Source organism: Roseateles sp. So40a, assembly GCF_048081605.1.
Taxonomy (GTDB): domain Bacteria; phylum Pseudomonadota; class Gammaproteobacteria; order Burkholderiales; family Burkholderiaceae_C; genus Roseateles.
Genome location: NZ_CP182288.1, coordinates 1,460,777 through 1,517,287 on the forward strand (window position 1 = coordinate 1,460,777; position 56,511 = coordinate 1,517,287).

A 56,511-nucleotide genomic window follows, 5' to 3' on the forward strand; every position below is an offset into this window, starting at 1 on the left:
GCCGCCGACAAGCTCAAGGTCGGCATGCTGAGCACGCTGTCCGGCGCGGGCGCCGGACTGGGCGTCGACATCCGCGACGGCTTCGCGCTCGCGGTCGCGCAGAACGGGGGCAAGCTCGGCGGATTGCCGGTGGAGACGGTGATCGCCGACGACCAGCAGAACCCCGAGGTGGCCAAGCAGTCCGCCGAGCGGCTGCTCAAGCGCGACAAGGTCGACGTCATGACCGGCATCGTGTTCTCCAACGTCATGCTCGCGGTCGGTCCCGGCGTCTTCGCCGCACAGGTGCCCTACGTCAGCGCCAATGCCGGCCCGTCGCAGTACGCCGGCGAGCAGTGCAACCCGTACTTCTTCAACGTCGCCTGGCAGAACGACAACCTCCACGAGGCCGTCGGCAAGACGGTGATGGACAAGGGCTTCAAGAAGGTGGTCGTGCTCGCGCCCAACTACCCGGCGGGCAAGGACGCGGTGGCCGGATTCAAGCGCTACTACAAGGGCACGGTGGCCGACGAGATCTACACCAAGCTCGGCCAGCTGGACTACGCCGCGGAGCTCGCGCAGGCGCGCGCGGCCAAGCCCGACGCGATGTACATCTTCCTGCCCGGCGGCATGGGCATCAACTTCATCAAGCAGTTCGTCGGCGCGGGACTGTCCAAGGACATCACGCTGTTCGGGCCGGGCTTCTCCGCCGATGAGGACGTGATCAAGGCGGTCGGCGAGCCGATGCTGGGCATGTTCAACAGCTCGCACTGGGCGCATGACCTGGACAACCCGGCCAACAAGCGCTTCGTGGCGGACTTCGTGAAGGCCTACGGCCGACTGCCGTCGCTGTACGCGAGCCAGGGTTACGACGCGGCGCAGCTGATCGGCGCGGCGGTGCGCGACGTCAAGGGCAAGGTCGAGGACAAGCCGGCGTTGCTCAAGGCGCTGAAGGCAGCGAAGTTCGACTCGGTGCGCGGCGCCTTCCGCTTCAACCACAACCAGTACCCGGTGCAGGACTATTACCTGCGCGTCATCACCAAGGACCCGCAGGGCCGCGTGACCAACCGGACGCTGGGCAAGATCTTCGAGCAGCACGCGGATGCCTACGCACCGCAGTGCAAGATGAAGTGACCCGGCGCATGACGCGACGACCGACACGACACCGGGCAGGGCGCTGAACGATGGACGCGATCCTCGTGGCCGAGCAGCTGCTCAACGGGCTGCAGTTCGGGCTGATGCTGTTCCTGCTGGCGGCCGGGCTGACGCTGGTCTTCGGCATCATGGACCTGATCAACCTGGCGCATGGCTCGCTGTACATGGTCGGGGCCTACCTGGCCGCGGCGGCGATGGCCGCGGGCGCGTCCTTCGGCGTGGCGGTGCTGGCGGCGGTGGCGGGCACGGCCGTGCTGGGCATGGCGCTGGAGGTCACGCTGTTGCGCCGGCTCTACCAGCGCGACCACTTGAGCCAGGTGCTCGCGACCTTCGCGCTGATCCTGATGCTCAACGAGGGCGTGCGCCTGATCTGGGGCGAGCAGCCGCTGATGCTGAACACGCCGGCCGCCTTGTCCGGTCCGGTGGAGCTGCTGCCCGGGCTGATGTATCCGGCCTACCGGTTGCTGATCATCGGCGTGGGACTGGCGGTGGCGGTGGCGCTGTATGGGCTGGTGACGCGCACGCGCTGGGGCATGTGGGTGCGCGCGGGCGCGTCCAACCGCGCGATGACCACGGCGATGGGCGTGCCCGCCGATCGGCTGTTCACCGCCGTCTTCGGCGTGGGCGCGGCGCTGTGCGCGCTGGCCGGCTCGCTGCTGGGCCCGCTGCTGGCGGTGCAGGTCGGCATGGGCGAGAGCATCCTGATCCTGGCGTTCGTCGTCATCGTGATTGGCGGCATCGGCTCGATCCGGGGCGCGCTGGTGGGCTCGCTGCTGGTGGGGCTGGTGGACACCGGCTCGCGCACGCTGCTGCCCGCGGTGCTGCGCCAGGTCGCGTCGCCGGAGGTGGCGTCCACGGTCGGACCGGCCGTCGCGGCCATCCTGATCTACGTGCTGATGGCGGCGGTGCTGTTCTGGAAACCGCGCGGCCTGTTCCCGGCGCGCGGCTGAATCGAGAAAGGCAGCGATGAGCGAATCGATCCGAGCCCGGCACACGATGCTGCATCACCGCGGCCTGGGCGCGATGACCTGGGCGGTGTTCGCGGCGCTGGCCGTATTGCCGCCGGTGCTGCAGGCCTTCGGGCTGGAGTTCTACACGGTGGTCGCCACGCGCGTGCTGATCTTCGCGATCGCGGCGACCAGCCTGAACCTGATCCTCGGCTTCGGCGGGCTGGTGAGCTTCGGCCATGCGGCCTTCGTCGGCCTGGGCGCGTACACGGTGGCGGTGCTGGCGGACGCGGGCGTGGGCTCCGCGTGGATCGCCTGGCCGGTGGCGATGGCGGTGTCGGGCCTGGCCGCGGCGGTGATCGGGGCCATCAGCCTGCGCACGCGCGGCGTGTACTTCATCATGATCACGCTGGCCTTCGCGCAGATGTTCCATTACCTGGCGGTGTCGCTGAAGGCCTATGGCGGCGATGACGGCTTGCCGGTGGCGGCGCGCTCGACGCTGGCCGGCCTGCCGCTGAACCTGGCCGACGACGCGTCGTTCTACTGGGTCGCGCTGGCGCTCTTCGCGATCGTGTTCCTGGCGCTGCGTCGACTGGTGAATTCGCCGTTGGGCTGGCTGCTGCAGGCCGCGCGCGAGAACGAGACGCGCGTGGCCGCGACCGGCGGCCGCGTCTTCGCGGTGCAGTGGACGGTGTTCGTCGTCGCGGGCGCTGTCGCGGGCCTGGCCGGCGCGCTGCTGGCCAATCTCAACGGGCTGGTGTCGCCGCACCTGATGCACTGGTCGCAGTCGGGCCAGCTGATGGTGATGGTCATCCTCGGAGGCGCTGGCGCGCTGTGGGGCGGACCGCTCGGCGCGGCGGTGTTCCTGCTGCTGGAGGAGCTGCTGTCGGGCGTGACCATCCACTGGCAGTTCGCGCTCGGCGCGATCCTGCTGGCCGTGGTGCTCTTCGCGCCGCGAGGACTGGCGGGACTGCTCGCTGGACGGTTGGGTTTACCGCGAGCGACGACCAAGGCGGGAGGCCGCCATGCGTGACGTCCGTGACGCGCGAGACCCGCGTGACGACGCCCGGCCGTCGCAACTGCCCGCGCTGGCGCTGCTGCAGGTCCATCGGCTGGTGAAGCGCTTCGGCGCGCTGACCGCCACCGACGAGGCGAGCTTCTCCGTGCGGGCCGGCGAGACCCATGCGTTGATCGGCCCGAACGGGGCGGGCAAGACGACGCTGATCCATCAGATCTCCGGCGCGCTGGTGCCCGACGCGGGCGGGCTGTTCCTGGACGGCGAGGACATCACCGCGCTGCCGATGCCGCGTCGCGTGCGCGAGGGCCTGGTGCGCTCGTTCCAGATCACCAGCCTGTACAAGCGCTTCACGGTGCTGGACAACGTCGTGCTGGCGGTGCTCGCGCGGCGGGCGTCGGCGCCGTCGTGGTGGCGCATGGCGCGCGCGGATGACGCGGCCTATGCCGATGCCGAGGCGATGCTCGCGCTGACGGGGTTGGCCGCGATGGCCGACCGCGTCGCGGGCAGCCTCGCGCACGGCGAGCAACGCCAGCTGGAGCTCGCGCTCGCGCTGGCGGCCAAGCCGCGGCTGCTGTTGCTGGACGAGCCGATGGCCGGCATGGGGCCGGATGAATCGGCGCGGATGGTCGAGCTGCTGGCCGCGCTCAAGGCCCAGCACCTGACGCTGTTGCTGGTGGAGCACGACATGGACGCGGTGTTCCGGCTCGCGGATCGCGTGTCGGTGCTGGTGAGCGGGCGCGTGATCGCGAGCGGCACGCCCGACGAGATCCGCGCCGACGCCGCGGTCCGGGCGGCCTATCTTGGCGACGAGACCGATCCCGAGGTGACGGAGGTGCGCGCATGAGCGAGCCGCTGCTGGAGATCGACGGGCTGCGCGCCGGTTATGGCGACAGCCAGGTGCTGTTCGGGCTGGACCTGCGCATCGAGACGGGCGAGGTCGCCACGCTGCTGGGCCGCAACGGCATGGGCAAGAGCACGACGCTGCGTTGCCTGACCGGCTGGCTCGCGCCCACGGGTGGCCGCATCCGCTTCGCCGGCGAGGACGTCACCGGCTGGCGGGCGGACCGCATCGCGCGGCTCGGACTGGCCATCGTGCCCGAGGGGCGCCAGGTGTTCCCCAACCTCAGCGTGCTGGAGCACCTGCGCGCCTTCGAGGCCAACCGCTGTCGCAGCGCGGACCCGTGGACGGTCGAGCGGGTCTTCGCGCTGTTCCCGCGGCTGCGCGAGCGCGCGGGCAATCTCGGTCAGCAGCTGTCGGGCGGCGAGCAGCAGATGCTGGCCATCGGCCGCGCGCTGGTGACCAATCCGCGGCTCCTGGTGCTGGACGAGGCCACCGAGGGCCTGGCCCCGCTGATCCGCGAGGACATCTGGCGCTGCCTGGACACGCTGCGTCAGGCGGGGCAGACCATCCTGGTGGTCGACAAGTACGTGCGGCGCCTGGTGCGGCTGGCCGACCGGCACAGCATCCTGGCGCGCGGCGAGGTCGTGTGGCGGGGGGACTCGGCGGCGCTGGCCGCGGATCCGTCGCTATGGCAGCGGCATCTGGGCGTGTGAGGAGATGGATGTGATGACCCCCGCCTTCGAGCGCGACGTGCTGATCCGCTTCGGACATTGCGATCCGGCCGGCATCGTCTTCTTTCCGCGCTACTTCGAGCTGCTCAACGCGTTCGTCGAGGACTGGTTCAACGACGGGCTGGGCGTGTCCTATGCCGAGCTGATCGGCCCCCGGCGGGTGGGCTTGCCCACGGTGCAGCTGCAGACCAATTTCGAGCGCATCAGCCGCATGGGCGACCGGCTGACGCAGCGGCTGTGGATCGAGCGCGTGGGTCGCAGCTCGCTGTCGCTGCGCGTGAGCGTCGACGGCGCGGACGGTCCGCGGGTGAGCTTCGGCCAGGTGCTGGTGTGCACCTCGCTGGAGACGCACCAGTCGCAGCCGTTCCCCGACGATGTCCGGGCCGCGCTGGTGCGCGCGGTCCAGCAACAACAATCCCATCAATCGTCATCGCAGTAGAGGAGTCCGACGATGAGCCAATACAACAACGACAAGCACGACAAGCGCGTGCTGCAGCCCGCGGACTGGGCCGCGCCACGCGGTTATGCCAACGGCGTTGCGGCGGTCGGCACGCAGGTCTTCGTCGCCGGGCAGATCGGCTGGAACGGCCGGTGCGAGTTCGAGAGCGACGATTTCGTCGCGCAATGCCGGCAGGCGCTGCTCAACATCAAGGCGGTGCTGGCCGAGGCCGGCGCCGAGCCGCGGCACATCGTGCGGATGACCTGGTACCTGCTGGACAAGCGCGAGTACGTGGCGCGCGGGCGCGAGGTCGGTCAGGCGTATCGCGAGGTGCTGGGCAGCGAGTACGGCATCGCGATGACCGCGGTGCAAGTGGCCGGGCTGATCGAGGACCGTGCGAAGGTTGAAATCGAGGTGACGGCGGTCGTGCCGCCGCGGGACTAGGATCGGTGGCAGGCCGCGCCGCCCGCCGAGCGCGCGCATCGTCATCGCTGACGCATTCAAGAACGGAAGAGACATCATGAGCCAAGCATCCAAGGCCGCCCATTCGAGCAAGGCCGCATTCCACTGGGACGATCCGCTGCTGCTGGAGCAGCAGCTGAGCGACGACGAGCGCGCGGTGCGCGACGCGGCGCGGGCGTACTGCCAGGACCGGCTGGCGCCGCGCGTGCTGGAGGCCTTCCGCCACGAGAAGACGGACGCGGCGATCTTCCGCGAGATGGGCGAGCTGGGGCTGCTCGGCCCGACGATTCCCGAGGAGTACGGCGGCGCCGGCTTGAACTACGTCTGCTACGGGCTGATCGCGCGCGAGGTGGAGCGCGTGGACAGCGGGTATCGGTCGATGATGAGCGTGCAGAGCTCGCTGGTCATGGTGCCGATCAACGAGTTCGGCAATGAGGCCACGAAGCGCAAGTACCTGCCCAAGCTGGCCAGCGGCGAGTGGATCGGCTGCTTCGGCCTGACGGAGCCGAATCACGGGTCGGACCCGGGATCGATGGTGACGCGGGCGCGCAAGGTCGACGGCGGGTATGCGCTGACGGGCAGCAAGATGTGGATCACCAACAGCCCGATCGCGGATGTGTTCGTGGTCTGGGCCAAGGATGACGGCGGGCAGATCCGCGGCTTCGTGCTGGAGAAGGGCTGGAAGGGCCTGAGCGCGCCGGCGATCCACGGCAAGGTGGGCCTGCGCGCGTCGATCACCGGCGAGATCGTGATGGACGAGGTGTTCTGCCCGGAGGAGAACGCCTTCCCGGACGTGCGCGGGCTGAAGGGCCCGTTCACGTGCCTGAACAGCGCGCGGTACGGCATCGCGTGGGGCGCGCTGGGCGCGGCGGAATTCTGCTGGCACACGGCGCGGCAATACACGATGGACCGCAAGCAGTTCGGCAAGCCGCTGGCGGCCAATCAGCTGGTGCAGAAGAAGCTGGCGGACATGCAGACCGAGATCGTGCTGGGGCTGCAGGGCTGCCTGCGGCTGGGGCGGATGAAGGACGAAGGGACGGCGGCGGTGGAGATCACGTCGATCATGAAGCGCAACAGCTGTGGCAAGTCGCTGGACATCGCGCGTGCGGCGCGGGACATGCTGGGCGGCAACGGCATCAGCGACGAGTTCGGCATCGCGCGGCACCTGGTCAACCTGGAGGTGGTCAACACCTACGAGGGCACGCACGACATCCATGCGCTGATCCTGGGCCGCGCGCAGACGGGGATCGCGGCGTTCTGACGCGACGACTCGTCGGACAAGGGAAGGGCGCCTGCGGGCGCCTTTTCTGTTTTTGGGGGGCGTGGATGGCTCCCAAGTCATATGCAGAAAGTTGCAAAAACGCGTCTTTCTGAATATGGTTTGGGGATGGGTCCATTGGAACGATTCATCGACGAGCAACTCGCAAGAGGGCGCTCCACCTTCTCGCGCGAGGAGTTGGCAGCCGGTCTGCCGCTGACCGACTCGGGCCTGCGTTCCGCCCTGGTTCGCCTAGGGAAGCGTCATCGCCTGGTCAGCCCCTACAAGAACTTCTACGTGGCTCTGCGCCCTGAGCACGTGTGGATGGGCGCGCCGGACGCCGAGCAGTGGATCTCGCCGCTGATGGGCCATTTGGGTCTGGACTACCGCGTGTCACTGCTGCGCGCCGCCGAGCTGCACGGCTCCTCGCATCAAGCAACGATGGTGTTTCAGGTCGTCGTTCCGAAGCAGTTGCGCGGCATCGAGATTGGCCGCCAGCGCATCGAGTTCATCAGCCAGGCGCCAGGTGAATTCAACGCGGTCAATCAGAGCGAATTTCTGACGAGCATCAAGTCGCCCACTGGCTTTGCGAAGGCGGCAGGCATCGAATTGACCCTCCTCGATGCTGCTCGTTATCTGGACAAAGCGGGTGGCATCAACGGCGTCGCCCAGATGGTGTGGACCTTCGGCGGCAGGGCCGCACCGCGGCGCTTGTCGCGACTGGCTGCCCATTACGAGACGCCGTGTATCCGACGACTCGGCTTTCTTTTCGAGCACTTCCAGCATCACCGGCAGGCAAAGGCCCTGGAGGCTTTTGGCGCGTCAGCGAAGACGAACGTCCTTCTGGACCCATTCGCCAAACCGACGATCCCCTCACTGGCGATGGAGTTCGAGCGGGACGCCACCTGGAAGCTCCTCTTGAATGGGGAGGTGGAGATTGACCGTTGATTCCTCAAGCCTTCATCAATGACTGGATGGCTCATGCGCCTTGGGCCAACCAGCGCCAAGTCGAGCAGGACCTGCTCATCTGTCGCGCCTTGTGCGACCTTTTCAATGCGCCGGCGCTGAAAGGGCGGATTGCCTTTCGAGGCGGGACGGCGATCAACAAGCTGTTGTTCGAGCGGCCGCTGAGGTACTCCGAGGACATCGATCTGGTGCAGACGATTCCCGAGCCGATCGGACCGACCCTCGATGCGATCCGGGAGGCCTTGTCATGGGTGGGGACGCCGATACGCAAGATCGCCGGGCATTCCATGCATCTGATGTACCGCTTTCATCCCGAGGCCGCGCCGACCGAGCGCCTTCAATTGAAGGTGGAGATGAACACGCGGGAGCATGCGCATCTGATGGGCCTGCGACAAATGCCCTTCGCCATGGAGAACGGCTGGTACAGCGGCCGCTGCGAGATCACGACCTTCGCACCGGAGGAGCTGTTCGGGACCAAGTTGAGGGCGTTGCTCCAGCGGCGCAAGAACCGCGATCTCTTCGACATGCATCACGGGCTGAAGGGCTTGGGGTTGGACCCGGATCGGGTGATCGCGGCGTTCCGCCATTACCTCGGCCTGGAAGGCGTCACCATCACGCGCGCGCAGGCCGAGGAGCGGATGCTTCGGCGCTTGGTTGCGAGCCTGACCGATGACATCGGTCCGATGCTGCCGGCGGGCGTGCGCTTCGAGGTGCCCGATGCAATCGAGGCTTTCGAGAAGGTCTGGGTCGAGCTCATCGCGCGCTTGCCCGGCGACGGCTGGAAGATGATGGCGAAAGTGCTGGAGGAACTGCGGGAGAAGAAGTTTCCTCATTTGCTGAGGGAGACCGCGCTGTCCTGAATCGCCTCGTGCGTACCTGGCCTCAGCGATCATGCGCCGTCAGAAGCGAGCCGCGAAGAACTGCAGGCCCATGACGATGGCGTTCTGCAGGACGTGAGGGATCAGAAGGACCAGGAAGTGGCGAGGGCGGTCGGCGTTCCTCCATCTCTGCCATGCCCACGCAAAGATGGTGAATGAGGCAGCAGGCCCGAAGAACCACATGGGATGAAGCGAGGCATGAGCCGCACCGGCGACAACTCCGATCACGAGACTGGTCGCCCACACGCGACCCGTGCTGCGAGCCAGGCTTGCGGCGGCCCACAGCAGGACAGACTCCGCGAGTGGCGCGAGCAGCACAGTACCGGCCCAGTCCATGGGCCGGAACAACTGCTCTGGCCCGGACGCTACCTTAACGTTGAGCGCTTGGAAGAGAGCGATCGCCAAGCCTTGGAGAGCGCTTGCCGCCAGTAGCGAGAGGCAAGTGATCTTCAGGCAGTAGATCGCCAGCGGATCGTCGGGCGAGGGGAAAACTTGCCAGCCACGGGCTTGTTTGATCGGACCCGCGATGGGTCCAGTGTGTTGAGGACGCATGCGGTGCGTGTCCTGGAGGATTGGAGAGGAGGCGCCGGCATGGCGTCGACGACCACGCCGGCGCATGGCTCAGCTTACGCGGTCATTTGCGATTGGCCGATACGTTCCCAGGTGCCTTCGTCGGCACCGCCGGGGCCCTGCTGGTTCACCCAGGAGCCGAAGCCCTTGATGGCGTCCCAGGCTGCCGATGCCACGACGCCCGCGGCGACCCCAGCGAGAAAGCCGCCAGATACCTGATCGATCTCCTCCATGGTCAACTCGACCAACACTTCGTCTTGAGTCATCTTCTTTTCCTTTCAGCGACCGATTCCACTCGGCCCATGGTCCCTTGCCGGATTGCAAGTGAACGTGGGCCATTCTGAGAACGAGGAGGTCAGTTGAATAGAACTTCGATGCGCTAGATCATTGATGTCATCTGCGTGAGGGTTGAATCCATGCTTGGCTCCCTCGGTCCGCTTTGCGCAGATGCGTCGACCTGTCCTCCCCGCGACACCCGCTTACCCTGCTCGGTAGGACGATCCGCCGCAGACCGGACCCGCTCGATGGTCCGGCGCGATCAGGAGACGACTGCATGGACCTCATCGACCAGATCCCCTCGCTCCACGGCAAGGTCAGCGACGCCGAATGGCAGCTGCGCGTGGACCTCGCTGCCTGCTACCGGCTCGTCGCCCGCTACGGCTGGAGCGACCTCATCTTCACCCACATCAGCGCCCGGCTCCCCGGCGATGCCCATGAGTTCCTCATCAATCCCTATGGGCTGATGTTCGACGAGATCACCGCGTCCAGCCTCATCAAGGTCGACGCCTCGGGCAACAAGCTCCAGGACACGCCGTTCCCCGTCAACCAGGCCGGCTTCATCATCCACTCCGCCATCCACGCCGCGCGCCCCGACGTCGGCTGCGTGCTGCACACCCACACCCGCGCCGGTGTCGCCGTCTCCGCGCAGAAGGCCGGTGTGCTGCCGATCTCGCAGCAATCGACCTTCGTGCTGGCCTCGCTCGCGTATCACGACTACGAAGGCGTGGCCATCCGCCCCGACGAGCAACCGCGCCTGCAGCACGACCTCGGTGACAAGATCTTCTACTGCCTGCGCAACCACGGCCTGCTCACCGTCGGCAAGTCCATCGGCGACGCCTTCCTGTCGATGTATACGTTCGAGAGCGCCTGCCAGATCCAGATCGCCGCGCAGTCCGGCGGTGCCGAGCTCACTCCCGTCGACGACGCCATCATCCGCGGCACCGCGGAATCGATGCGCGTGCAGACCGGCGGACTCGGCGGCGCCTTCGTCTGGCCGACGCTGCTGCGCCAGGCAAGGCGTCATTGCCCGGGTTTCGATCGCTGACCTGCCGAGTCAGATCCACACGCGCGGTCGGCGTCCCGCGCGCGCCTCGCCGAGCAGGCGTCGCGTGCGCGCGTCCAGCGCGGTCTCGGGCACGTGCTCGAGTACCAGCCGCGCGAAGTCCGGCAGCCCGGAGAGTCCCGTCGACACGCGGACCTTCGCGCCGGCCGCGTCTTCCAGCACGAACCACTTCATCGTCGGCGAGAAGCGCACCCGTCGCACCTCGGCCCATTTCAAGCTGACGCGGCCGCTCAGGCGGCGGCCCGCATCGAGCCCGTCCTCGCTCAGCAGGTGCCGCGCGCGGAAGTAGTCGACGACCATCGGTAGCGCCATCAGGCCCAGCGCGACGAAACACACGGCGGTGCCCAGCGTCGCGACGGCGTGCTTGCCCGAGACGGCGGACACGGCCGCGAGCCAGAAGAAGAAGGCCGCGCTCAGCATGCCGGTCACGAGCGTGCTGAGCGGATGCCGCATGGAAATGGTCATCGCGGGAGTATCGAGGCCGTGCCCTTCGGCGCGGCGAGCGGCTGGGCGTTGAAGAACAGCACCAGCTCGCGCACCGTGCGGACCCGGCCGTTGAGGGGATTCGCCGACGCGTTGATCTGCATCAGGCGCTCCCAGTCGATGGCGCGGCGCTGGTGTGCGATGTCGGCTCCACGCAGGCGAGCATCGCCTCGATGAGCCGCGCGCCCTGGCGCTCGCGCAGGCAGTAGAGGTACTCGCGCACCAGCGGCATTTCAATGTCGAAGGGCAGGGCGATCAAGTCGGGGTGACGACCGGTCTCGTGCGCGGCGAAGATGCTCACGCCCAACCCGCGCACGACGGCCTCGCGCAGGGCCTCGCGGCTCGCGATCTCCATCTGCGCGCGCGGCCGCACGCCGGCCGCATCCAGCGCCTGCTCGCCAAGCTGACGGGTCATCGAGCCCCGCTCGCGTACCAGCAGGGTCTCCCCCGCGAGCGCGTCCAGCGGCACCGCCGCATGCCGGGCCAGCGCGTGGCCGCGCGGCACCAGCAGCACCAAGGGGTCGGCGCCCAGTTCGAGCCGATGCAGCCGAGGGTCCTCTTCCAGGTGGCTGGACGTCGCCAGGTCCACCTGATAGGCGAGCAGCGCATCCACCATCTGGCGGGAGTTGCCCGCTGACACGCTGAGCTCCACCTGCGGGTGACGGGCGCGGAAGCGTTGGGCCAGCGCCAGCGTGTAGTAGGGCGCCGTCGCGCCCAGCCGCAGCGTGCCGCCCTGCAGTTCAGCCGAGTTGCGCAGCGCGAATTCGATGTCCAGCTCCTGCTGCAGCAGCCTGTCCACCTGCGGCATCAGCCGCCGGCCGGCCTCGCTGAGCGTCAGGCGGCCGCCGCCGCGGTGGAAGAGCTCCACGCCGTACTGCTCCTCGAGCGCGCGGATCTGCGTGGTCACCGTCGGCTGCGACAGCCCCAGCTGGCGCGCCGCGCCGGTGATCGAGCCCAGACGGGCTACGGCGAAGAAGGCCTTGAGCTGATTCACCAGCATGACCGGGGTCCCAAATCCGCCAATACCGGCTTTCGGGACTTTGGGCCGTTTGACGCGTCAATGACATATGCCATTCCTACAGTGTCGCCCATTGACTGCCGGCCTCGAGCCGGTCCCCCGTGCGGGTTCCCCCGATCCCGTGCCCACATCCCCCGATGGAGCGCCCATGCGTCTGAAGTCCTTCTCGACCGTCCTGCACACCGCCGCCGCGCTCACGCTCGCGGCCATCGCCGCGCTGAGCAGCCCCGAGGTCCGCGCCCAGGGCAAGACCGAGCTGCTGGTCTACAGCGCGTTGGAAGCCGATCAGATCAAGGCCTACAAGACCGCCTTCGAGCAGGACCATCCGGCCATCGAGCTCAAGTTCGTCCGCGAATCCACCGGCATCGTCACCGCGCGGCTGCTGGCCGAGAAGTCCAATCCCCAGGCCGACGTCGTCTGGGGCCTGGCGGCCACCTCGCTGATGCTGCTGGACAAGGAGGGCATGCTGGCCGCCTACGCGCCCAAGGGCCTGGAGCAGGTCCGCGCGACGATGCGCGACCCGCGTCCGCAGCCGACCTGGGTCGGCATGGACCTGTGGTCCTCCGCCGTGTGCTTCAACACCGCCGAGGCCGCCAAGCGCCATCTGCCCAAGCCGGCGTCCTGGGCCGACCTGACCCAGCCCGTCTACAAGGGCCTGCTGACCATGCCGCATCCGGCGTCCAGCGGCACGGGCTACCTGATGGTCTCCGCGTGGCTGCAGATGATGGGCGAGACGCAGGGCTGGGCCTTCATGGACGCGCTGCACCAGAACATCGGCGTGTACACGCACAGCGGCTCCAAGCCCTGCCGTCAGGCGGGTGCGGGCGAGTTCCCGGTCGGCCTGTCCTTCGAGTACCGCGCCAACAAGACCAAGAAGGAAGGCGCGCCCATCGACATCGTCTTCCCCAAGGAAGGCCTGGGCTGGGACGTGGAAGCCACCGCGGTGATGAAGACGACGAAGAAGCTGGAGGCCGCCAAGGCGCTCGCGGACTGGTCGGTGACGCGCAAGGCCAACGAGCTCTACGCGAAGAACTTCGCCGTGCTGGCGCTGCCCTCGGTGCAGGAGCAGCTCGAGTACGTGCCCTCCGACCTGGACAAGCTGCTGGCGAAGAACGACTTCAACTGGGCCGCGGCCAATCGCGACCGCATCCTCGCCGAGTGGTCGCGCCGCTACGAGGCCAAGGCCGAGAAGAAGTGATCGGGTGAACCGCGCCATGCTGCATCTGCGTCAGATCACCAAACGCTTCGGGCCTCAGACGGTGCTGCAAGGCATCGATCTGGACCTGCGCGCCGGCGAGTTCGTCTCGCTGCTCGGGCCGTCGGGCTGCGGCAAGACCACGCTGCTGCGCGTGGTCTGCGGCATCGAGCGGCCGGACCTCGGCCAGGTGCTGATGCAGGGCGAGGACATCACCGGCTGGCCGGCCTCGCGACGCCGCTTCGGCGTGGTGTTCCAGTCCTACGCGCTGTTTCCCAACCTGACGGCGATGGAGAACGTGCGATACGGCTTGTCGGCCTTGCCGCGGCGCGAGGCGGTCGAGCGCGCGTCGGAGCTGCTCGCGCTGGTGGGTCTGCTGGAGCAGGCGGACAAGTTCCCCGCGCAGCTCTCCGGGGGGCAGCAGCAGCGTGTGGCGCTGGCCCGGGCGCTGGCGCCGCGTCCGCGGTTGTTGCTGCTGGACGAGCCGCTGTCGGCGCTGGACGCGCAGGTGCGCCAGGAGTTGCGCGCCGAGATCCGCGCGTTGCAGCAGCGCCTGGGCATCACGACGCTGATGGTGACGCATGATCAGGACGAGGCGCTCGCGATGTCGGACCGCGTCGTGCTGCTGGCCAAGGGGCAGATCGCGCAGCAGGGCGCGCCGCGTCAGCTCTACGAGCAGCCGGCCAGCGCGCTGGTGGCCGGCTTCGTCGGGCGCATGAACTGGCTGGACGGCCAGGTCGTCGCCGAGGGCCGCGTGCGCGTGGGCACGACGCTGCTGGACGCCGACACGCGGCTGTACAAGACCGGCAGCGTGGTGCGCATCGGGATCCGGCCCGAGGCCATCCGGCTGGTCGCCGCGGAGGGCGCGCCGCTGCGCGCGCGCATCGAGACCTTGCAGTTCCAGGGGCCGGTGACGCAGGTGGCGCTGCACTGCGAGGCGCTGGGCGTGGGGCAGGAACTGATGCTGGAACTGGCCAGCGCGGAGGCGGTAGAGCTGGTCGAAGGCGAAACGCGCGGCCTGGCGCTGCCGGCGAACGCGCTGCAGCTCTTCGACGCGCCGCTGTCGATGCGGAGGGCGGCGTGAGCAGCGCCACTCCAGATCAGGCCTCCATCCATCACCCTCGCCCGCGCAGCGGGAGAGGGCAGGGGGTGAGGGCTCTCCGAAGGGCACTGAGCAACCTCGCCGAGCCCTCACCCCAACCCCTCTCCCGCTCCGCGGGCGAGGGGCTTCATGGCGGAGTTCATGTCGAGGCGTGGGTGCTGCGTCTCCTGCTTGGCGCAGGGCTGGTCGTGCTCACCGTGCTGATCCTGTTGCCGCTCGTGTCCCTGCTCGCGCAGAGCGTGCTCGATGGACAGGGGCGTTTCGTCGGCGTGGCGCATTTCGTCGCGTACTTCTCCACGGGCCGCTGGGCCGCGATGCAGAACAGCGTCGTGCTGTCCGCCGTCTCGTCGCTGCTGTGCGTGGCGCTCGCTTACGGCTACGCCTGGGCGCTGACGCACACGTCGCTGCCGGCGAAGGCGCTGTGGCGCGCGCTCGCGCTGTTGCCGCTGCTGGCGCCGTCGCTGCTCGCGGCCATCGGCCTGGTCTACGCCTTCGGCAACCAGGGGCTGCTCAAGCCCGCGCTGACCGCGCTCGGCGTGGACAGCCTCTACGGCCCCGTGGGCATCGTGATCGGCTCGGTGCTGTGGACCTTCCCGCACGCGATGCTGATCCTCGTCACCACGCTGTCCAGCAGTGACGCCCGCCTCATCGAGGCGGCCCGATGCCTGGGCGCGGGCGGCGGCCGGGTGTTCCGCACGGTCACGCTGCCGGCAAGCCGCTACGGCGTGCTGATCTCGCTGGTGGTGGTCTTCGTGCTGGTGCTGACGGACTTCGGCGTGCCCAAGGTCGTCGGCGGACAGACGGCCATGCTGGCCACCGACATCTACAAGGAAGTCGTCGGTCAGCAGCGCCTGGACCGCGGCGCCGTCGTGGCGCTGCTGCTGCTGGTGCCGGCGCTGGGCGCCTTCGTGCTGGAACAGCGGCTGCGCGCGCGTCAGCGCGCGACGCTGAGCCTGCGCGCCGTGCCGCATGTGCCCGAACCCCACGCGCCGCGCGACCTGGCCGCATTGCTGTACTGCGCGCTCGTGGCCGCCGCGCTCGTGGGCGTCTTCGGCATCGCGGTCTACGCGTCCTTCGCCCAGTACTGGCCGTATCAGCTCACCCCGACGCTGTCGCACTACCAGTTCGACATGAGCGACGGCGGCGGCTGGGCCAGCTATGGCAACTCGCTGCGCGTGGCGGTGTGGACGGCACTCGCGGGCACCGTGCTGAGCTTCCTGCTCGCGTGGCTGGTGGACAAGCCGCGTGGACTGCGCGCCGGCCGCGGGCTGTTGAACGCGCTGGCCACGCTGCCGATGGCGGTGCCCGGTCTCGCGCTGGGCCTGGGCTACATCCTGTTCTTCAACGCGCCGTGGAACCCGCTGCGCGGCTGGTATGGCGGGCTGACGATCCTGGTGCTGTGCACGATCGCGCATTACTACTCGGTCGCTCACCTGACGCAGCTCGGCGCGCTTCGACAACTGGACCCCGAATACGAACGCGTGGCCGAGTCGCTGGGTCTGCCGTTCTGGACGCATCTGCGCCGCGTGCATCTGCCCATCGCGATGCCGACGCTGGTGCAGGTGGCGGGCTACTTCTTCGTGAGCGCATTGACGACGGTGTCGGCGGTGGTGTTCCTGTACTCGCCGGATACGACGCTTGCCGCGATCGCGGTGCTCGCGATGGACGACGCGGGCGACACCGCACCCGCCGCTGCGATGGCCACGCTGCTGTTCGCGACCGCGGCGGTCGGGCGCGGCGTCATCGGCCTCATCGGCCACGTGCTGGTGCAACGCACGCAGCGCTGGCGCGCGCGGTGATTGCAATCCTCATTCCCTTCGATCCCTCCATTCATGACCTGTGATCTCCTGGTGATCGGCGCCGGCATCGTCGGCCTGGCCCACGCGTGGGCCGGCGCCAAGCGCGGCTGGCGCGTCGTTGTCATCGAACGTGACGCCGCCTGCATCGGCGCGTCGATCCGCAACTTCGGCTTCGTGACCGTGACAGGCCAGCAACGCGGCGCGCACTGGCAGCGCGCGCGACGCTCGCGCGACCTGTGGGCCGAGCTCGCGCCCCAGGCCGGTCTGCGCATCGAGCACGCCGGCCTGCTCGTGGCCACCCGTGGCGAGGATGGCGCCGAGGTGCTGGACGCCTTCCTCGACACCGAGATGGGCGAGGGCTGCGAGCGCCTGACCGTCGCGCAGGCACTGCAGCGCCAACCCGGCCTGCGCGCCGAGGGACTCGTTGGCGGCCTGTACAGCCCGCACGAGTTGCGCGTCGAATCGCGCGACGTCATCCCCCGCATCGCCGCCTGGCTGGCCGAGACACATGGCGTCGAGTTCCACTTCGGCGAGTCGGTGCTGGAGGTCGAAGCCCCGCATGTGCGGACCTCCCGCGCGAGCTACCGCGCCGAGCGGGTGGCCGTCTGCGCCGGGGCTGAGCTGCACGGCCTCTTCGCCGACCGGTGGACGCCGCATGCGCTGTCGCTGTGCCAGCTGCAGATGCTTCGGGTCCGTCCGCCCTCGGGATTCCGGCTGAACGCCGCGCTGATGGCCGACCTGAGCCTGGTGCGCTACGACGGCTATGCCGCGCTGCCCGAGGCGGCGCCGCTGCTGCGCCGGCTGTCCGCCGAGCGCCACGACGCGCTGGCGCACGGCATCCATCTGATCGTGGTGCAGAGCGCCGACGGGACGCTGGTGGTCGGGGACTCGCACCACTACGGGCCAGTGCTGCCGCCGTTCGCGTGCGAGGCCGTCGATCGGCTGATCCTCGACGAGCTGCATCGCCAGCTCGCGCTGCCCTCGCTGGAGGTCGTCGAGCGCTGGACCGGCGTCTATCCGGTGAGCGCGCAGGCGCCTTGCCTGATCGAGGCGCCCGACGAGCGCACGCGGCTCGTGATGGTCACCAGCGGCACCGGCGCGAGCACCGCGTTCGGGCTCGCGGAGGAAGTGCTCGCGGGCTGGTAGGTGGGTGCTCAGCGTTCCCGCAGGCTCTCGTTGCCGACGCGCTCCAACGGGCTCAGCAGGAACTCGAGCACGCGGCGGCTGCCGGTGCGCACCTCCGCGTCCAGCGCCATGCCCGGGCGCAGCGGCACGCGGTTGCCGTCGATGTCGATGTCGCGTGCCGCCAGCGCGAGCGTCACCGCGAAGCGCGGGCCCAGCTGCTCGTGATCGATCGCATCGGGGCTCACGCGCGTGACCGTCGCGGCGATCGTGCCGTGGCGCGTGAACGGGAACGCCGCCAGCTTCACGGCCGCCGTGTCGCCGACTCGCACGAAGCCGATGTCCTGGTTGTCGAGCATCACCTCCGCGGTCATCGGGGCGTCGTCGGGCACCACGACCATCAGGGGCTGTCCCTCGGTGACGACGGCGCCGGGCCGGTAGACCGCCAGTTGCTGCACGGTGCCGTCCACCGGTGCCGACAGGCGGGTGAGCTGCTCGCGGCGGTCGGCCTTGCGGCGCTCGGTCTCCACCTGCGCCAGGCGCGTGGTGGCCTGGTTTCGCTGCGACCACCAACGCTGCCGCGATTCGGCGATCAGCGCCGTGCGCGCGGCCCGCGCCTCAGTCAACGCGGCGTCGGCCTCGCGGGCGCGCGCCCGCTGGGTGTCGAGCTCCCCCTCAAGGTCCATCCGCTCGCGTCGCCGGTCCTCCCAGGCGTGCGTGCTGGCAAAGCCCTCGCCGGCCAACGCGCGCAGATCGGCTTCGCGACGCGAGGCCGTGTCCAGCATCGCGGACAGGCGCGCCACCGCGGACAACGCGGTCTCCCGTTCGGCTTGACGGCGCGCGGTCTCGGCCTCCAGCCGGCCCAGCCGCGCGCGCAGGTCGGCCCACTCGGCGCGCAGCTGCTCGATCGCGGCGCGCGCGCGGACCTCGGGCCAGTCCGGCGGGACCGCCTCGTCCGGAACCCTGGCAGTCCCCCCTGCGTGCAGCGCTTGCAGCGTGTGAAGCAGCCGCGAGGCGCGCCACGCGGCCGCGTTGGCGTCCAGGCCTTGCTCGTGAAGCGTGGCCATGTCGGCGGCGGGCGCGGTCACATCGAGTTCCACGAGCGTCTGACCCGCGGTCACTCGATCGCCGTCGCGCACCGCGACGCGCTGCACGATGGCGCGCTCGAGCGGCTGGATCGCATGACCGCGATCGCTGACCACCAGCTTGCCGGACGCCACGGCGACGATGTCGACGCGCCCGATCGCCGACCAGATCAGCGCGAGCGCGGCGAGCGCGATCAGCAGCGCCGCGCAGCGACGGGGCGCGGGGTGCAGCGGCGTGTCGCGCAGCGCGAGCGCCGCGGGCAGGAAGGCCGCATCATCGGCGAGCCGCGCCGGACCCGCGAGTTCCGCGCGCGCGGCCCAGGCGGCGCGCAGGACGGCGGCGGCCCTCATGTCGCTGCTCCCGCTGTTCCCTCGGCACCCGCTGCTCCCGCTGCTCCGGCTGCAGCCTGCATCGACCACAGGCGCCGGTACAGGCCGGCCGGCCGCGTGAGGAGCTCCTCGTGTGGCCCCTGCTCGACGACGCGACCCGCGTCCATCACGACGACGCGATCCGTGCGTCGCACCGCGCTGAGCCGGTGGGCAATGATCAGCACCGTTCGACCGCGGCAGATGCTCGCCATGTTCCGGTGCAGCGCGGCCTCGCTTTCGTAGTCGAGCGCGCTGGTGGCTTCATCGAGGATCAGGATGCGCGGGTCGCCGAACAACGCGCGCGCGATGGCCACGCGCTGGCGTTGCCCGCCGGACAGCGAGCTGCCTTGCTCACCGACGATCGTGTCGTAGCCCTCGGGCAGCTCGCTGATGAAGTCGTGCGCGCCGGCGAGACGGGCGGCCTGCACGACCTGCTCGATCGGCGCCGCCGGGTCGGTGATCGCGATGTTCTCGCGCAGCGAGCGATGGAACAGCACGTTGTCCTGCAGCACCACGCCGACCTGGCGACGCAGCTGCGCCGCGTCGATCAGGCCGGTGTCGATGTCGTCGATCAACACGCGGCCTTCCTGCGGCAGGTGCAGCCGTTGCACCAGCGTGGTCAGGGTGCTCTTGCCGCTGCCCGACCGGCCGACGATGCCGACCACCTCGCCCGCGCGCAGCGACAGGTCCACGCCGCGCAGCGCCGGCGCGGCGGCCGGCCGGTAGCGGAAGGTGACATCGCGCAGCTCGATCGCGCCGCGCAGCGCGGGCAACTGCGCGGCGCTGGTGAGCGGGGTCTCGGTGCGCGTGTCGAGGATGTCGGCCAGACGGTCCATGGACAGGGCGGTCTGCTGGAAGTCGGTCCACAGGTTGGCCATGCGCATGACGGGCTGGGCGACGTGTTGCGCGAACATGTTGAAGGCGACGAACTGGCCCACCGTCAGCGCGCCATTCATGACCTGCTGTGCGCCGAACCACAGCGTGGCGGCCTGGGTCAGATGGCCCACGAGGCTCACGCCTTCATGACCCCAGGTGGCGAGGTTGCGCGAGCGGAAACTCGCCGAGACGTAGGCCGCGAGTTGCCGGTCCCAGCGCCGCGCGAAGCTGGGTTCCAACGCGCCGGCCTTGACGGTCTGAATGGCGGTCACGGACTCGACCAGCATCGCCTGGTTCTCCGCGCCGCGCGCGAACTGCTCGTCCAGGCGGCGACGCAGCACGGGCACGATGAACAGGCTCAGCAGGATGTAGGCGGGCAGGCTGAGCAGCACGATCAGCGTCAGCGGCACGCTGTAGAGCAGCATCACCGCGATGAAGACGATGGAGAAGAACAGGTCCAGCAGCACGGTCAGCGCCTGACCGGTGAGGAAGGCGCGGATGTGTTCGAGCTCACGCACCCGGGCGACCGAATCGCCGACCCGGCGGGCCTGGAAGTAGGCCAGCGGCAGCGCGACGAGGTGGCGAAAGAGCCGTGCGCCGAGTTCCACGTCGATGCGGCTCGTCGTATGGCTGAGGATGTAGTGGCGCAGTCCGGAGAGCAGGCCCTGGAAGAGCATCACCACGACCAGGCCGGTGACGATCACGTGTAGCGTGGACAGGCCCTGATGGACGAGCACCTTGTCCATGACGACCTGGAAGAACAGCGGATGTGCGAGCGCGAGGGCCTGCAGCACGAAGGAGATCAGGAGCACCTCACCGAGCAGGCGTCGATGTTTGACGAGCGCGGGGATGAACCAGGAGAAGTCGAAGCGGGCCTGCGCACCGATGAGGCTGGCTTGACTCGCTGCGAGCAGGAGTTCTCCGGTCCAGCGGGTTTGCAGATCGGCCCGGCTGAGGAGCAGGGGTCGCCCGTCGTGGACGGACGGATCGACGATGAGCGCGTCGCGATCGCTGACGCGCCCGATCACCACGGGATGTGGGGTGTCGGGCAGTCCTTGGTGAGGGGTGTTGTTGTCGGCGTGGTCGCCGATGTGATTGCCGCGCAGCCAGGCGATGGCGGGGAGGGGCAGGTGGGAGAGGCGGTCGGGGTTGACGCGCAGGAGGCGGGCCTTGAGTCCGAGGAGTCGAGCCGCGCGGAGCAGGTCGTTGGGTGTGACGGGCTCGTGGGGGGTGATGCCGAGTTGGTGGGCGAGGGCATCGGGATCGGCGGCGATCTCGTGGAAGGCGGCGAGGAGGCAGAGCGCGGCGAAGGGGGATGGGGAGGATGAAGGGGAAGAGGAAGAGGAAGAGGAAGAGGGAGGGGGATCAGACATCGGAGCTCACGAGCGTGGGGAGGGCGCGTGAGTCGAGGTCGATGGGACGGGGTTCCGCGATGACCTCGGTAAATCGGATCGACCCGAGCGGGTCTCCTCCTCGGAAGTATTAGGAGGAGCCCGCGGAGCGGGCGGGGGACATGGAGAGGAGGAGGCCCGCTCGGGTCGATCGTGCTCAGTCTCAGCGGCTGTGTGCCGTGAGCTTAGCCAGCGGAGAAGCGAGGCTGATCCCGGGGGCTGCACGACGCGCGGTGGAGCGGCCGTCCTCGTCGGTTTCGTCGAGGTCGGGGTGGGCGGCCCGGAGTGCGGGTTGTGTGGGATCGCGGCGCATGGCCACGCCGACGGCGAGCATGTCGATGACGAGCAGGTGGAGGATGCGGCTGATCATTGGCAGGTGGGTGGCGACGTCCTCGACGTGGTCGACGATGAGGGCGGCGTCTGCCTTCTTGGCCAACGGAGACTGGCTGGCCGTGATGGCGACGACATGCGCACCGCGTTCGCGTGCGGCGTCGGCGACGGCGATCAGCTCGGGCAGTTTGCCGCTGGAGCTGATGAGGACGGCGACGTCGCCGGGCTTGAGCGTCTGCGCGGCCAGCAATTGCAAGCGCGGTTCGACATAGGCATTGCAAGCCACGCCCAAGCGCAGGAACTTGAATTGCGCGTCCTGAGCGACCACGCCGTAATGGCCGATGGCGAAGAACTCGATGCGGGAGGCGTTGAGGAGCAGCTCGATGCTGCGATCGATCATGTCCCGGTTGAGTTGGCTGCGGACCTGGAGGATGGCGGAGGCGGTGTTGCCGAGCACCTTCTCGCCGAGTTCCACCATCGAGTCGTCTTGCGTGACCTGGGTGTGGCTGACGGGCACGGTGCCGGTGAGGCCGGAGGCCAGTCGCAGCTTGAAGTCGGAGAGGCCTTCGCAGCCCAGCGAGCGGCAGAAGCGGATCACCGTGGGCTGGCTGACGTTGGCCGCCTTGGCGATCTCGGCGATCGGATCGTTGAGCACCTTGCGCGAGTGGGCCAGCACGTGGTCCGCGACGCGTTGCTCGGCCGGGGACAGGCCGTCGCGTGCGCGCCGGATCTGGCCGACGATGGCCGACGCGCCTCCGCTGGTCTGCAGGCTGCGCAGCTGGGCTTCAAGGATGGCGGAGGCGCCCTTGAAGGTCGCGTGCTCGGCGGTGATGACGAAGGTGGGGATCGCGGTGACGTAGTCGGAGAAGCGGCCCTTGTCCTCGAAGCGTTCGCGGAAGCGGGAGCGGTCGAAGTACTCGCCCAGGCGCGGCACGATGCCGCCGCCGATGTAGATGCCGCCCAGCGCGCCCAGGGTGACGGCCAGGTTGGCCGCGGCGGTGCCCAGCAGCGTGCAGAAGAGCTCGAGGGTCTCCTCGCAGACCGGATCGGCGGCTTCCAGCGCGCGCGCGGTGATCTCCGGCGCGGACAGCGCTTCCGACGGCCGCTTCAGGTAGTCGGCCATCGCGCGGTGCATCAGTTCCAGGCCAGGGCCCGAGAGCAGGCGTTCGAAGGAGACGTGCTCGTACTCGTTCCAGGCGAAGCGCAGCAACGCGATCTCGCGTTCGTCGCGCGGCGCGAAGTTGGTGTGGCCGCCCTCGGAGCCCAGCGAGATCCAGCCTTCGCCGGCCGGGATCAGTCCCGAGACGCCCAGGCCGGAGCCCGAGCCCAGCAGGCCGATGACGCTGTGGGGGCGGGCCTCGCCGCCGCCGACCTGGCGGATCTCGCTGCCGCGCAGGCGGGGCAGGGCCATGGCCAGCGCGGTGAAGTCGTTGACCACCACCAGCGTGTCCAGGCCGAGGCGCTGACGCGCTTCCTCGATCGAGAACTGCCAGTGGTAGTTGGTCATGCGCACCAGGTCGCCCTCGACCGGGTTGGCGATCGCGATCGCCGCGTGCGCCACCTTGAGCTGGCGCGGAAGCCGGTCCATGAAGGCGCGCACCGCGGCGTGGAAGTCGGCGTGCTCGGCGCAGCGCAGGAGCGCGATGTGCTCGAACTCTCCCGGAGACGTTTCCAGGGCGAAACGGGCGAAGGTGCCGCCGATGTCGGCGATCAGTCGGGGACTGTCGAAATCACGCATGAAGAGGGGGCGGCAGGGAAGCGGCCATTATGTCTTGGCGCCGGGTACCCCCCGAAAGGGTTCGCCCTAGCCGGGGAGTTCACCCGCTATCGGGTGTGGTCCGAGGTGGGGCGGTCTTCCAACTGTAGTGCGACTACAGCAGGATTGACAGCTGCGGGAGAGATGGGATGAAATGGAAAAATCCATTGGCGACAATCAGTTGCCGATGATTTTTGAATTCTGGCGTCAAGGCCCGCTCCGTGAGCGACTCGACACCGGGGACACCGCTCTTGTGCAGGGATTGTAGTTTTGCTACCTTGCGCGAACGCCGCCATGAGCGGCCCCCGGTTTGCCGTGAAGGCGGGCCATCAAGCCGAACCAGCAGGACAAGAACAGTGCAAGCAGATCAGGGTGTGGCCGCGAGCCGGACAGAGACAACCGGCCAGGCAACGAACGCCGCGGGTTACCCGTGGCTGGTGGCGGACATCGGCGGGAGCAATGCCCGGTTCGCGTGGGTCGATGGTCCTGGCGCGCGCGTGCAGCATGTGCGCAAGCTGCCGGTCGCGCAGTATGAATCGCTGCGCGCCGCGGCGGAGGCATATCTCCAGGAGCTGGCCGGCCTGGGATTGTCGGCACGTCCGCGTCGGGCATCGCTCGCGCTGGCGACGGCGCTCGAGGGCGATCGGGTCGAACTGACGAACAGTCACTGGACCTTCTCCCGCAGTCAGCTGCAGGCGGATCTTGGCCTGGATGAGCTGCGCCTGCTCAACGATTTCGAGGCCTTGGCGCTGTCGCTGCCAGGCCTGCGCGCGGATCAGATCGCCGCCTTGCCGGGCCCCGCGCTGTCGACGCCGCGCGGCACGCTGGCCGTGATCGGTCCGGGTACCGGCCTGGGCGTGGGTGGTGTGATCGAGACCTCGGGTGGCTGGGTCGCGCTGCCGGGCGAGGGTGGGCACATGACGCTGGCCCCGACCAGCGACTACGAGAGCGAGTTGCTCGCCGTGGCCCGCAAGGAATTCCCGCATGTGTCGGCCGAACGTTTCCTCTCCGGTATCGGGCTGCCGACCTTGCAAGCCGCCGTGGCGACGGTCGCCGGCGAGCCTTCGGCACAACGCCTCAGCGCCGAGCAGATCGTGGAGCGGGCGCTGGCCGGCGACACCATCTGCGCCAAGACCATGGACCAGTTCTGCGCCTTCCTCGGCAGCTTCGCCGGCAGCGTCGTGCTGACGCTGGGCGCGCGAGGCGGTGTCTACATCGGCGGCGGCATCGTGCCGCGGCTGGGTGAGCGCTTCTTCCAGTCGGCGTTCCGGGCGCGCTTCGAGGACAAGGGGCGCTTCTCCTCCTATCTGGCGGGCGTCCCCTGCGTGCTGATCACCGACACGCTGACCGCGCTGGATGGCGCGGCCTTCGCGCTGGAGCAGTCGGTGCGCTGATTTGGTGCGCTGATCAGCAGATTGGGTTGTAGTCCAGCTACATCACAGCCTGTTAACGGCGGCCCTCGAGGCCGCCGTTTTGCTTTCTGCGCCCCTAATTTGACGGTTTATTCGTAGAAACCCGAGGTAACTTCGTCGTTTTTCCGCCATGAACCGGGCGGAAGGTGAGCGACAGGGTTTGCGAGAACTTGGATCGTGATCTAGTTTTAGTACAGAATTCTTTTCGAACGTTGGGTTCCGTCGTTCATACAGGAGACAAACAAATGAAGACATCGCACGCCTCGCGCGAGCTGTTCCGTGTGCAGCCGGTCGCTGCCGGTTGCCTCGTGACGCTGGCCCTGATGGCCGGCGCCGCGCACGCGCAACAGGCGCAGACCGAAGCCGACCGTCAGGCCGCCGAGAAGGCCGCCGCCGACAAGACGCTGGAGACGGTCACCGTGACCGGCATCCGCCGCGGCATCGAGGCCGCGATCTCGGTGAAGAAGAACTCCGACTCCATCGTCGAGGCGATCTCCGCCGAGGACATCGGCAAGCTGCCCGACGTGTCGATTGCCGAATCGATCGCGCGCCTGCCCGGCCTGTCGGCCCAGCGCGTGGCCGGCCGCGCGCAGGTGATCTCGGTGCGCGGCCTGTCGCCCGATTTCGCCACCACCCTGCTCAACGGCCGCGAGCTGGTCTCCACCGGCGACAACCGCACGGTCGAATTCGACCAGTACCCGTCCGAGCTGCTCAGCGGCGTGACGATCTACAAGACGCCGGACGCCGGCCTGGTGGGCCAGGGCCTGTCGGGCACGATCGACATGCTGACGGTCCGTCCGCTGAACTTCAGCAACCGCGTCGTCACGCTGAGCGCGCGCGGCCAGCGCAACTCGCTGGGCTCCGCCGCCGATTCGAGCGGCACCGGCAATCGCCTGAGCGCCAGCTACATCGACCAATTCGCCGACCGCACCATCGGCGTGTCTCTGGGCTTCGCGCACCAGGAGACGCCGGTGCAGGAAGAGCAGGTCGGCCTGTACGAGCCCTGGGCCGTCAACACCCGCCCGGGCGTGGCCGCCGGCACCTTCGTGTCCGACGGCATCAAGGCGCTGCGCCGCACCGGCAAGAACGAGCGCGACGCGGTCATGGGCACGATCGAGTTTCGTCCGACCAAGAGCTGGACCAGCGTCATCGACGGCTTCTGGACGAAGGCCAAGCAGGAAGACACGGCCAACCAGTTCGAGATGAACCTCCAGTACAACGGGAACTTCCCGTGCAGCCCGGCCTGCAACTGGACCTCGAGCACGACCAACGCCAACAACTCGCAGACCGGCGGCACGATCACCAACGTGGTCCCGCTGATCCGCGGCATGTACAACAAGCGCGAAGACAAGATCGTCGCCACCGGTTGGAACAACAAGCTCAAGTTCGACAATGGCATCTCGGTGACGGCGGACGTGAACTACTCGCGCGCCACCCGCAACGAGCTGAACCTGGAGAACAACACCCAGCTGACGCCGTCGCAGAACCTGCTGGACACGGCCAAGCTGGCCTTCTCCAGTGGCGGCTTCTCGCAAATCGTCCCGACGCTGGACTACTCCAACCCGGCCAACCTGTACCTGCGCGGCACCGTGTACGGCTCGGGCTACGGCAAGGTGCCCAGCGTCAAGGATGAGCTGACCGGCTTCAAGCTGGTGACCAACATCCCGGCGCCGGCGATGGCCTCCTCGCTGTTCAGCGACTTCGACGTCGGCCTGAACTACGCCGATCGCTCCAAGAAGAAGCGTCAGCCCGAAGGCAACATCGACGTGGGCGCGCAGGGCCCGACCACCATCGGCTCGGACCTGCAGTACTCGCCGGTCGACCTGAGCTTCGCCGGGCTGGGCTCCATCCCGGCCTGGAACGTGCCGGCCGCGGTCGCGCGCTACATGGTGTTCGCCCCGAGCGACACGGCCAACTTCCTGATCTCGAAGGCCTGGGACGTCGAGGAAAAGACGACGACTGCCTTCTTCAAGGGCAACATCGACACGACGACCTTCGGCATCCCGGTGCGCGGCAACGTCGGCCTGCAGGTGGTGAACGTCAAGCAGTCGTCGCACTCGAACTACTACGACGGGACGGCCCCCGCCGGCCAGCAGGTCAAGCCGATCGACGACGGCAAGACGGTCACCGACTTCCTGCCCAGCCTGAACCTGGCCTGGGCGCTGGGGGATGACCAGACGGTGCGCTTCGCGCTGGCCAAGCAGGTCGCGCGTCCGAAGGTGGACCAACTGCGCTCGGCGCTGGACTTCGGCGTCGACAACGCCACCGGCAAGCCCGGCGCCAGCGGCGGCAACGCCCGCCTGGACCCGTGGCGCGCCAACGCGCTGGACATCTCGTACGAGAAGTACTTCGGTTCCAAGGCCTACGTCTCGGCGGCCGGCTACTACAAGGACCTGCGGAGCTACATCTACACGCAGTCCTTCGACCAGTACGACTTCTCCCGGTTCGTCGCTGGCTACGTGCCGCCGTCGACCTGCGGCGTGGGTGGTGGCTCGCAATGCCCGCCGGTGCTGACCACCGGCGCCTACACCGCGCCGTACAACGGCTCGGGCGGCAAGCTGAAGGGTCTGGAGCTGACGGCCTCGCTGCCGCTGAACCTGATCTCGCCGGCCTTGAATGGCTTCGGCATCATCGCCAGCGCCAGCTTCAACGACAGCAACATCTCGATCAAGGATCCGGAAAGCGCGAGCAGCGTGGGCAGCGGCAACATCTCGCTGCCGGGCCTGTCCAAGCACGTCTACAACCTGACGGCGTACTACGAGCGCGACGGTTTCGAGCTGCGGGTGAGCCAGCGCAAGCGGTCGGACTTCATCGGCGAGATCGGCAACTTCAACGGCGCGCGCACGCTGCGCTACGTGGTGGGCGAGAGCATCGTCGACGCGCAGATCGGCTACAACTTCACCGAGGGTCCGCTGAAGGGTCTGGGACTGCTGGCGCAGGTCAACAACCTGACCAACGAGGCCTACCGGACCTATGCGGTCACGAAGGATCGCCCGCTCGAGTACATCAAGTGGGGTCGGACTTTCCTGGTGGGCGCGACCTATAAGTTTTGACGGTTGAGGCTTCGGCCTCCCTGTGAGACTCAACCCCGTCCGGCGTCAGCCGGGCGGGGTTTTTTCATGGGCGATCGCCACGACGGTGTGGTGGGACGCACTTGTAGCGAAGAACATAGATGTCGGTAAATTCGCGAATGTACTAACATATATGTCATGCCAAAGAGACCGGTCGCCGTAGATCAAATGCCTGTCGCCGTGCTCGCCCATCTGCGCGAGCTGGGTGAAAACCTGGCGCTGGCGCGCAAGCGTCGGCGGGAGCCGCTGAAGTCCTGGGCTCAGCGCATCGGCGTCTCCGAGCCGACGCTGATGCGCATGGAGCGGGGGGATCCCACGGTGTCGATGGCGGTCTACGCCACGGCGCTGTGGCTGATGGGGCGCGATGCCGCGCTGCCGGAACTCGCAGCGCCGGAGCATGACCGCGGAGCGTTGGAACAAGCTGTCAGGGTCGCCCGGCAGCGAGCCGTGAAGCGACGCACGACGATAGACGAGCGCCTTGCGTCCGGCGACGAAGGCAAGGCGAAGCCGGGAGACGAGGTATGACGATCGATGCGAAGACCCTGGAGCCGACGGATCTGCTCTGGCTGTGGTGGCTGGGCGACCCGCAGGCGCCTCGGCTGATTGGCGAGCTACGTCTCGTGCGATCGCTCAAGGGCGTGTCCCTGACCTATGGAGCGGATTGGCTGAAGAACGGTTTCGCGTTGAGCGAGGACCTCCGACTCGACCCGGGTGAGATCCTTCCTGTGGACAAGGAGACGGCCGTGGGTGCCGTCGACGACGCGCGTCCTGACCGATGGGGCGAGCGGGTGATCCGGTTCCTGGATCGGCCCCGCCGCCTGGCGGTGTTCGATTACCTCTACTACGCCGGCCATGAACGCTTCGGGGCGCTTGGGGTGTCGCTGTCCGCGACCGAGTATCGGCCTCGTCAGATCGGTCCCTTGCCGCGACTGGGCGACGTCGCCGCGATGGAGGCGATGGCGCAGCGCATCCTGGCCGGCGAACCCGTGGATGAAGCGAGCCGACGCCTGATCGCGCCGGGCGTCACGTTTGGCGGGGCACGTCCCAAGGGTCTGATCGAGATCGACGGTCATCAATGGGTGGTCAAGTTTTCTGAGCCCGGTGAGCTCTTCGACATGCCTCGGGTCGAGCACGCGACGATGACCCTGTGTGCCCGTGCCGGCATCGAGGTCGCGGAGACGCGAGCCATCCATCTGCCGCAGGGCACTGCCGTGGCGGTTCGCCGTTTCGACAGGGCGGGCACACGTCGCCTGCATGCGATTTCAGCCCACGTCGCGTTGAGGGCGATGAAGGCGGAACTCGGGTATCCGGAGCTGGCGCAGTTGTTGCGCCGTCGCGGTGTGACGGCGAATGGACAGGCGCAAGCGCAGATGCGGGAGCTGTTCCGCCGCATGGTGTTCAACATCCTGATCGACAACACCGACGATCACGAAAAGAACCACGTGCTGCTGACCATGCCCCACGGTGAACTGACCTTGTCACCGGCCTTCGATGTACTGCCTTCGGGACAGGCGCTCGGGTATCAGCAGCTGCGGGTGGGATCGCAGGGTCATGAATCGACGATCGACAACGCCATGTCAGAGGCTCGGCTCTTCGGCCTGAACGCCTCGGAGGCGACCGCCGAGGTCTCTCGCGTCGCGCGCGCCGTGGACGGATGGCGGGCCCACTTCGAGCAGGTCGGTGTGCTGCCACGCGACATCACTCTGCTGGCCGATCAGATCGACCGACCCTCGCTGGCGGAACAGCGTGCGGCGTATCTCACCTGAGGTTCACTCGCCGACCAGCACCCGCCCCGTCATCGCGCCGATCTCCACCAGCAGCTTCCCATTGGCTGCCGCCTTCATCGGCGCCCCCGGCGTCATCGCATCGATGAACGGCACGCCGCGCAGCGCCGCGGGCAGCGCGATCTCCACGCGCAGCGGCTCGGCCGCGTTGTTCATCGCGACGATCGCGTTGCGCTTGCCGTCCTGACGCAGCAGCACGATCACGTGTTCATCGAGCCACAGCGGCGCCGACAGGCTGCCGTGGCGCAGCACCGATTGCGCATGCCGCAGCGCCACCAGGCGCTTGACCTGATCGCGCAGTGCAAGGTCCGGCTGACCGCCTTCATCCGCCCACGGATACGGCGCGCGGTTGTAGGGATCCTCGCCGCCGCCCATGCCCACCTCGTCGCCGTAGTAGATCGTCGGCGCACCGGGCCAGGTCATCTGGAAGAACATCGCCAGCAGCAGCCGACGCTTGCCCTCGGCGACCTTCTCGGGCGGGCTGTCGTCGCGCGCGCCGAAGTGGTACAGCGCGCGCGGCTGGTCATGGGAGGACAGCAGCGTCATCGACGCGAAGAGCGCCGGCGCCGGATACGACTCGCGCAGCAGCTCCAGGTTCTGATACACGCGTTCCGCATTGGCACCGGCGGCGAAGTCCAGCGCCGTGTTGCGGAAGATGTAGTTCATCGTCGCGTCGAAGGTGTCGCCGAGGAAGAACTTGCTCGCGTCGAACCAGGTCTCGGCGATCGTGAGCGCCTCGGGCTGATGGCGCTTCACCGCGACGCGCCACGCGCGCCAGAAGTCGTCGGGCACCCAGGGCGCGACATCCATGCGCCAGCCCGCGGCGCCGCGGTCCAGCCAGTACTGCATGACGCCGTTCATGCCGAAGGCGTAGTCGCGGAAGGCGCGGCTCGATTTGTCGATCTCAGGCAGGTCCTTGATGCCGATCCATGCGCCGTATTGGTCGTCGGGCTGCGGCTTGGTGAGATCGAACTTGAACCAGCTCGCATAGGGCGAGGCCGGGTTGGGCTTGCCGTTGTCGAAGGCGCCGCCGGCGGGGAAGTTGCCGAAGCGGTTGAAGTAGGGCGAGTCCGCGCCGACGTGGTTCAGCGAGGTGTCCGGGATCACGCGCAGGCAGCGCTTGCCGGCCTCGCTGGTCAGGCGCTGGAAGTCGTCGTTGGTGCCGAAGGCGGGGTCGATGCGCTTGTAGTCGCCGGTGTCGTACTTGTGATTGCTGGCCGCCTGGAACACCGGCGTCAGGTAGATCGCATTGGCGCCGAGGTCGCGCAGGTCGTCGAGCTTGTCGATGAGTCCGGCGAGATCGCCGCCGAAGAAGTCGTTGTTGTAGACCGCATCGGAGCCATCGCCGCTGCCCGGCTTGTAGGGCTTGTCGATCCAGCGCGGATGGCGCTCGATGCCGTGGTCCTGGTACCTCGCGCGGCCGACCTGCGGGTCGTTGGTCTTGTCGCCGTTGCGGAAGCGCTCCGGGAAGACGTAGTAGTAGACGAGGTCACGCGCGAAGTCGGGCACGGCGAAGTCGGACGCGTGGATGGTCTGGCGATAACGCCGGATGGCCATCGGCGGCACGGGCCCCTTGCCCGCGGCGATCGCAGGCAGCGGCGCGACCTCGGCCGGGCCCATCGATCCCTTCTCCTTGGTCCAGTAGATGGTGTCGGCGTTGTTCTGCACGACGTAGCGCGCGCCGTCGACGGTGGCGACGAAGTAGTAGCCGTAGACGCCCGGGCCGCCGAATCGATGGCGCGCCTTCCACTGCTCGCGGCCCGAGGCGGCGCCGGCCTTGTGCAGCGGCACGCGGGCTTCCTCGGTGTAGGCGATGAGGTCCTCGTTGCCCTCGACGCGACGCCGCTCGATGACAAGCTCAAGCTTGTCGACGCCGGGCAGGGCGGTGAGCGAGAACTCGATCCAGGTCTTGGCCGGCTGCGCGCCGAAAGGCTGCTTGAAGGCGGCGAGGCGCGAGTCGTAGCGCAGGCTGGCGGCGATGGGGTTGAGCGTGGTGGGTGGGACTGGGGCCGGCGAGGCGGCGGTCGCTGCGGTGCCGGTCGCTGCCGGGGTCGTCGCGTCCTGAGCGAAGGCCAGCGCGGGCGCGAGCAACAGGCTGGCGAGCAGGAGGCGACGTGTCGAGGGCGTGGCGTTCATGGCTCGACGCTATCGCGAAGCAGCGCGCTTGAGGCTTGGTAGAAGTATCCCTAGCTGGAAGAGCTTACAGGGCCTGCCCCAGGGGAGCGGTACGCCCCCTACCATCGCCGACGGATCGGCCCCCGAAGGGTGTTGATCCCAGCCTACCTTCTGCTGTGAAGAAGGACATTCAAGGGAAGAAGATGCAACAAGAGCAAGTGAAGAAGGATGCGGAACCCGTGCGTTCCGTCGGTTTCGAGTTCGCCCGTGAACTGACGCCCGAAGAGCTCCAGCTGGTGAGCGGCGGCGTGCTGACGGAGGCTGCCTACACGCCGACCGGCAATCCGGAAGCGGACTGCGACTGATGGAAGCGGGGTGGCCTCGGCCACCCTTTTCACGATGCTCGACATGATCCCCGCCTGGCGCATCGCCCTCGCGGTGTGCCTCACGATCCCTGCCAACGCCGTCCATGCCACGGATCGCTGCGACGACCTGCTTGACCGCGAATCTCCTGCTTTCGCGAAACAAACCCCCAAGGAATTCGACCTCACGCCCGGACAGGGCTGGCGATTGCTCGCCACCGAGGGTTGCAAGGCGCAGGCAGCCGTGGCGATCCAGCGTTTCCTGTCCGAGGGAGATCGCCCGTATCACGTCTATTTCCATGGTGCGCAAATGGATGCGACCGTGGGGAACTATCCGGCTGCATTGGAAAAGCTCCAGCGGGCCCGGCGCCCGGAGATGGCCGCTGACTCGCCCTTCAAGTGGAACGACTATGTCGACGCCGTGGCAGCGTTTCTCCGTCGCGACCTGGACAGCCTCAGGCGATGTCGTCAGGAGATCGCCCAGCGCGCCGACGTGCCCGGCAATGCGGCCAACCTCAAGGTCGTGGATCAGTTGATCGACCATTTCGGAAAGCCGTACGGCGAGATATTCAGATGAAGCCCAGACAAGGCGCCAAGACGATCCTGATCCCCACCCAAGTCGAGGACGTGCACGCGCTGGCAGTGTCAGCCGTGCTCTCGCAATGGGGGCACCATCCGGTGAGATGGTTCGGCGCGGACTATCCCAATCAACAGACCGTCACAGTCGCGATCGATGCCGACTCTGTGTCGGTGCGCACGGCCGGTACCGCGATCGATCTCGACACGCGCGCGACGCCGGTCGACGCGGTGTGGTTCCGGCGGCCTTGCGCGCCGTCATTGGTGGATGTGCATCCGGATGATCAGGACTTCGTGGGCCGCGAGAACCTGAAGTTCTTCTCATCGATGTGGTGGTCGCTGGACGAGGGCACCGCGTGGATCAACCCGTATGCGGCCTATCGGCGCGCCAACAGCAAGGTGGCCCAATTGATGGCCGCGCGCAAGACCGGCCTCAAGGTGCCTCGCACGCTCTTCACCAATCGCCGGGAGGACGTGCTGGCGTTGCTGGATGCTTGCGGGGACGGCAACGTCGTCTACAAGCCCCACAAGATCATGGAATGGCAACTGGACGGCGGCGGCTTGCGCATCGGCAGGGCGGTGCGCATCGACCGTCACCGTCTGCCTCAGGAGTTGTCGGTGCGATCGACGGCGTCGATCTACCAGGAGCTGGTGCCGGTGCGCGCCGAGTATCGAGTGACGATCATGGGTGAGCACGTCGTCGCCGCGCGCATCGATAGCGAGCTGGAATACGGCATCGACTGGCGCAACGTGCCTTTCGACGCGGTGAAGATCGCGCCGGTGCAGTTGCCGGACAGGGTGCGGCGTGCCTGTCTCGACGTGATGGCCGAACTCGGCATCGTCTTCGGATGCTTCGATCTCATCGAGTCGAAAGCCGGGGACTGGTGCTTCATCGAGGTCAACGAGATGGGGCAGTTCCTGTGGAAGGAAGTGGCCAATCCGGAGCTCGCGATGCTCGATACTTTCGCGCGATTCCTGCTGGCCCGCGCTGGCGCACCGATGCCGGATGCGAGACCGGTGGCTTTCAGCGAGGTCGCGTCCTCGCCGGACTACCTCGGACAGCTGACGCGCGATCGCGAGTTGCACGCGCGACGCGCGGGGGTGGTGTCGTTGTATGACTCGTTCTGAATAGATGAGCTGGGCGCGTTCCTGGATGCCGACGGCATGGCAGCACCTCCGGTGGCCACGAACTTCACGGAGGTCTCTCGCGCCCGGCTCCTGCGGATCAACAGCGAGATCCCTCAGCCCTTCACTCCACCCGCCGTCAGTCCCGACACGATCCAGCGCTGGGCCAGCAGGAACACCGCCGTGATCGGCAACCCCGACAGCACCGCCGCCGCCGCGAAGTCGCCCCACAGGAAGCGCTGGTCGTGCAGGAAGTACTTCGATCCCACCGCCAGCGTCAGGTTCGACTCCTCGCGCAGCAGCACCGAGGCGACCGGATACTCGATGATGCAGCCGATGAACGCCAGCACGAACACCACCATCAGGATGGGCACCGCCATCGGCAGCAGCACCAGCCGGAACGCCTGCCAGTGCGTCGCGCCGTCCACCTTCGCGTTCTCCTCGATCTCCACCGGGATCGTCTCGAAGTAGCCCTTGATCGTCCAGATGTGCGTCGCCACGCCGCCCAGGTAGGCCACGATCACGCCCGCGTGCGTCTCGATGCCCAGCCACGGCACGAAGGTGCCGATGGTCTCGAAGATCGCGTAGATCGCCACCAGCGCCAGCACCGGCGGGAACATCTGCAGCAGCAGCATGCTGTTCAGGATCCCGCCCTTGAACGGGAAACGCAGCCGCGCGAAGCCATACGCCGCCGTCGTCGAGATCGCCACGATCAGCACCGCCGAGATCGTCGCCACCTTGATCGAGTTCCACAGCCACGTCAGCACCGGGAAGGGCGGCTGCACCAGCGAGCCGTCCGCCGCCTGGTACGGAATGCCCAGCGCGAGCTGCCAGTGCTCCAGGCTGATCGTGGTCGGGATCAGGCTGCCCGTGGCGAAGTTGCCCGGCCGCAGCGAGATCGACACCACCGCCAGCAGCGGGAACAGCGTGACGGCCAGGAAGCCCCACAACATCGCATGCGCCGCCACCACGCGCCAGCGCGCCTGCTTGCCTCGAACGATCGCCATGTGATGCTCCTCAGCGGTTGGCGTTGCGCATCAGGCGCAGGTTGAGCAGCGACATGCCCGCCACCAGGATGAAGATCAGCGTCGAGATCGCCGCGGCGAGCCCGAAGTCCGTCCCCGAGTCGCGGAACGCGATCCGGTAGGTGTAGCTCACCAGGATGTCGGTCTGCCCCGCCGGGATCTTGGTCGACAGATAGTCCGGCCGGCCGTCGGTCAGCAGCGCGATCAGCACGAAGTTGTTGAAGTTGAACGCGAAGGCCGACACCAGCAGCGGCGACAACGGCTTGATGATCAGCGGCGCCGTGATCTTGAAGAAGTTGGTCAGCGGTCCCGCGCCCGCGAGCGCCGAGGCCTCGTACAGGTCCGATGGAATCGCCTTCAGCAGCCCTGTGCACAGGATCATGATGTACGGGTAGCCCAGCCACACGTTCACGATCAGCAGCATCGTGCGCGCCAGCGTCGGGTCGGCGAACCACGCCGGGCGCACGCCGAAGAGCGCGTCCAGGATCGCGTTGATCTCGCCGAAGTTCTGGTTGAACAGGCCCTTGAACACGAGGATCGAGATGAACCCCGGCACCGCGTAGGGCAGGAACAGCAGCGTGCGGTAGGTCGTGCGATAGCGCAGGTCTTCCCAGTTCAGCAGCACCGCCAGCATCATTCCGATCGCCGTGGCGAAGATCACCGTCAGCAGCGAGAACACCACCGTCCAGCCGAAGATCGACAGGAAGGGACCGCGGAACTCCGCGTCGAAGAGCATGCGCTTGTAGTTCTGCGCGCCCACCATCACCTTGTAGCCCGGCGCCAGGTGCGTGCCCGCGGCCGCGCCCTGGCCTTCGTAGTAGCCGGTGGTGGCGTCGGGCTTGAACAGCGCGCCATCGGCCACGCGTTTCATCGCGCCATCCGGCTGTTCCTGGAAGTGCGGCCGGATCGGGCCGAAATCGCGCAAGCCCAGGTAATGCAGCGTGGCGGCTTCTCCAGATTCCCCCGGGAGGTTCAGCCGCAACTGCGACAGCGCCTGTCGATGCTCGACCAGCTCCTTGAGCGTGAGCGCCGTGCCCAGCGTCGCGTCGGCCGGCCCGGCAGCATGCATCGCCACGTCCAGCGGCTTGCTCGTCGCGCGCAACGCCAGCGGCGTCGACACGAACTGCGGCGCGCCGCTGGCCGGGTCGCGCAGCACCACGCGGAAGTCGCTGCCCGCGCCGTGCACCGAGTAATCGCGCACCGCGTCCATCACCGTGTCGTGCTGGTCGAGCAGGAACTCGCGCACGCGCTCCTGGCTCAGCAGGTGGGCCGAGGAGTAGTTGGTGAAGCCGATCTGCGTCGTGAACGCGAGCGGGAACGCGATGAACAGCAGCATCCCGGCCACGCCGGGGAACAGGTAGCGGTAGGCGAAGCCCGCCTTGGACAGGTAGACCGCGAAGCCCGCGCCGAACAGCAGCAGCGCGCCGAGCGCCCAGCTCGTCAGGCCCGCCGCGTACAGCATGAACACGAGGTACAGCGCCGCCAGCGCGATCACCGCGATCGTGGGCCAGTACAGCGCGCGTCCCAGGCGATCAAGCACGCCGGGCGCCTGGCGCGTGTAGGCCTCGGCCAGCGGCGAGCCGGGCAGGGCGGCGGACAGCGCCGGGGAGGAAGCGGTCGTGGCGTTCATTGCTTGAGCAGCATCCGGCCCGACGCGCCGTCCAGCGCGTCCTTGGGGCTTTGCAGGCCGTTGGTGATGGCTTCCAGCGCCGCGTCCATCGCGGTCCAGAAGCGCCCCACCTCGGGGATGTTGGGAATGGCCTCGCCGGCGCGCGCGTTCTCCATGCTGGCGCGGATCAGCGGGTTCACCGACAGCGCCTGGTAGAAGGCCTTGTTGGCCGGCACGCCGATGGGCACGTCGGCATCGAGCACCTTCAGCGACGCGGGCCGCATCAGGTGCTGCTCGATGAACTCGCGCGCGAGGTCCTTGTTCTTCGACGGCGCCGAGATCATGCAGCCCAGCACGCCGACGAAGGGCTTGCTCGGCTTGCCCGGCACCACCGCGGGGATGGGCGCCACGCCGATGTCGATGCCGGCCTTGCGTGCGTTCTCCCAGGCCCAGGGGCCGGAGATCATCATCGCGATCTCGCCGCGCGCGAAGCTCGATTCCATCTCGGAATACCGCGCGCCGCGCGGCATCACGCCGTCCTCGATCAAGCGCGCGAGCAGGCGGCCCGCGCTCAGCGCGCCCTCGTTGTTGACCTGCACCTGGCGGGCGTCGAAGTCGCCCTGCGCGTCACGGCCGAAGATCACGCCGCCCGCGCCCGCGAACATCGGCCAGGTGAAGAAGCTCTTGTTGTAGTCCCACAGGATCGCGTGCTTGCCGCGCTGGCGCAGCGACTTGTCGATCTCGATCAGCGCGTCCCAGGTCGCGGGCGGCTTGGGCACCAGCGCCTTGTTGTAGATCAGGCCTGTCGTCTCGATCGCGATCGGGTAGCCCCAGTAGCGGCCCTGATAACGGAAGGCCTGCCAGGCGGCGGGCTCGACCTCGTCATAGAGCGCCTTGCGCGGCTGCACCGGCGTGAGCAGGCCGGCCTTGGCCCATTCGCCCACGCGGTCATGCGGCCAGCAGAAGATGTCCGGGCCCTTGCCGGCGCCGGCGGCCTGCGTGTACTTCTCCGGCGCGTCGACCGGATGCTCGACGACGACCTTCACGCCGGACTCGCGCTCGAACGCGTCGCCGACCTTCTGCAGGCCGTTGTAGGCCTTGTCGCCGTTGATCCAGACGAGCAGCTTGGGCGCGCCCGCCGATGTCGATGCCGATGAGGTCTGCGCGGCCGCGCGCTCGCAGCCGCTCAGCAGCACGAGCGCGGTCACCGCAGTCAGCGCCGCGCTTGCCAGCGCCGGCGGGCAGGACAGGCGACGCGTCATGCCGCGGCTCCGAGCCGCTTGAACGCGAGGCCCTGGGTATCGAAGAGATAGCAGAGCTCGGGCGGCAGGTGCAGCTGCAGCGTGTCGCCGGTGCGCACCCGGGTGCGGCCGTCAAACTCGCAGGTCAGCGCGTCCTCGACGCCGGGATAGGCGCAGTAGGCATGCGTCACGCCGCCCAGCGATTCGACGAAGGTGACCGTGCTGGCGATCAGGTTGGCGTCGCCGCCTACCTCGAAGTGTTCCGGGCGCAGGCCCAGCGTGACCTTGTCGCCGGGCTTGGCGCGCGACGCGTCGACCTGCGTGCGGACGGTCGCGCCGTCGCTCAGGCGCACCACCGCGTGGTCAGCCGCGGCGCTCACGATCTCGGCCTCGATGAAATTCATCCTCGGGCTGCCGATGAAGCCGGCCACGAAGAGGTTGTCCGGATGCTCGTAGAGCTCCAGCGGCGTGCCGACCTGCTCGATCTGGCCGGCGCTCAGCACCACGATGCGATCGGCCAGCGTCATCGCCTCGACCTGGTCGTGCGTGACGTAGACCATCGTCGTCTTGAGGTCCTCGTGCAGCTTGGCGAATTCATACCGCATGCGCACGCGCAGCGCGGCGTCCAGGTTGGACAGCGGCTCGTCGAAGAGGAAGACCTCGGGCTTGCGCACGATCGCGCGCCCGATGGCCACGCGCTGACGCTGACCGCCCGACAGGTCCTTGGGCTTGCGCTCGAGCAGATGCTCGATGTGCAGGATGCGCGCGGCGTAGCGCACCGCGCGGTCGATCTCGTCCTTGGGGACCTTGGCCAGCTTCAACCCGAACGCCATGTTGTCGTACAGGTTCATGTGGGGGTAGAGCGCGTAGCTCTGGAAGACCATCGCGATGCCGCGCTCCGCGGGCGGCACATCGTTGACCAGCCGGCCGCCGATGCGCAGCTCGCCGCCGGTGATGTCCTCCAGCCCCGCGATCGTGCGCAGCAGCGTGGACTTGCCGCAGCCCGACGGGCCGACGAACACCATGAACTCGCCGTCCCGGATCTCCAGGTCGATGCCATGCAGGATCTTGGTCTCGCCGTAGGCCTTGGCCACGGCTTGAAGCTTCACGTCCGCCACTGGGTGTCTCCTAATTTGTAGAGAATATACATGCCTGATGATCGATTCACAACGCGTTCACACCCGCATTCGCCCGGTCGAATCGCCTGAAATCAATGGCTTAGCATGAATCTCGGGATAACCCGATGTAGTCAAACTACAGGATTTGCAAACGCTTGAGGGATACTTCATCCCATGACGACCGCCTCCCTTGCCCCCGCCGTGGCCGCGACCGACGCGCGCGCCGCCTTCCAGCATGCGCTGCGGCGCGAACTGCACGCCAGTGGCGTGACGGCCCAGACGGCCACGATCGCCACCGCGCCCCTCCTGATGCGCGCCGCCGCCGCGGCCTGTCGCGAGCTGCTGGGCCAGCGCTGGGCCGACACGCAGGCCGCGGATGCGGTCCGGGGCGCGCGCGCCGAGGTGCGCCGCGTGCATTACCTGTCGATGGAATTCCTGATGGGCCGGGCGCTGGGCAACGCGCTGGCCGCGCTGAAGCTGGACGATACGTTGCGCGAGGCCTTCGCCGCACAGGGGCAGTCCCTGCCCGACGTGCTGGAGCGCGAGCCCGACGCCGCGCTGGGCAACGGCGGCCTGGGCCGCCTGGCGGCGTGTTTCCTGGACTCCTTCGCGGAGCTGGGCCTGCCGTCCTTCGGTTACGGCCTGCGATACCAGTACGGCATGTTCGCGCAAGGCATCCAGGACGGACGCCAGGTCGAGGCCCCGGATGACTGGCTCGCGCTGGGCAATCCCTGGGAAGTGATGCGGCCCGAGCTGCGTTATCCGGTGGGTTTTGGCGGGCACGTCGAGGTGCGCGCCGACGGATCGCGGCGCTGGATGCCGGCTGAGGCTCTGGTCGCGACGGCATATGACTTCATCGTGCCCGCGCATCACAGCGCCCGCGTGTCCACGCTGCGCCAGTGGCACGCGCAGGCCGCCGCGCCGATCGACTTCGCCGCGTTCTGCCGGGGCGAGCACCACGCCGCCGCCGCGCACCGCGTGGCCGCGGACGCGCTCAACTGGGTGCTGTATCCCGACGACAGCACCGAGTCCGGCCGCACGTTGCGCCTCAAGCAGGAGGCCTTCCTGGTCAGCGCCTCGCTGCAGGACCTGATCGCGCGCCACCTGCGCGAGACCGGCTCGCTGCAAGGCCTGGGCCGCGCCAACGCGATCCACCTCAACGACACGCATCCGGCGCTGGCCCCGGCCGAGCTGATGCGGCTGCTGCTCGACGATCACGGCCTGTCCTGGGATGAGGCCTGGGCGATCACCCGCGAGGCGGTCAGCTACACGAATCACACGCTGATGCCCGAGGCGCTGGAGACCTGGCCGGTGCGCATGTTCGAGGCGCTGCTGCCGCGTCACCTCGAGCTGATCTACGAGATCAACCGTCGCTTCCTGGACGACGTCGCGCTGCGCTTCCCCGGCGACGTGGCGCTGCTGCGCCGCGTGTCGCTGATCGACGAGGGGCAGGGCGAAGACGGCAACGGCCACGGCCACGGCGAGCGCCGCGTGCGCATGGCCGCGCTGAGCATCGTGGCCTCGCACCGCGTGAACGGCGTCGCCGCGCTGCACTCGGAGCTGATGGTCCAGACCATCTTCGCGGACTACGCGCGCATCTTCCCGTGCCGCTTCCACAACGTGACCAACGGCGTGACGCCGCGCCGCTGGCTGCAGCAGGCCAATCCCGCGCTGTCGGCGCTGCTCGACGCGCGCATCGGCACCGGCTGGCGCCAGCGGCTCGATGAGCTCGAGCGCGTGAAGCCGCTGGCGGCCGATGTCGAATTCGGCGAGCAGCTGCAGGCCGTCAAGCGCGCCAACAAGCTGCGCCTGGCCGCGCGCATCCAGCGCGAGCTGGGCGTGGCGGTGAACGTGGACAGCCTCTTCGACGTCCAGATCAAGCGCATCCACGAGTACAAGCGCCAGCTGCTCAACGTGCTGCACGTGATCAGCCGCTACCAGGCGATCGTCGCGAACCCCGATGGCGACTGGGTGCCGCGCACCGTGGTGATCGCCGGCAAGGCGGCGTCGGCCTACGTGACGGCCAAGTCCATCATCCAGCTCACGCACGACGTGGCCCGCGTGATCGCGAGCGACCCGCGCGTGGGCGACCGGCTGCGCCTGGTGTTCCTGCCCAACTACGGCGTGTCGCTGGCCGAGACCATCATCCCCGCGGCCGACCTGTCCGAGCAGATCTCCACGGCGGGCACCGAGGCCTCGGGCACCGGCAACATGAAGTTCGCGCTCAACGGCGCGCTGACGATCGGCACCTGGGATGGCGCCAACATCGAGATGGCGCAGGCCTTCGGCGAGCGCAACATGTTCACCTTCGGGCTGCGCACCGAGCAGGTCGACGCGCTCAAGCGCGCGGGGTACGAGCCGCGCCAGGTCGTCGAGCAGAACCCGACGCTGCGCGCGGTGATCGACGCGATCGCGCGGGGCGACTTCTCGCAGGGCGACGCGGGCCGCTACCGCGCGCTCGTGGACAAGCTGCTGGGCGAGGACGTCTACCTGTTGATGGCCGACTTCGCCGACTACCTGCGCGCGCAGGCCGAGGTCGACACGTTGTTCCGCGATCGGCAGGCCTGGGCCGCGCGCGTGGCGCTGAACATCGCCGGCATGGGGATGTTCTCGTCGGACCGCACGATCGAGGAATACATCGATCGCGTCTGGTCGGTGAAGAGCCTGGGCTGAGGGCGGAAGGACTCGACGTGTCGACCTCGCCGTTGCTGCCGCAGGCCGAGCTCGCGCTGCTCGCGCGCGGTGAGCATCCGCGTCCGTGGTTGTGGCTGGGCGCTCATCCGGTCGCGCATCCGGGCACCGAGGACGGTGCATGCGGTGTGCGCTTCGCCGTGTGGGCGCCGTCGGCCTCGCGCGTGGCGGTGGTCGGTGACTTCAACGGCTGGCGCGGCGACGCGCACCCGATGCGTCGCGTCGATCCCGTCGATGGGCTCGATGCCGGCGTCTGGGAAGTCTTTGTGGCGGGCGCGGCGCGCGGCCAGTTCTACAAGTACGACATCACCGGCGCGGACGGCAAGCGCCTGCCGCTCAAGGCCGATCCCTATGCGTTCCGGGCGCAACTGCGGCCCGACAACGCCAGCGTGATCGAGGGCCTGCACGACGCGCATCCGCTTCCCGTGCACCGGGCCGCGCTCAATCGACGCGACGCGCCGATGAGCATCTACGAGGTCCATGCGATGTCGTGGCGGCGGCCGGACCTGGAAGAGGATTCGGATGCAGCGCCCCTCGATGACCGCGCCGCGGCCACCGCGGTGGACTGGGACTTCCTCGCGAGCGAGCTGCCCGCGTATGCCGCGGGCCTGGGCTTCACGCATGTGGAGCTGATGCCGATCACGGAGTTTCCGTTCGATGGCTCCTGGGGTTATCAGACGCTGGGCCTGCACGCGCCCACTGCGCGGCTGGGCGACCCCGACGGCCTGCACCGATTCGTCGCGGCCTGCCATGCGGCGGGGCTGGGCGTGCTGCTGGACTTCGTGCCGGCGCATTTCCCCGAGGATCCGCATGGGCTCGCACGCTTCGACGGCACGGCGCTCTACGAGTACGCCGATCCGCGCGAGGGCTGGCACCGCGACTGGCACACGCGCATCTACGACTTCGGCAAGCCGCAGGTGCGGCAGTTCCTGTGCGGCGCGGCGCTGTTCTGGGCCGAGCGCTACGGCATCGACGGGCTGCGCGTGGACGCGGTGGCGTCGATGCTCTACCGCGACTACTCGCGGCCGTCCGGCGAGTGGGTGCCCAACGTCCATGGCGGCACCGAGAACCTCGAGGCGATCGCGCTGCTCAGGCAGATGAACGAGCTGCTGGGCCGCGAGGCGCCCGGCGTGATCACGCTGGCCGAGGAGTCGACCGCATTCCCGCGCGTGTCCGCGCCGACCTCGATGGGCGGCCTGGGCTTCCACTACAAATGGAACATGGGCTGGATGAACGACACGCTGCATTACCAGCGCGAGCAGCCCATCCACCGCGCCTGGCATCACGAGAAGATGAGCTTCGGCCTGGTCTACGCGTTCAGCGAGAACTTCCTGCTGCCGCTGTCGCATGACGAGGTGGTCCATGGCAAGGGGTCGCTCCTGATGAAGATGCCGCCCGGGGACGGTGCCGGTCACGGCGAACCGGGGGATGCGGCGGATCAGCAGCGCTTCGCCAACCTGCGGGCGTATCTCGGCTTCATGTGGGCGCATCCGGGCAAGAAGCTGCTGTTCATGGGCCAGGAATTCGCGCAACGCGACGAATGGGACTTCCAGCGCGCGCTGCCCTGGACGCTGCTGGACGATCCGCGCCATGCGGGCGTGCAGCGCCTGGTGGGCGCGCTCAACCGCCTCTATCGGGAGCAGCCCGCGCTGCATCGCCGCGACTGCGAGGCCGAAGGCTTCGAATGGCTGGTCGAGGACGACCGCGCGCAGTCGGTCTTCGCGTGGGTGCGGCGAGGCGGGCAGGGCACGGAAGGCCGCGAGATCGTCGCCATCTGCAACTTCACGCCGGTGGCTCGACCGGGCTACACGCTGCGCATGCCGCGCGGCGGCGACTGGCGCGTGCTGCTGGACACCGATGCCGCGGTCTTCGGCGGCAGCCAGTGCGATCCGTCGTCGGCATCGACGCAGGACCCGTTGCCCCGTTTCAGCGCGAGCGGCGATGATCCCGCGATCACGTTGACGCTGCCGCCGATGGCAACGCTGTTCCTGGCGCCGGCATGAGCCGGATCTGCTGACCTCTCGTCCGTCCCCTGACACCTCGACCTCCCCGACATTGAGCATGAGCGCTTCTTCCGTTCTCCTCGAACCCGGTCGCCACGAGCCGCTGGGCGCCACCGTGCGCGACGGCGGCGTGAACTTCGCCGTGTTCTCCGCGCATGCGACGCGCGTGGAGGTCTGCCTCTTCGATGACAGCGGCCGCACCGAGCTCAGCCGCCATGCGCTGCGCGGTCCGGTGGACGGCGTGTGGAGCGGCTTCCTGCCGGGCGCCGCGCCGGGCCAGCTCTACGGGCTGCGCGTCCACGGGCCGCATGCGCCACGCGAGGGCCATCGGTTCAACGCGGGCAAGTTGCTGCTCGATCCGTACGCGCGCGAGATCGTCGGCGAGTTCCGCAACCTGCCCGAGGACCACGGCTACCCGTTCGGCCATCCCGACGGCCCGCTCGCGCTGGATGAGCGCGACAACGGCGTCACCGCGCTGAAGGCGCGCGTGGCGGCACCGCTCGCCGGACCGAGTCCGCGCGTGAACGCGCCGCGCCATGCGCCGCGCGATGTGGTGCTGTACGAGGTCCATGTGAAGGGCTTCTCGATGCGGCATCCGGGCCTGCCGGAGGCGCTGCGCGGCAGCTACGCGGCGCTCGCGCATCCCGTGTCCATCGCGCATTTCCAGCGCCTGGGCGTGACCACGCTGTCCTTGCTGCCCGTGCAGTTCGCCGTCGACGAGCCGCATCTTTTCGGCACCGGGCTGCGCAACTACTGGGGCTACAACACGCTGGGCTTCTTCGCGCCCGATCCGCGTCTGGCCTCCAGCGCGGTGCGCCACGATCCCACGGCCGTCGCCGCGGAGTTCCGCGCGATGGTCCACGCCTTGCACGCCGCCGGCATCGAGGTGGTGATGGACGTCGTCTACAACCACACGCCCGAAGGCAACGAGTGGGGGCCGACGCTGTCGCTGCGCGGCCTCGACCAGAAGAGCTACTACCGGCTTCAGCCCGGCGACGCATCGCGGATGGAGAACCTCACCGCCTGCGGGAACACCGTCAACGTCGAGCATCCGCGCGTGGCGCAACTGGTGCTGGATTCGCTGCGCTTCTGGGTCGGCGAGATGGGCGTGGACGGCTTCCGCTTCGACCTCGCGCCGGTGCTGGGGCGCACGGCCGCGGGCCACGATCCGCGCGCGGCGTTCTACACCGCGCTGCGCCAGGATCCGCTGCTGGCGCAGGTCCATCTGATCGCCGAACCCTGGGACGCCGGCCCCGACGGTTATCAGCTGGGGCGTTTCCCGGGCCGCTTCATGGAGTGGAACGACAAGTTCCGCGACGCCGCGCGCGGGTTCTGGCTCGGACATGGGCCGGACGGCACGACCATCGGCCGCGGCGAATTCGCGCGCCGCTTCAGCGCGTCCAGCGACGTCTTCGATCCGTCGACCCGGGCCAACGGCGGCGGCCAGCGCTCGCCGCTGGCGTCGATCAACTTCCTGGCGGTGCATGACGGCTACACGCTGCACGACCTCGTCAGCCACAGCCGCAAGCACAACCTGGCCAACGGCGAGGACAACCGCGACGGCCGCGATGGCGAGCTGTGCGGCAACTTCGGCGTCGAGGGGCCGACCGACGATCCCGCCATCCGCCAGGCGCGCGAGCGCGCGCGCCGCGCGATGCTCGCCACGCTGCTGCTGTCGCAGGGCACGCCGATGCTGTACTCGGGCGACGAGTTCGGCAACAGCCAGGGCGGCAACAACAACGCGTACTGCCAGGACAACGAGATCGGCTGGCTCGACTGGCCGAGCGCCGACGACGCGCTGATCGCCTTCACCGCCGAGCTGACGCGGCTGCGCCGGGCGCATCCCTTGCTGCGACACGACGCGTGGTTCACCGGCACGGCCTCGTTGCGCTGGTTCGACCCGGCGGGCCACGAGATGGGCGAGCACGACTGGCGCGCGTCGGACCGGACCGCGCTGACGGCGATGCTGGCCGACGGCGACGAGCGCCTGCTGCTGCTGGTCAATCCGTCCGCCGAGCCGGTGGCGTTCCGGCTGCCGGCGGCGGGCGAGGGCGGTCAGTGGGGCGACGGGTCGCTGCTGCTGGACAGCAGCGGCGAGACGCCGACGGGCCCCTGCGGCGAAGATGGCGTGAACGTGCCGGCGCGGGCGCTGATGCTGTGCCGGCAGCAGGTCCGGCTCCAAGCCCTTTCCTGATCCCGAGCGAATCTCTCCCGATTCCTCCCGAATCCTCCCGATTTCTACCGATCCCTCCCGATCACTCTCGAGCGACACGACACCATGACGATCGACCTCCACCAACGCCAGTCCGGCGTGCTGCTGCACATCACCTCGCTGCCCGGCCCCAACGGCATCGGCGATTTCGGCCCCGAGGCCTTCCACTTCGTCGACTGGCTGCAGTCGGCCGGCCAGTCCATCTGGCAGTGGCTGCCCAGCACGCCAATCGGTCCGGGCGAGAGCCCCTATCAGGGCGTGTCCGCCTTCGCCGGCAGCCCGTGGATGGTGGCGCTGGAGCCGTTGGTGGCCAAGGGCTGGCTGGCGCAGCCGGTGCCGCCCCAGGGCGGTTTCGACGCCACGCGCGTCGACTACGGCCGCGTGCTGCCGTGGCGTGAGCAGCAGCTGCGCGCCGCGGCCGCGGGCTTCTTCGCCAAGGGGGCGGCCGAGGATCGCGCCTCGTATGAGCTCTGGTGCGAGTCGCAGAAGGACTGGCTCGCCGACTACGCGCTGTTCATGGCGATCCGTTCGCCGCTCAACGGTCAACCGTGGTGGGCCTGGCCGCGTGACCTCGCCGCCCGCGAGCCCCGCGCGCTGGCCGCCGCGCGCGAGCAGAACGCCGACGAGGTCGGCTTCTGGCAGTTCGTGCAGTGGTGCTTCGATGTGCAGGTCGGCGAGTTGAAGGCCTACGCCAACGCGCGCGGCGTCAGCATCATGGGCGACCTGCCGATCTTCGTCGCCCACGACAGCGCCGATTGCTGGGCACGGCCCGACCTGTACGAGCTCGACGAGCACTTCCAGACCACCGTGGTCGCGGGCGTGCCGCCCGATGCGCTGTCGGCGACCGGCCAGCGCTGGGGCAACCCGATGTACCGCTGGGACAAGATGGCCCACGAGCACTTCGCGTGGTGGACCGCGCGGGTGAAGCGCATGCTGAGCTCGGCCGACGTGTTCCGCATCGACCACTTCCGCGGCTTCGCGGCCTATTACGAGATCCCCGGCGACAGCCCCGACGCCACCCGCGGCGTGTGGAAGACCGGCCCGGGCAAGGCGCTGTTCGACGCGATCGCCAAGTCGCTGGGCGAGCTGCCCATCGTGGCCGAGGACCTCGGCTTCATCACGCCCGATGTGCACGAGCTGCGCGACGCGCTGAACTATCCCGGCATGAAGATCCTGCAGTTCGGCTTCGGCGGCGACGGCTGGCATGAGTTCCTGCCGCACAACTGGCCGCGCGCGGCCGTCTGCTACACCGGCACGCACGACAACGACACCGTGCGCGGCTGGTGGAACCAGGCCAGCGCCCATGAACGCGCCTATGCCGCGTCCTACCTGCCCGCGAGCGATGCCGACATCCACTGGGCCATGATCCGCGCCTGCGCGAACTCGGTGGCCAACGTGGCGGTGTATCCGCTGCAGGACGTGCTCGGCCTGGACAGCGCCCATCGCATGAACATCCCCGGCATCCTGGGCGGCAACTGGGAGTGGCGCTTCACCTGGGACATGGTCGGCGCCGAGCCGGGCCGCGTGCTCGCGCTGATCTCGGCCACCAGCGGGAGATCCCCGATTGCCGGTGCCAGGCTGCCGGAGTGAAATGATCTGAAATCGCTTTCAGATCATGACCACCACCGAGATCTTCCTGATCGCCATGGCGATCATCTTCACCGTCCCCTACCTGGTGTGGCGGCTGGGCGGCACGGACTACTTCGCGCCGCTGGTGGTGGTGCAGATCATCACCGGCATCCTGCTGGGGCCGGGCGTGCTGGGTCGCGCCTTCCCCGACTACTACCAGTTCGTGTTCAGCGCGCCGATCGTGCAGTCGCTCAATGGCGTGGCGTGGTGGGCGGTGATGCTGTTCGTGTGGATCGCCGGCATCGAGCTCGATCTCAGGAAAGCCTGGGCGCACCGCGTCGAGAGCGGCATCACGGCCGGCCTCGCGCTGGGCGTGCCCATGGCCATGGGCGCGGCGGCCGCGGCGGTGCTGCTCGGCATGGGCACGCAGTGGATGGGGGCGCAGGCGCGGACCTGGCAATTCATCGTCGGCGTGGGCATGGCCTGCGCGGTGACCGCGCTGCCCATCCTGATCCTGCTGATGGAGAAGCTCGAGATCCTGCGACAGCCTATCGGTCAGCGCATCCTGCGCTACGCGAGCCTGGACGACATCCTGATCTGGACGGTGCTCGCGGTGATCCTCATGGACTGGTCGCGAGTGGGCAAGCAGGCGCTGTTCATCGCGGCCTTCGCGCTGGCCACCTGGGGCTTCCGTCGTCTGATGCGTGCGATCCCGGCGCGCGATCGCTGGTATGTCGGCCTGATCTGGCTGGCCGTGGTGGCCTTCGGCGCCGACTGGAGCGGGCTGCATTACATGGTCGGGGCCTTCCTGGCCGGCGTCGTGATGGACGCCGAGTGGTTTGATCAGGCGCAGATGGATGCGCTGCGCCATCACGTGCTGCTGGTGGTGATGCCGGTCTTCTTCCTGAGCACCGGACTGCGCACGCAGTGGGGCCTGGAGGGCGGCATGGTGTTCGCCGCGGCGGGGCTCCTGCTGGCCGCGTCGGTCAGCGGGAAGCTGCTGGGCACGCACCTCGCGGGGCGGATCCTGCGCTGGGCGCCGGGCGAGGCCGGCATCATCGGCTGGCTGCTGCAGACCAAGGCGCTGATCATGATCATCTTCGCCAACGTGCTGCTGGACAAACAGATCATCACCAGCGAGACCTTCACCGCGCTGCTGCTGATGGCCGTGGGCTCGACGATGCTGACCGTGCCGGTGGTCGCGCCGCGGCTGCGGCGCATCCGCGAACTGGTGTTCCGGGCGAGCTGAGGCCCGGGCCGGCGGGGCCACGGACCCGCGGGGCTCCGGGCGAGCGCAGGTCGAGCGCAGGTCGAGCCTGCGCGGCGCATCGCTGCGACCGCAGACGCGACCGGCAGGCCGGGGCGACTACGCGCGCCTCGGTGATCTCCGACCGCGTCCCGCGGCGCCTGCCATGTTTCCTTCTTTCCAGTTTGGTCGCCGTGCGTTGGCCGTCGACGCCGACGCGGCGCTCCACGACAACCGCGTTGATCGACGAGCCCTCTTGACGGCGTCCTCGCCGGGCGAGCGCGACCCTGCGCTGCCGGCGCACCCGCAACGCGCCTTCACCTCCGACCATCGCCGGACCTTGCAGTCCGCGGCCGAGCTCCTGCGGCACATGCCGTATCCGCTGATCCACGAGCACGTCCGGGCGGCGAGCAGTCTCACGCACCGGCTGATCGAGCGCGACTCGCTGTCCTTCCTGGGCGACATGCTCGACATCCACGTGCCGGCGCGATCGCCGCAGGACCTGGGCCCGGCCCTGTGTCTGCGCGAGGAAAGCCGGCGCACGGTGGGGTATGTGCTGGAGGCGATCAGCGTCCTGCTGCGGCGCAGCCAGATCGCGCCGCAGACCGTCGCCAGGGCATTGACGGCCGCGGGCATGGAGGACCGTCCTCCATTCCTGCTGGCGCTGGCGACGGCGGCGATGCACGACCCGGAACTCGCCGATGCGATGTGCGACCTGTTGACGATCCTGGCCGAGAAGCTGGGCCCGGCGGCGGTGAGCCAGATGCTGCTGACGACGGACAGCGCGCTGGGCTGCCGCCCTCGGGAACAACTGCCCAAGAACCTGAGCGAGAAGTACACCGATTTCCTGGGCCGTCTGATCGGCGACGGCTACGGCGAATGGGGCAACGACGGCGCGGTGCGCGCGATCAAGCGCCTGAACGACGCCGGCCTGCTGCCGGACAAGGAGGCCGTGCGCCGCTGCCACTCGACGCAGCGGTGGCGCAAGCAGGCCCAGTTCGTCCGGATCTGCGAGGACCTGGCGCCGCGGCCGCCCTGGAACGCATCGAAGCCGATCCAATGCCCGCACGAACGGCGGGCCGCGATGGCGCGGGTCCTGTCCCGTGCGGACGACATCGCCGCCCGCGCCTCGGCACAAGCGCCGGATGTCGCGATGGGCGCCGGCGCCGGATCGGTCGCGGCGTGGGAATCGCGGATCTGGCGCGCCCTCGATGAGACCTGGCAGACGGCCCGTCAGTGGTATCGGGCCATCCTGCTGCATGAGGTGCAACTGCCCAACGTGGGCCTGCCGGGCAGCGGGGGCGGGGGCATGGTGCAAGATCGGTGCGTGCCGGGCCTGCTCCGCCTGGGTCAGACGCCGTCGCCGCAGGCCCTGGACGCGGTGATGCGGCAGGTGGTCGAGGACCCCGAGGTGCGAGACGGGCTGGCGCGCGGGGCCGATCTCGACGATCCCCACCTGAGCGCTGCCGTCGAGGTCTCAGCCCAGGAGGCCGCGAGGCGCCTGCTCGACCCGACCGAGCGCCTGGAGGGCTTCCTCACCGCGTGGCAGCTGGCCGCCTGCGACCTGCGCCACGCGCCCGGCGCTGACGGGAACTCGCGGGAGCTCACGGGAGCTCACGGGAGCTGGCGGGAACCGCTCAGCGCGCGAATGCGGCCGCGTGCGTCATCGCCAGCGACGGGCCGTGGACCAGCAGGGCCGCCGGCGCGACCATCGCGGCCTGCGCCGCGGCGCTGACCACCACGGCGGCGGTCGCGGACCACGGCAGGCCGACCCGGGCATCGGACAGAAGGCGCGCCGGCGCCGGCTCCTCGTTCACGTGCGGGATGATGCGCAGCGATTCGTCGGCGCGCGCCAGCTCGATCTCCTGCGCCGACATGCCGACGAAGACATGCGCGAAGCCGCGCTCGATCGCGTCCAGCGCCGCCTCGGTGGCCCGGCGCCAGCGCTTGACGGCCGCGACCTCGGCCCGGCTGGCGGTCTCGGGGATCGGCCAGCGCGGATCCCCGCCGGTCACCGCCTGCGCGGCGCGGAAGGCGTCCACCACCCCCATCCCGCCCCCCAGGCGCGCGTCCAGCACCTGCGTCGCGATCACGCGCGCCAGGTCGTGCTGGTGGTAGGGGACCATGACTCGTTCCAGGATGACTTCGTAGCGGCGCATGACAGATTCCTCGGGGCTCTTCGGCGGAGTGGAGGAATCAGAATACTGGATGGATGTACAGTATTCAACTGTCATCCATTGCCATCGCGGTCATCACGCGGTCATTGGTGACACGCGTTGGCAGCAGCGCGCGACGGCGCTGCCGTCGCCGGGATGCCAGGGACGCGGCAGGGGCCGTGATTACTTCAGGCCGCCGCTGAGGAAGGCCTTCAGGCGCTCGCTCTTCGGGGTGCTCAGGACTTCGCGCGGGTGGCCCTGTTCCTCGACGCGGCCCTGGTGCAGGAACATCGTGTGCGAGGACACCTCGCGCGCGAAACCCATCTCGTGCGTGACGACGATCATCGTGCGGCCTTCCGCCGCGAGGTCGCGCATCACCTTGAGCACCTCGCCGACCAGCTCCGGATCCAGCGCCGAGGTCGGTTCGTCGAAGAGCATGACCTCGGGCTCCACCGCCAGCGCGCGGGCGATGGCCACGCGCTGCTGCTCGCCGCCGGAGAGCTGCGCCGGATAGACGTCCTTGCGGTGCGACACGCCCACGCGCGCCAGCAGCGCCTCGGCCTTCTCGATCGCCTCGGCCCGGGACTGCTTGAGCACATGCACCGGCGCCTCGATGACGTTCTCCAGCACCGTGCGGTGGCCCCACAGGTTGAAGTTCTGGAACACCATGGCCAGCCGCGCGCGCCAGCGCTGCAGCTGGGCCGCGTCGGCGGACTTGAGGCTGCCGTCGCGGTCGCGGACCAGCTTGAGCTCCTCCGTGCCCAGCTTGAGCGTGCCCTCATAGGGCTGCTCCAGCAGGTTGAGGCAGCGCAGGAAGGTGCTCTTGCCCGAGCCGCTGGAGCCGATCAGCGTGATCACGTCCCCCGGCTTGGCGGCAAGGCTCACGCCCTTGAGCACCTCACGGTCGCCGTAGCGCTTGTGGAGGTTGTCGACAACAAGACTGGCCGCGGACATCAACGGGCTCCCAACAGTTTTCCGGTGCGGGTCGATTCGCGACCCGCGACTTTCGCCACCCGCGCGCCGGCCGTGACCAGGCGCAGCGTGTCGCGTGCGAACAGGAGCCCGTCCACCGGGCTCTTCAGATCGGTCACCTGCGCGGTGATCGGATCGATGACCTGGGCGATCACGTCGCCGGCCTTCACGGTCTCGCCGACCTCGCGCAGGAAGGTCAGCACGCCGCCCACCGGCGACGGGATCGGCATCGAGCCCGCCAGCGGACGCGCGTCGCCGACCGGCGCGGGCACCGGCGGCGCCTTGCCCTCAGCGGTCTCGGGTGCGATCACGCCGCGATGCATCAGGAAGTCCACGATGGCCTGCGCATCCTTGCCGGCGAGCTCATGGCTCACGTCCTGCTGGCCGCGCAGCTCCACCGTCACCGACAGCGTCGCCTGCGGGATGGGGAAGCGGTCGCCGAAGTGGCGCGCCCATTTCCACCAGACCTGCGAGCAGGCCTCATCGAACGGGTTGTCGCCGGAGTCCGTGGCCAGCAGCGTCACCGCCGCGCCGAGGTAGGCGGCCAGCGGCTCGCACTGCGGCCAGCACGGCGTCTCGGTGTAGAGGTGCATCAGCGCCTGCGCGTCGCAGTGCAGGTCCAGCACGACGTCGGCGTCGCAGGCCAGCAGCATCAGCGTCTTGCGCAGCGCCTTGAGCTCGGTGTCCGCGGGCGAGGCCTGGATCTCGGTCTTCAGCGCGGCGCGCAGCACGGCCACGTTCTGCGCCGGATCGTCGCCCAGGCGCGATTCGGCATGGCGGGCGGCGGCCTCGATGTGCTCGGGGTAGTGGCGGTTGAAGTTCTCGCCTGACAGGCCTTCAAATCGGCCCAGGTGCGATTGCAGCCACCACTGCGACAGCCCGATCGGGTTGGCCATGGGCACCAGCACGACCTCGCCGCGCAGACGGCCCGCGGCCTCCAGCGCGTCGAGCTGTCGGCGCAGGTGCCAGGCGGTCAGCATGCCGGGCAGCTCGTCGGCGTGCAGCGAGGCCTGGATGTAGACCTTCTGCCCTTGGCCGGGCTGGCCGTAGTGCAGCGAGACCAGCTCGCGCTGCGTGCCCGGGGTCGGGCTCGGGAGCGGGTGTTGTCGGAGTTGCATGGGAGCGTGTGGGTTCAGCGCGGCATGACCGCGGCATCAACGGGGCATCGACGCGGCATCAGCGGGGCATCAACGGCTTGAGCCACCGCTTCTCGGCTTGATGGAAGAGTCCCACCAGCGTCAGCGTCATGATGAAGTAGAAGATCGCGGCCGTGATGAAGGCCTCGAACGGGATGTAGTAGGTGGCGTTGATGTCGCGGGCGATGCCGGTGACGTCCATGATCGTGACCACGCTGGCCAGCGCGGTGCCGTGCAGCATGAAGATGACCTCGTTGCTGTAGGCCGGCAGCGCGCGGCGCAGCGCGTGCGGCAGCACGATGCGGCGCAGCATCACCGCGCGGCTCATGCCCAGCGACTTGGCGGCCTCGATCTCGCCGTGCGGCAGCGAGCGGATCGAGCCCGCGATGATCTCCGTCGTGTACGCGGCGGTGTTGAGCACGAAGGTCAGGCAGGCGCAGAACCACGCCGAGCTGAACAGCGGCCACAGCGCGCTCTGCTGCATCCATTCGAACTGGCCCAGCCCGTAATAGATCAGGAAGAGCTGCACCAGCATCGGCGTGCCGCGGAACACGTAGGTGTAGACCCAGACGGTGCGCGACAGCCACTTGATCGGCAGCGTGCGCATCACCGCCAGCGGAATGGCCAGGGCCAGGCCGATCGCCAGCGACACGGCGAGCAGCTCCAGCGTGATGACCGCGCCGTCGAGGTAGCGCGGGAAGTTCTCGAGGATGGCGTCCAGGTTCATGAGGCTCACAGCGAATGGCGACGCACGCCCGTGGACAGGCGCTTCTGCAGCTGGTCGAAGACGAGCTCCGAGACCGAGGTGAAGACGAGGTAGATGATCGCCACGGCCAGGTAGAAGACGAAGGGCTCGCGCGTGCCGGCGGCGGCCTGCGAGCCGCGCATCATGAGGTCGTGCAGACCGATGACGGACACGATGGCGGTGCTCTTGATCAGCACCAGCCAGTTGTTGGACAGACCCGGCAGCGCGTGCCGGAACATCTGCGGGAAGGTGATGCGCCACGCGACCTGCGCGGGGCTCATGCCGAAGGCCAGGCCGGCCTCGCGCTGCCCGGGCGGCACGGCCAGGAAGGCGCCGCGGAAGGCCTCGGTCAGGTAGGCGCCGAAGATGAACGCGATCGTCGCCACGCCGGCCACGAACGGGTTGATGTCGATGTAGTCGTCATGCCCCAGCTGCAGCGCGATCGCGTTCACCGCGACCTGTCCGCCGAAGAAGATCAGCAGCATCAGCACCAGGTCGGGCACGCCGCGGATCAGCGTGGTGTAGACGGTGGCGAGGCCCTTGGCGACGCGGTACTTCGACAGCTTGGCCATCGCGCCGATCAGCCCCAGCACCATGGCCAGCGCCATCGAGCTCAGGGCCACGCCCAGGGTCAGGACGGCGCCCTCGAGCAGGCTGGGCAGATAACCGTGCAGGTTCATGGGACGGGGTCTCGATCGATCTCAGGGAAAAGGGACATCGGACAAGGACCCGGCGCGCGGCCGGGTCCTCGTGCGCGCGGGAGGCCGAAGCCTGCGCGCGTCTTACTTGGTCTTGCCCGAGATGTCGTACTCGAAGTACTTGTCGTTGAGCTTCTTGAAGGTGCCGTTGGCCTTGACCGCGGCGATCGCGTCGTTGAACTTCTTGCCCAGCACCTTCTCGTCCGCCTTGCGCAGGCCCACGCCGGAGCCGACGCCGAAGTACTTCACGTCGTCGTAGCTCGGGCCGACGAAGGCGTAGCCCTTGCCCGCGGGCGTCTTCAGGAAGCCGACGTCGGCGGCGACCAGGTCGGCCAGCGTCAGGTCCACGCGGCCCGACTTCAGGTCCAGGAAGGCCTGGTCCTGCGTGGCGTAGCGGACGATCTCGCTCTGCTTGAACGTGTCGGCGGCGAACTTCTCATGGATGGTCGCGCGCTGCACGCCGATCTTCTTGCCCTTCAGGCCGGCGGGCGAGAAGTCGAACTTGGCGTCGGCCTTGGCGGTGAAGCGGGCCGGGGTGTTGTAGTACGGGTTGGAGAAGGCGATGACCTTCTTGCGCTCGTCGGTGATGGAGACCGAGGCGATGATCGCGTCGACCTTGCGCGCCTGCAGCGCGGGGATCAGGCCGTCGAAGTCCTGCTGCACCAGCGTGCACTCGGCCTTCATCTCGGCGCACAGCGCGTAGGCCAGGTCGATCTCGAAGCCCTTGAGCTTGCCGTCCGCGCCGACTTCGGAGAAGGGAGGGTAGGCGCCCTCGACGCCGATGCGGATCTTCTTCCAGTCAGGGGCCTGGGCGTGCGCGGCACCGGCGGTGGCCAGCAGGGCGCAGGCCGTCAGGGCGGCGCGGGCGATCAGTTGTCGTCGTTGCATGAAGGCTCCTTGTGATTGAGCAGGAATCGTGGAATGGACATCCGGTTCCGGCCTGGGGGCGGTACGGGTCCGCCGTGTGAGGGAGGCCGGTCCGGAATGGGGGGATTGTTGCAATGCCGCACGTGGGGCGGCCATCAGGGTTAAGGAGAGTGCAAGAACGTGTGAACAGCCTGGACGGTGGACGCCGGGTCCTCCTCCTGGGGGACATGCCCTGATCCGGGGAAGACCTGCACCTGGCTGTGCGCCAGCGCCTCATGGAAGCGCTTGGCCGCCACGGGCGGGATCAGACGGTCCTTCCCGCCCCACAGGATCAGCGTCGGTGCCTGGATCTGGGGCAGCAGATGGGCGTACTTGCCGGGCGCGCGTTGTGCCAGGCGTTGCGCCAATGCCTCACGGTTGCCCTCGCGCAGCGTCAATTCGAAGTAGCGGTCCACCAGCGCGGCGTTGACCTTGGATGGATCGCCGTAGACCTCGCGCACGCTGCGGTCCACCAGCGGCCGCGGCAGGAAGATGCCGGCCAGCCAGTGCAGCACGCGCGAGTCCGGGATGCGGAAGCCGTCCGGGACGGCCTCGCTGCGCACGTCCAACCCGCTGGCGTCGACCAGCACCAGCGCCGCGACCTGCTCCGGATGGCGGGCCGCGTATTGCCAGGCCAAGCCGCCGCCCAGCGAGTTGCCGCCCAGCACCATGCGGCCCAATTGCAGCTGCTGGAAAAAAGCGGCGAGGAAGCGGTCATAGCTCTCGTCGCTGTAGTCGCCGAGCACCGAGGGCCCGGTGAGACCGAAGCCCGGCAGGTCCAGCGTGATCACGCGGCGCGTCGCACTGAGCGACTTCACCCAGCCCTCCCAGGTGTGCAGGCTCGCGGCGGTGCCGTGCAGCAGCACGATGGGCGTGGTATCGGAGCGCGGACCCTCGTCGCGGAAGTGCACGAGCTGCACCTGGCCGCCGGGCAGCTTGAGCTCCATGAAGTCCGAGGGCGGCGGCGCCCAGCGCGCCACGAGGCTCTCCATCGGCCGGTCCGGCGCGCGGAAGGCCATCGCCAGCAGCGCCGTCGCCAGCACGGCGAACCCGAGCAGCTTCATCAGCCGGGCGCCGAGGGTCGGGCGGTCGCTCATTCGATGACGGAATCGGGTGAGGCCGCGAGCGCGGGGTCGACGGCGCGGCGCTCGTCGAAGACGAAGCAGTCGCCGTGGTAATGCGCGCCGCCGACTTCCTCGAAGTACTTCAGGATGCCGCCCTCGAGCTGGTAGACCTTCGCGTCCACGCCGTGGGCGAGGGCGTCCTGCTCCAGGTAGAGCGCGGCCTTCTCGCAGCGGATGCCGCCGGTGCAGTAGCTCACGACGGTCTTGCCGGCGAGTTCCTGGCGATGGGCCTGGACCGCGCCGGGGAATTCGCTGAACTTGTCGATGCGCCAGTCGATGGCGCCGTCGAAGGCGCCGACGTCGACCTCGAAGGCGTTGCGCGTGTCCAGCGTGACGACCGGGCGGCCCTCGTCGTCATGGCCCTGGTCCAGCCAACGGCGCAGCGTCGCTGCGGGCAGCGCGGGCGCGCGCGGCGCCTGGTCGGGGCGGATCGTGGGGTGGTTCATCCGGATGATCTCCGGCTTGACCTTGACCAGCAGCTTGCGGAACGGGACCTCGTCGCTCCA

Annotated in this window: 48 protein-coding genes and 1 pseudogene (2 of these 49 only partly in view); 28 read left to right on the forward strand and 21 right to left on the reverse strand. The window is 68.6% G+C overall.

Annotation, left to right across the window (positions count from 1 at the left end; genetic code table 11):
* The 10 genes from ACNI65_RS06815 to ACNI65_RS06860 all read left to right on the forward strand — a co-directional run.
* Window positions 1-1,110, forward strand: partial view of an ABC transporter substrate-binding protein gene (locus ACNI65_RS06815; protein ID WP_416761982.1) — the 3' portion only. It extends 78 nt beyond the left edge of the window; the window shows 1,110 of its 1,188 coding nt (coding positions 79-1,188); its start codon lies off the left edge, out of view; the stop codon is at window positions 1,108-1,110.
* Between the two features lie 50 nt (window positions 1,111-1,160).
* Entirely contained in the window at window positions 1,161-2,081 is a 921-nt protein-coding gene (locus tag ACNI65_RS06820) for a branched-chain amino acid ABC transporter permease (protein ID WP_416761984.1), read from the forward strand.
* 16 nt (window positions 2,082-2,097) lie between these two features.
* A complete protein-coding gene (locus tag ACNI65_RS06825) occupies window positions 2,098-3,111 on the forward strand; it encodes a branched-chain amino acid ABC transporter permease (protein WP_416761985.1) in 1,014 nt (337 codons plus the stop codon).
* Window positions 3,104-3,940, forward strand: a complete 837-nt coding sequence (locus ACNI65_RS06830) for an ABC transporter ATP-binding protein (protein ID WP_416761986.1) — start codon at window positions 3,104-3,106, stop codon at window positions 3,938-3,940. Before ACNI65_RS06825 ends, ACNI65_RS06830 begins: the two co-directional genes overlap by 8 nt.
* The gene (locus tag ACNI65_RS06835; protein WP_416761987.1) at window positions 3,937-4,650 is read left to right on the forward strand and encodes an ABC transporter ATP-binding protein; all 714 of its coding nucleotides are present in this window, start codon (window positions 3,937-3,939) and stop codon (window positions 4,648-4,650) included. Before ACNI65_RS06830 ends, ACNI65_RS06835 begins: the two co-directional genes overlap by 4 nt.
* 13 nt (window positions 4,651-4,663) lie before the next feature.
* Window positions 4,664-5,107 carry an acyl-CoA thioesterase gene (locus ACNI65_RS06840; RefSeq protein ID WP_416761989.1) on the forward strand — a complete coding sequence of 148 codons (444 nt, stop codon included), beginning with the start codon at window positions 4,664-4,666 and terminating at the stop codon, window positions 5,105-5,107.
* A 12-nt stretch (window positions 5,108-5,119) separates the two neighbouring features.
* Window positions 5,120-5,551, forward strand: a complete 432-nt coding sequence (locus tag ACNI65_RS06845) for a RidA family protein (protein ID WP_416761991.1) — start codon at window positions 5,120-5,122, stop codon at window positions 5,549-5,551.
* Between the two features lie 76 nt (window positions 5,552-5,627).
* The gene (locus ACNI65_RS06850; protein ID WP_416761992.1) at window positions 5,628-6,830 is read left to right on the forward strand and encodes an acyl-CoA dehydrogenase; all 1,203 of its coding nucleotides are present in this window, start codon (window positions 5,628-5,630) and stop codon (window positions 6,828-6,830) included.
* A gap of 135 nt (window positions 6,831-6,965) precedes the next feature.
* Complete coding sequence (locus ACNI65_RS06855) at window positions 6,966-7,775, forward strand: type IV toxin-antitoxin system AbiEi family antitoxin domain-containing protein (protein ID WP_416761993.1); 810 nt, start codon at window positions 6,966-6,968, stop codon at window positions 7,773-7,775.
* On the forward strand, window positions 7,772-8,653 hold the full coding sequence (locus tag ACNI65_RS06860) for a nucleotidyl transferase AbiEii/AbiGii toxin family protein (protein ID WP_416761994.1): 882 nt from the start codon (window positions 7,772-7,774) through the stop codon (window positions 8,651-8,653). The genes ACNI65_RS06855 and ACNI65_RS06860 overlap by 4 nt, the downstream gene beginning before the upstream one ends.
* Window positions 8,654-8,692: 39 nt before the next feature.
* Here the strand turns inward: ACNI65_RS06860 and ACNI65_RS06865 are convergent, their stop codons facing one another.
* Together ACNI65_RS06865 and ACNI65_RS06870 are read right to left on the reverse strand one after the other, a co-directional pair.
* Window positions 8,693-9,223, reverse strand: coding sequence for a hypothetical protein (locus ACNI65_RS06865; RefSeq protein WP_416761995.1), 531 nt, complete (start codon window positions 9,221-9,223; stop codon window positions 8,693-8,695).
* Between the two features lie 74 nt (window positions 9,224-9,297).
* Window positions 9,298-9,507 (reverse strand): hypothetical protein, encoded by a 210-nt coding sequence (locus tag ACNI65_RS06870; protein ID WP_416761996.1) that lies wholly within the window; start codon window positions 9,505-9,507, stop codon window positions 9,298-9,300.
* A 287-nt stretch (window positions 9,508-9,794) separates the two neighbouring features.
* Between ACNI65_RS06870 and ACNI65_RS06875 the strand changes: the two genes are divergently transcribed.
* Complete coding sequence (locus ACNI65_RS06875; RefSeq protein ID WP_416761998.1) at window positions 9,795-10,565, forward strand: class II aldolase/adducin family protein; 771 nt, start codon at window positions 9,795-9,797, stop codon at window positions 10,563-10,565.
* A 9-nt stretch (window positions 10,566-10,574) separates the two neighbouring features.
* Here ACNI65_RS06875 and ACNI65_RS06880 read toward each other — a convergent pair whose 3' ends face one another.
* The 3 genes from ACNI65_RS06880 to ACNI65_RS06890 are packed head-to-tail and all read right to left on the reverse strand — an operon-like array spanning window position 10,575 to window position 12,066.
* Entirely contained in the window at window positions 10,575-11,048 is a 474-nt protein-coding gene (locus ACNI65_RS06880) for a hypothetical protein (RefSeq protein WP_416761999.1), read from the reverse strand.
* The gene (locus ACNI65_RS06885; RefSeq protein ID WP_416762001.1) at window positions 11,045-11,170 is read right to left on the reverse strand and encodes a hypothetical protein; all 126 of its coding nucleotides are present in this window, start codon (window positions 11,168-11,170) and stop codon (window positions 11,045-11,047) included. The genes ACNI65_RS06880 and ACNI65_RS06885 overlap by 4 nt, the downstream gene beginning before the upstream one ends.
* The gene (locus ACNI65_RS06890) at window positions 11,170-12,066 is read right to left on the reverse strand and encodes a LysR substrate-binding domain-containing protein (RefSeq protein WP_416762002.1); all 897 of its coding nucleotides are present in this window, start codon (window positions 12,064-12,066) and stop codon (window positions 11,170-11,172) included. Before ACNI65_RS06890 ends, ACNI65_RS06885 begins: the two co-directional genes overlap by 1 nt.
* A gap of 166 nt (window positions 12,067-12,232) precedes the next feature.
* On the opposite strand from ACNI65_RS06890, the gene ACNI65_RS06895 reads away from it, so the two are divergent.
* From ACNI65_RS06895 to ACNI65_RS06910, 4 genes are all read left to right on the forward strand, one after another.
* Window positions 12,233-13,282, forward strand: a complete 1,050-nt coding sequence (locus ACNI65_RS06895; RefSeq protein ID WP_416762003.1) for a putative 2-aminoethylphosphonate ABC transporter substrate-binding protein — start codon at window positions 12,233-12,235, stop codon at window positions 13,280-13,282.
* 16 nt (window positions 13,283-13,298) lie between these two features.
* Entirely contained in the window at window positions 13,299-14,363 is a 1,065-nt protein-coding gene (locus ACNI65_RS06900; protein ID WP_416763582.1) for an ABC transporter ATP-binding protein, read from the forward strand.
* A 173-nt stretch (window positions 14,364-14,536) separates the two neighbouring features.
* A complete protein-coding gene (locus ACNI65_RS06905; protein ID WP_416762005.1) occupies window positions 14,537-16,180 on the forward strand; it encodes a putative 2-aminoethylphosphonate ABC transporter permease subunit in 1,644 nt (547 codons plus the stop codon).
* A gap of 33 nt (window positions 16,181-16,213) precedes the next feature.
* A complete protein-coding gene (locus tag ACNI65_RS06910; RefSeq protein WP_416762006.1) occupies window positions 16,214-17,326 on the forward strand; it encodes a TIGR03364 family FAD-dependent oxidoreductase in 1,113 nt (370 codons plus the stop codon).
* 8 nt (window positions 17,327-17,334) lie between these two features.
* Here ACNI65_RS06910 and ACNI65_RS06915 read toward each other — a convergent pair whose 3' ends face one another.
* From ACNI65_RS06915 to ACNI65_RS06925, 3 genes and pseudogenes are all read right to left on the reverse strand, one after another.
* A complete protein-coding gene (locus ACNI65_RS06915; RefSeq protein ID WP_416762007.1) occupies window positions 17,335-18,738 on the reverse strand; it encodes an HlyD family type I secretion periplasmic adaptor subunit in 1,404 nt (467 codons plus the stop codon).
* The gene (locus ACNI65_RS06920) at window positions 18,735-21,005 is read right to left on the reverse strand and encodes a type I secretion system permease/ATPase (RefSeq protein WP_416762008.1); all 2,271 of its coding nucleotides are present in this window, start codon (window positions 21,003-21,005) and stop codon (window positions 18,735-18,737) included. The genes ACNI65_RS06915 and ACNI65_RS06920 overlap by 4 nt, the downstream gene beginning before the upstream one ends.
* A gap of 168 nt (window positions 21,006-21,173) precedes the next feature.
* Window positions 21,174-23,091, reverse strand: a pseudogene (locus tag ACNI65_RS06925) (glucokinase); the annotation flags it as partial.
* 374 nt (window positions 23,092-23,465) lie between these two features.
* On the opposite strand from ACNI65_RS06925, the gene glk reads away from it, so the two are divergent.
* The 4 genes from glk to ACNI65_RS06945 all read left to right on the forward strand — a co-directional run bounded on the left by glk (window position 23,466) and on the right by ACNI65_RS06945 (window position 29,358).
* Window positions 23,466-24,503: a glucokinase gene (glk, locus tag ACNI65_RS06930; protein WP_416762009.1), complete on the forward strand. Its 1,038-nt coding sequence runs from the start codon at window positions 23,466-23,468 to the stop codon at window positions 24,501-24,503.
* A gap of 263 nt (window positions 24,504-24,766) precedes the next feature.
* On the forward strand, window positions 24,767-27,574 hold the full coding sequence (locus tag ACNI65_RS06935; RefSeq protein WP_416762010.1) for a TonB-dependent receptor: 2,808 nt from the start codon (window positions 24,767-24,769) through the stop codon (window positions 27,572-27,574).
* A 198-nt stretch (window positions 27,575-27,772) separates the two neighbouring features.
* The gene (locus ACNI65_RS06940; protein ID WP_416762011.1) at window positions 27,773-28,117 is read left to right on the forward strand and encodes an XRE family transcriptional regulator; all 345 of its coding nucleotides are present in this window, start codon (window positions 27,773-27,775) and stop codon (window positions 28,115-28,117) included.
* Window positions 28,114-29,358: a type II toxin-antitoxin system HipA family toxin gene (locus tag ACNI65_RS06945; protein WP_416762012.1), complete on the forward strand. Its 1,245-nt coding sequence runs from the start codon at window positions 28,114-28,116 to the stop codon at window positions 29,356-29,358. The genes ACNI65_RS06940 and ACNI65_RS06945 overlap by 4 nt, the downstream gene beginning before the upstream one ends.
* A gap of 3 nt (window positions 29,359-29,361) precedes the next feature.
* Here ACNI65_RS06945 and ACNI65_RS06950 read toward each other — a convergent pair whose 3' ends face one another.
* On the reverse strand, window positions 29,362-31,512 hold the full coding sequence (locus ACNI65_RS06950) for a glycoside hydrolase family 13 protein (protein ID WP_416762013.1): 2,151 nt from the start codon (window positions 31,510-31,512) through the stop codon (window positions 29,362-29,364).
* 182 nt (window positions 31,513-31,694) lie between these two features.
* Between ACNI65_RS06950 and ACNI65_RS06955 the strand changes: the two genes are divergently transcribed.
* From ACNI65_RS06955 to ACNI65_RS06965, 3 genes are read left to right on the forward strand one after another with little or no spacing between them, the layout of a single operon-like run.
* Window positions 31,695-31,856: a hypothetical protein gene (locus tag ACNI65_RS06955; RefSeq protein ID WP_416762015.1), complete on the forward strand. Its 162-nt coding sequence runs from the start codon at window positions 31,695-31,697 to the stop codon at window positions 31,854-31,856.
* Between the two features lie 34 nt (window positions 31,857-31,890).
* On the forward strand, window positions 31,891-32,430 hold the full coding sequence (locus tag ACNI65_RS06960; protein WP_416762017.1) for a hypothetical protein: 540 nt from the start codon (window positions 31,891-31,893) through the stop codon (window positions 32,428-32,430).
* Window positions 32,427-33,557, forward strand: a complete 1,131-nt coding sequence (locus ACNI65_RS06965) for an ATP-grasp domain-containing protein (RefSeq protein WP_416762018.1) — start codon at window positions 32,427-32,429, stop codon at window positions 33,555-33,557. The genes ACNI65_RS06960 and ACNI65_RS06965 overlap by 4 nt, the downstream gene beginning before the upstream one ends.
* Window positions 33,558-33,670: 113 nt before the next feature.
* Here the strand turns inward: ACNI65_RS06965 and malG are convergent, their stop codons facing one another.
* The 4 genes from malG to ACNI65_RS06985 are packed head-to-tail and all read right to left on the reverse strand — an operon-like array spanning window position 33,671 to window position 38,547.
* Window positions 33,671-34,561 carry a maltose ABC transporter permease MalG gene (gene malG / locus ACNI65_RS06970; RefSeq protein WP_416762019.1) on the reverse strand — a complete coding sequence of 297 codons (891 nt, stop codon included), beginning with the start codon at window positions 34,559-34,561 and terminating at the stop codon, window positions 33,671-33,673.
* 10 nt (window positions 34,562-34,571) lie between these two features.
* Window positions 34,572-36,209 carry a maltose ABC transporter permease MalF gene (gene malF, locus ACNI65_RS06975; protein ID WP_416762021.1) on the reverse strand — a complete coding sequence of 546 codons (1,638 nt, stop codon included), beginning with the start codon at window positions 36,207-36,209 and terminating at the stop codon, window positions 34,572-34,574.
* Window positions 36,206-37,450, reverse strand: coding sequence for a maltose/maltodextrin ABC transporter substrate-binding protein MalE (malE, locus tag ACNI65_RS06980; RefSeq protein ID WP_416762022.1), 1,245 nt, complete (start codon window positions 37,448-37,450; stop codon window positions 36,206-36,208). Before malE ends, malF begins: the two co-directional genes overlap by 4 nt.
* Window positions 37,447-38,547 carry an ABC transporter ATP-binding protein gene (locus ACNI65_RS06985; RefSeq protein ID WP_416762024.1) on the reverse strand — a complete coding sequence of 367 codons (1,101 nt, stop codon included), beginning with the start codon at window positions 38,545-38,547 and terminating at the stop codon, window positions 37,447-37,449. The genes malE and ACNI65_RS06985 overlap by 4 nt, the downstream gene beginning before the upstream one ends.
* Window positions 38,548-38,721: 174 nt before the next feature.
* On the opposite strand from ACNI65_RS06985, the gene ACNI65_RS06990 reads away from it, so the two are divergent.
* From ACNI65_RS06990 to ACNI65_RS07015, 6 genes are all read left to right on the forward strand, one after another.
* Window positions 38,722-41,220 carry a glycogen/starch/alpha-glucan phosphorylase gene (locus ACNI65_RS06990; RefSeq protein ID WP_416762025.1) on the forward strand — a complete coding sequence of 833 codons (2,499 nt, stop codon included), beginning with the start codon at window positions 38,722-38,724 and terminating at the stop codon, window positions 41,218-41,220.
* A gap of 17 nt (window positions 41,221-41,237) precedes the next feature.
* The gene (glgB, locus tag ACNI65_RS06995; RefSeq protein WP_416762026.1) at window positions 41,238-43,241 is read left to right on the forward strand and encodes a 1,4-alpha-glucan branching protein GlgB; all 2,004 of its coding nucleotides are present in this window, start codon (window positions 41,238-41,240) and stop codon (window positions 43,239-43,241) included.
* A 58-nt stretch (window positions 43,242-43,299) separates the two neighbouring features.
* Window positions 43,300-45,435 carry a glycogen debranching protein GlgX gene (gene glgX, locus ACNI65_RS07000; RefSeq protein WP_416762027.1) on the forward strand — a complete coding sequence of 712 codons (2,136 nt, stop codon included), beginning with the start codon at window positions 43,300-43,302 and terminating at the stop codon, window positions 45,433-45,435.
* An 84-nt stretch (window positions 45,436-45,519) separates the two neighbouring features.
* Entirely contained in the window at window positions 45,520-47,043 is a 1,524-nt protein-coding gene (gene malQ / locus ACNI65_RS07005) for a 4-alpha-glucanotransferase (RefSeq protein WP_416762028.1), read from the forward strand.
* A 25-nt stretch (window positions 47,044-47,068) separates the two neighbouring features.
* Entirely contained in the window at window positions 47,069-48,271 is a 1,203-nt protein-coding gene (locus ACNI65_RS07010; protein WP_416762029.1) for a cation:proton antiporter, read from the forward strand.
* A 163-nt stretch (window positions 48,272-48,434) separates the two neighbouring features.
* A complete protein-coding gene (locus tag ACNI65_RS07015) occupies window positions 48,435-50,003 on the forward strand; it encodes a hypothetical protein (protein WP_416762030.1) in 1,569 nt (522 codons plus the stop codon).
* On the opposite strand, the gene ACNI65_RS07020 is transcribed toward ACNI65_RS07015, so the two are convergent.
* The 8 genes from ACNI65_RS07020 to ACNI65_RS07055 all read right to left on the reverse strand — a co-directional run.
* Window positions 49,906-50,427, reverse strand: a complete 522-nt coding sequence (locus ACNI65_RS07020) for a hypothetical protein (protein ID WP_416762032.1) — start codon at window positions 50,425-50,427, stop codon at window positions 49,906-49,908. The genes ACNI65_RS07015 and ACNI65_RS07020 overlap by 98 nt on opposite strands.
* 180 nt (window positions 50,428-50,607) lie before the next feature.
* A complete protein-coding gene (locus ACNI65_RS07025; protein ID WP_416762033.1) occupies window positions 50,608-51,378 on the reverse strand; it encodes an ABC transporter ATP-binding protein in 771 nt (256 codons plus the stop codon).
* Window positions 51,378-52,514 (reverse strand): succinylglutamate desuccinylase/aspartoacylase domain-containing protein, encoded by a 1,137-nt coding sequence (locus ACNI65_RS07030; RefSeq protein WP_416762034.1) that lies wholly within the window; start codon window positions 52,512-52,514, stop codon window positions 51,378-51,380. Before ACNI65_RS07030 ends, ACNI65_RS07025 begins: the two co-directional genes overlap by 1 nt.
* 58 nt (window positions 52,515-52,572) lie before the next feature.
* A complete protein-coding gene (locus ACNI65_RS07035; RefSeq protein ID WP_416762035.1) occupies window positions 52,573-53,259 on the reverse strand; it encodes an ABC transporter permease in 687 nt (228 codons plus the stop codon).
* A 5-nt stretch (window positions 53,260-53,264) separates the two neighbouring features.
* Complete coding sequence (locus ACNI65_RS07040; protein ID WP_416762036.1) at window positions 53,265-53,957, reverse strand: ABC transporter permease; 693 nt, start codon at window positions 53,955-53,957, stop codon at window positions 53,265-53,267.
* Between the two features lie 102 nt (window positions 53,958-54,059).
* A complete protein-coding gene (locus tag ACNI65_RS07045; RefSeq protein ID WP_416762037.1) occupies window positions 54,060-54,863 on the reverse strand; it encodes an ABC transporter substrate-binding protein in 804 nt (267 codons plus the stop codon).
* A gap of 140 nt (window positions 54,864-55,003) precedes the next feature.
* On the reverse strand, window positions 55,004-55,978 hold the full coding sequence (locus ACNI65_RS07050) for an alpha/beta fold hydrolase (RefSeq protein WP_416762039.1): 975 nt from the start codon (window positions 55,976-55,978) through the stop codon (window positions 55,004-55,006).
* Window positions 55,975-56,511, reverse strand: the 3' portion of a protein-coding gene (locus ACNI65_RS07055) for a sulfurtransferase (protein ID WP_416762041.1). Its footprint extends 255 nt past the window's final position; the window shows 537 of its 792 coding nt (coding positions 256-792); its start codon lies off the right edge, out of view — the gene reads right to left on this strand; it ends in the stop codon at window positions 55,975-55,977. The genes ACNI65_RS07050 and ACNI65_RS07055 overlap by 4 nt, the downstream gene beginning before the upstream one ends.

What these genes read in the sequence shown, in the direction of transcription:
- ACNI65_RS06820 (WP_416761984.1), top strand. Translation starts at nt 1,161, where the DNA reads ATGGACGCGATCCTCGTGGCCGAGCAGCTGCTCAACGGGCTGCAGTTC.
- ACNI65_RS06825 (WP_416761985.1), top strand. Translation starts at nt 2,098, where the DNA reads ATGAGCGAATCGATCCGAGCCCGGCACACGATGCTGCATCACCGCGGC.
- ACNI65_RS06830 (WP_416761986.1), top strand. Translation starts at nt 3,104, where the DNA reads ATGCGTGACGTCCGTGACGCGCGAGACCCGCGTGACGACGCCCGGCCG.
- ACNI65_RS06835 (WP_416761987.1), top strand. Translation starts at nt 3,937, where the DNA reads ATGAGCGAGCCGCTGCTGGAGATCGACGGGCTGCGCGCCGGTTATGGC.
- ACNI65_RS06840 (WP_416761989.1), top strand. Translation starts at nt 4,664, where the DNA reads ATGACCCCCGCCTTCGAGCGCGACGTGCTGATCCGCTTCGGACATTGC.
- ACNI65_RS06845 (WP_416761991.1), top strand. Translation starts at nt 5,120, where the DNA reads ATGAGCCAATACAACAACGACAAGCACGACAAGCGCGTGCTGCAGCCC.
- ACNI65_RS06850 (WP_416761992.1), top strand. Translation starts at nt 5,628, where the DNA reads ATGAGCCAAGCATCCAAGGCCGCCCATTCGAGCAAGGCCGCATTCCAC.
- ACNI65_RS06865 (WP_416761995.1), bottom strand. Translation starts at nt 9,223, where the DNA reads ATGCGTCCTCAACACACTGGACCCATCGCGGGTCCGATCAAACAAGCC.
- ACNI65_RS06870 (WP_416761996.1), bottom strand. Translation starts at nt 9,507, where the DNA reads ATGACTCAAGACGAAGTGTTGGTCGAGTTGACCATGGAGGAGATCGAT.
- ACNI65_RS06875 (WP_416761998.1), top strand. Translation starts at nt 9,795, where the DNA reads ATGGACCTCATCGACCAGATCCCCTCGCTCCACGGCAAGGTCAGCGAC.
- ACNI65_RS06880 (WP_416761999.1), bottom strand. Translation starts at nt 11,048, where the DNA reads ATGACCATTTCCATGCGGCATCCGCTCAGCACGCTCGTGACCGGCATG.
- ACNI65_RS06885 (WP_416762001.1), bottom strand. Translation starts at nt 11,170, where the DNA reads ATGCAGATCAACGCGTCGGCGAATCCCCTCAACGGCCGGGTCCGCACG.
- ACNI65_RS06890 (WP_416762002.1), bottom strand. Translation starts at nt 12,066, where the DNA reads ATGCTGGTGAATCAGCTCAAGGCCTTCTTCGCCGTAGCCCGTCTGGGC.
- ACNI65_RS06895 (WP_416762003.1), top strand. Translation starts at nt 12,233, where the DNA reads ATGCGTCTGAAGTCCTTCTCGACCGTCCTGCACACCGCCGCCGCGCTC.
- ACNI65_RS06900 (WP_416763582.1), top strand. Translation starts at nt 13,299, where the DNA reads ATGCTGCATCTGCGTCAGATCACCAAACGCTTCGGGCCTCAGACGGTG.
- ACNI65_RS06910 (WP_416762006.1), top strand. Translation starts at nt 16,214, where the DNA reads ATGACCTGTGATCTCCTGGTGATCGGCGCCGGCATCGTCGGCCTGGCC.
- ACNI65_RS06915 (WP_416762007.1), bottom strand. Translation starts at nt 18,738, where the DNA reads ATGAGGGCCGCCGCCGTCCTGCGCGCCGCCTGGGCCGCGCGCGCGGAA.
- ACNI65_RS06920 (WP_416762008.1), bottom strand. Translation starts at nt 21,005, where the DNA reads ATGTCTGATCCCCCTCCCTCTTCCTCTTCCTCTTCCTCTTCCCCTTCA.
- ACNI65_RS06935 (WP_416762010.1), top strand. Translation starts at nt 24,767, where the DNA reads ATGAAGACATCGCACGCCTCGCGCGAGCTGTTCCGTGTGCAGCCGGTC.
- ACNI65_RS06945 (WP_416762012.1), top strand. Translation starts at nt 28,114, where the DNA reads ATGACGATCGATGCGAAGACCCTGGAGCCGACGGATCTGCTCTGGCTG.
- ACNI65_RS06950 (WP_416762013.1), bottom strand. Translation starts at nt 31,512, where the DNA reads ATGAACGCCACGCCCTCGACACGTCGCCTCCTGCTCGCCAGCCTGTTG.
- ACNI65_RS06955 (WP_416762015.1), top strand. Translation starts at nt 31,695, where the DNA reads ATGCAACAAGAGCAAGTGAAGAAGGATGCGGAACCCGTGCGTTCCGTC.
- ACNI65_RS06960 (WP_416762017.1), top strand. Translation starts at nt 31,891, where the DNA reads ATGCTCGACATGATCCCCGCCTGGCGCATCGCCCTCGCGGTGTGCCTC.
- ACNI65_RS06965 (WP_416762018.1), top strand. Translation starts at nt 32,427, where the DNA reads ATGAAGCCCAGACAAGGCGCCAAGACGATCCTGATCCCCACCCAAGTC.
- malG (WP_416762019.1), bottom strand. Translation starts at nt 34,561, where the DNA reads ATGGCGATCGTTCGAGGCAAGCAGGCGCGCTGGCGCGTGGTGGCGGCG.
- malF (WP_416762021.1), bottom strand. Translation starts at nt 36,209, where the DNA reads ATGAACGCCACGACCGCTTCCTCCCCGGCGCTGTCCGCCGCCCTGCCC.
- malE (WP_416762022.1), bottom strand. Translation starts at nt 37,450, where the DNA reads ATGACGCGTCGCCTGTCCTGCCCGCCGGCGCTGGCAAGCGCGGCGCTG.
- ACNI65_RS06990 (WP_416762025.1), top strand. Translation starts at nt 38,722, where the DNA reads ATGACGACCGCCTCCCTTGCCCCCGCCGTGGCCGCGACCGACGCGCGC.
- glgX (WP_416762027.1), top strand. Translation starts at nt 43,300, where the DNA reads ATGAGCGCTTCTTCCGTTCTCCTCGAACCCGGTCGCCACGAGCCGCTG.
- malQ (WP_416762028.1), top strand. Translation starts at nt 45,520, where the DNA reads ATGACGATCGACCTCCACCAACGCCAGTCCGGCGTGCTGCTGCACATC.
- ACNI65_RS07010 (WP_416762029.1), top strand. Translation starts at nt 47,069, where the DNA reads ATGACCACCACCGAGATCTTCCTGATCGCCATGGCGATCATCTTCACC.
- ACNI65_RS07015 (WP_416762030.1), top strand. Translation starts at nt 48,435, where the DNA reads ATGTTTCCTTCTTTCCAGTTTGGTCGCCGTGCGTTGGCCGTCGACGCC.
- ACNI65_RS07020 (WP_416762032.1), bottom strand. Translation starts at nt 50,427, where the DNA reads ATGCGCCGCTACGAAGTCATCCTGGAACGAGTCATGGTCCCCTACCAC.
- ACNI65_RS07025 (WP_416762033.1), bottom strand. Translation starts at nt 51,378, where the DNA reads ATGTCCGCGGCCAGTCTTGTTGTCGACAACCTCCACAAGCGCTACGGC.
- ACNI65_RS07030 (WP_416762034.1), bottom strand. Translation starts at nt 52,514, where the DNA reads ATGCAACTCCGACAACACCCGCTCCCGAGCCCGACCCCGGGCACGCAG.
- ACNI65_RS07035 (WP_416762035.1), bottom strand. Translation starts at nt 53,259, where the DNA reads ATGAACCTGGACGCCATCCTCGAGAACTTCCCGCGCTACCTCGACGGC.
- ACNI65_RS07040 (WP_416762036.1), bottom strand. Translation starts at nt 53,957, where the DNA reads ATGAACCTGCACGGTTATCTGCCCAGCCTGCTCGAGGGCGCCGTCCTG.
- ACNI65_RS07045 (WP_416762037.1), bottom strand. Translation starts at nt 54,863, where the DNA reads ATGCAACGACGACAACTGATCGCCCGCGCCGCCCTGACGGCCTGCGCC.
- ACNI65_RS07050 (WP_416762039.1), bottom strand. Translation starts at nt 55,978, where the DNA reads ATGAGCGACCGCCCGACCCTCGGCGCCCGGCTGATGAAGCTGCTCGGG.